The following is a 56,685-nucleotide window of genomic DNA, read 5'->3' on the forward strand; positions in this document are numbered from 1 at the left end:
TGGCGGTCCGGGTGCTGGCTTCAAAAAACAGGTTCACGACGGTTTTTCCCCGTAGCAGAGGAACTTTCTTCACCTGCTGAGCGCTCATGTCAACAAATGAGTCTGCGGTGTCCAGTATTTCGGTGAGCAATTCTCGACTCAGCCCTTCGGTAGTGAGGAAGTGCTTTAACTGACCGGCGCTGTTGAGCTGGATCAGATTGGGATCTTTTTGTTCAAACATGTCAGATTCCGGCGATGGCTTTAAAGGTTAGATTTCTTACGAATTTCCAGTGCCAGAGGCTCCGGCCCGGTCAGTTTGACCTGTTCATCGTCAGCAAGTTGCAATATGTCGCCGACCACGTCTGCCTGAATCGGCAGCTCTCGACGATTCAGGTCGAGCATCGTGACCAGGGTAATTGATGCCGGACGACCGTAGTCAAACAGCTCGTTCATTGCGGCGCGTATCGTGCGGCCGCTCATGATGACATCGTCTACCAGAATGACGTGTCGGTCTTCAGTCGCACTGGGCAATACAGAGGGCTGAACTTTAGGGTTCAGACCGGCCCGGCTAAAATCATCACGATAGAAAGATATATCCAGCGTACCCAGAGGGGACTGAAGGTCTAACTGTTGGTGCAGGTGCTCTGCCAGCCAGACTCCGCCGGTGCGAATACCTATCATCATTGGATTATCGAGCTCTCTGGCCTTAATCAGGGTGGCCAGATCGGCAGTCATTTTATTCAGTAGATTATCTACTTTAATCACGCCCGATATCATAGAGGTCCTCCAGTCGGGTTTCACTGGATATAAGCTGGTCTGATTCAAACCAACTTTCCAGAATCAGTTGTGCGGCGATGCCGTCAACGGAGTTTTCTTTAAAATTAGTACTGCCGCCACGGGCCAGACTGATCTGTTTGGCTTCCCGGGTAGTAAGCCGTTCATCAATCAGATAGCAGGGTAGCTGGCAGCGTTCTTTAAGGCGGTTGGCAAACTTACGCGCCCGGCGAGACATATCGCTGATAGTACCATCCATATTCAACGGGATACCTACGACGATAGCCGCCGGTTGCCACTCGGTAATCAGTGCTTCGAGCAGTGACCAGTCAGGAATGCCATCCCGCGCTGCAATAGGCGGCAAGGGTGATGCCGTACCGGTAATTGCCTGTCCAGCGGCAATGCCGATCCGAGTTGTGCCAAAATCAAAGCCTATAACTGGACCTGATAGTGTGATCATTCCGCTTCTTTTGTAGGTTAGTGGGCGTATCGAACGGGTCAGGCGTGGCCGCTCTGAGAGGTCAGCAGATTAAGGTTGATTCCCAGAGTTGCAGCCGCGGCCTGAAGGCGCTCTTCAGCCGGAGTGTGGAACATTATATCTAAATTAGCCGGGCAACTTAACCATACATTGTCAGACATTTCTTGCTCAAGCTGTCCTACGCCCCAACCGGCGTATCCCAGGGCGACCAGAAACTGCTCTGGGGCTCTGTTCTGGCCGATCTCCCGGAGGATATCGACAGAGGTCGTCAGGGATAACTGATCGGTGATGTTGTAGCTGGAGTCCCATACTTTTTCGGTGGGGTAGTGGAGGATAAACCCCCGATCATTTTTCACCGGTCCACCGGCATAAACCGGTAGCTTTTCAGCAGCCTTATAATCAAGTTCTAGATGCTGTAGCAGGTCGCTGATAATCAGGTCCATAGGGCGATTGATGACGATACCCATGGCTCCATACTCATTGTGTTCACAAATGTAAGTCAGGGTATGATCGAAGTTCGTATCATTCAAATGTGGCATCGAAAGCAGGAAATGATCCTGAAGACTACTGGGCAGGTAAGGGGAGGCGGGAGTGGAAGAGGCCATAGTGAATACCTGCATGCTAAGCAGCTAAGAGGCTGCGATATTTAATCCGTATCTATTTAACGATCTATATTAACTACTAGTATACACGGCTGGTTTTCTCAAACTTCCAGGTACGGATAATCTCCAAAATATCGGTATTTTTACGCATCTCTACCGGGAATTTCTGGAAAGGTGCTGCAAGTTGTACGATACGAATAGCGGCATCGTCGAGCACTTTATTGCCAGATGAATGGAGTATTTGGATACTTTTTACATGTCCGTCGGGGAGTATCTCAACCATCATTCGCAAACTACCGTAAAGCTCATTCTGGCGAGCTTCTTTAGGGTAATTAAGGTTGCCCACGGACTCAATTTTACGGCGCCAGTTAGCCAGATAGACCGCATCGCTATGGCTTTTTGTGGCGGCGGAAGTCAGTCGTGTAACCCTTGGGCGTTTAGCGTAATCCTGTTGCTGCAATTCCAGTTGTGCTTCGAGGCTGGCGATCTCCAGGCTGCGCGCCAGCAATGACATAGAGCTACCTGGTGCAGGAGGGGGAGGTGTTGATTTTTGTTTTTGTACCGGTGTGTTTGATAGTTTCTTTTCTACCTTGCTGCTGGTAATAATAACCTGTTTTTCAGGGGCTATAACGGTTTCTTCTGCGGCTTCTTTCTCGATGGGAGCCGGGTCACTGGCTATCGCCGGTGTGGGGGTCAGAGCGTTGATTTGCGGCGCTGTCATCGGCTGAAGCGGGGCGGTTTCCTGAATGTTCTGGTGCTGAAAATCAGCCTGTTCCCGGGTGGTTGGCAGGGCTTTTTCTTCTAACTGGCCGCTGCCTTGCTGATCGGCCTGAGCGATAAAGTCAGCTTCCTCCGGGGGCTCATCACTTTGATGTTGCGCCAGCGTGATTTCCAGAGTCTGGGCCGGAGGTGATTTAGGCGATACAGCAAATCCGACACCCAGAATAGCGGCGGCATGCACAGCCACTGCCAGAAACAGAGTAAAGCCGAGCCGGTCGGCTGCGGAAACCACAGCGACAGCTTTACTCATGAGCGCTTTCCAGTGCAGGTGTGAACAAGATCAATTTGCCCCTGATTACCCGAGCTTAGCTTCAATCGCATCCATCAGCTGCATACCGATGTCTAAGCCAAACTGGGTGTCCAGTTCGCGGATGCAAGTCGGACTGGTGACGTTAACTTCGGTGAGGTAATCACCGATGACATCCAACCCGGCAAAGAGTATGCCCTGCGCTTTAAGGGTGGGGCCGACTTGAGCGGCGATCCACTTTTCACGTTCGGTAAGTGGTCTGCCTTCACCGCGTCCGCCCACTGCCAGATTACCCCGGGTTTCCCCATTGGTTGGTATGCGGGACAGACCGTAAGGTACCGGTTCACCATCAATCATCAGAATCCGCTTATCACCATCGACAATTTCCGGCAGGTATTTCTGTGCCATGATAGTTTCCTGACCATATTTAGTCAGGGTTTCAATGATCACGCCAAGATTTACCCCTTCCTCCTGAATGCGGAAGATAGAGGCGCCGCCCATGCCGTCTAGGGGCTTGAAAATCACATCTTTAAATTCTGCATGGAATTCGCGTAGCAGGTCGTCACGGCGGGTAACCAATACCGGTGGACAGCATTCTGGGAAGTGAGTGGCAAAAATCTTCTCGTTATAATCTCGTAGTGCCTGGGGGCGGTTAACCATCAAGGTGTTGCCCTGATCTGCCGCTATCTCTAACAGATGAGTGGTGTAGATGAATTCGTTGTCGAATGGCGGATCTTTGCGCATCAGTACCACATCGAGTGTATTGACCTCCTCCACTTGATATTCACCCCGCTCAAACCACTTTTCAGGGTTCATATCGACGGTAAGGGGAGCCATCTTAGCCAGTACTTTGCCGTCCCGAAGGTAAAGGTCTTTCTGCTCCATATACCAGAGCTCCCAGCCTTTATTCTGCGCCGCCCAGAGCATCGCCAGAGAACTGTCTTTTTTGTAGCTGATGGATTCAATAGGATCCATCACAATACCGACCTTTACTGTCATCGAATTGCCTTATTAATCTTTAGATTAAGGGGGATTCTACCCGCCTGTTCAGGTCATCACCAGTGTTACTGCTGCTTCCTGCATTTATCCCAGATCACCCCATAAATACTGCAGTACAGAGAGTGCGGCGACAGGGGCGGTTTCCGTACGAAAAACGCGTGGACCGAACGCGACAGGCTTGAACCCCTGTGTCAGTGCCTGCTCCACTTCGGTTTCACTCAGGCCGCCTTCCGGTCCGATCAGCAACGCGATGGATTCTGGCTTGTCGAAATCACCCAGGGGCTGCTCGGTATGATGGTGTAATACCAGTTTCAGATCAGCCTCTACACTGTTTATCCATTCGTTCAGGGATTGCGGTGCGGTTATTTCTGGGACATCACAGCGCAGACTTTGTTCGCAGGCACTGACCGCCACCTGTTGCCAGTGCTGGCGTCGCTTATCTTGACGCTCGGCATTTAAGCGCACCTCGCAGCGTTCAGTGAACAGCGGCACCATCTGTTGCATACCCAGTTCCGTCGCTTTCTGAATCGCGTAGTCCATTCGCTCCCCACGGGAGACCGACTGTCCAATGGTAACCTTCAAAGGTGACTGTCGCGTGGGTGTTGTTATCTTAGTAATTTGTGCCCGGGCGCTACGTTTTGCCACTTCAGTCAATTCGGCAAAATATTCACAGCCATCCCCATTAAACAGGATTAGCTGATCGCCAGGGCGCATTCTTAAGGCCCTGGAAACATGTTGTGTAGCACCATCACTGAGGTTGAACGTCTGACCTTCAGTAAAGGCCTGCGGTTCGTAAAAACGGGGTGTTCTCATAATTTCAACAGTCTGTATCGAACAAGATTAGGCGTTATTATGCCGTCTTTGGCGGGATAAAAAAAAGGGCAGAGTATTTACTCTGCCCTTTTTTATCTCTGATTAGACGTCAGTCGTTGACCTGCTTGAGTTACAGGCCCGCTGCAGCGCGCAGTTCGTCAGCTTTATCGGTTTTTTCCCAGCTGTAAGCGGTGAACGTTTCGTTACCTACAGTCATTTCGAATGGGTTATGGCCGAAGTGACCGTATGCTGCGGTCTGACGATACATAGGGTGCAGCAGATCTAACATCTGGGTGATCGCGTGTGGACGCAGATCAAAGTGGCTGTCGATCAGTGCAACGATCTTGTCATCTGCGATCTTGCCGGTACCGAAAGTATTGATGGATACCGAGGTTGGATCTGCAACGCCGATAGCGTAGGAAACCTGTATCTCACACTTATCCGCAAGTCCCGCTGCGACGATGTTTTTGGCAACATAACGGCCTGCATAGGCTGCAGAGCGGTCAACTTTTGATGGGTCTTTGCCGGAGAAAGCGCCGCCACCATGACGCGCCATGCCGCCGTAGGTATCAACAATAATCTTACGGCCAGTCAGGCCACAATCGCCTACCGGGCCACCAATAACGAAGTTACCGGTTGGGTTGATATGGAACTTGGTGCTTTTGTCGATCCACTCAGCAGGCAGTGTGTGCTTGATGATCAGCTCCATTACCGCTTCTTGCAGGTCCGGCAAGGATACTTCAGGGTTGTGCTGGGTGGACAGCACAACGGCATCAATGCCGACAGGCTTGCCATTTTCATAACGGAAAGTGACCTGGCTCTTTGCATCCGGGCGTAACCATGGCAGCAAGCCTGATTTACGTGCCTCTGCTTGACGCTCTACCAGTCGATGGGCATAGCAGATAGGTGCTGGCATCAGTACATCAGTCTCGTTACTGGCGTAGCCGAACATCAGCCCCTGGTCGCCGGCGCCCTGATCTTCAGGCTTGGCGCGGTCAACACCCTGATTGATGTCGTGTGACTGCTTGCCGATGATGTTAATTACACCACAGGTTTCACCGTCATAACCCACTTCTGATGAGGTATAACCGATATCGCAGATAACACCGCGGACCAGATCTTCAAGGTCAACCCAGGCAGAGGTCGTAATCTCACCAGAGACTACGGCAACACCGGTTTTAACTAAAGTTTCACAGGCCACACGGGCGTGCTTATCTTCAGCAATAATTGCATCAAGAACCGCATCAGAGATTTGATCGGCGATCTTATCAGGATGGCCTTCGGAAACTGATTCCGAAGTAAACAGGCTATATTCGCTCATTTTGAGTCTTCAATCCTAACTTTAGAGAATAAGGTTTGGCGTCGGGTAACAGACCCGGGTATAAGAATGGAGCGTATTTTAATCCGGTTGCGTCCCGATTGCATGGTCGGTATCTCTGTTTTAGATGATTTTTTTGTCTTTTTAGATGAAAACCACTCATTTTCATTAAATTTCTTCGAAATAGGTTTGATGCTGGCGGACGGTTACGAGAAAATAGCCGCCTATTTTTGATCGGTGCTTCATTCTTAAAAATCTTCACAAGAGATTAAAGAGGAAGTATCAAACACTTTTCAAACTCAATTTGGGTTTTACCCCTGGAGTGAATAAATGTCCTCGCGTAGAGAACTAGCCAATGCAATTCGTGCCCTCAGTATGGATGCTGTCCAAAAGGCCAAATCTGGTCACCCTGGTGCTCCAATGGGTATGGCAGATATCGCTGAAGTATTATGGAATGATTTCCTAAAGCATAATCCAGCGAATCCGCACTGGCTGGATCGCGATCGTTTTATCCTGTCAAACGGTCACGGCTCTATGCTGATATACAGCCTGTTGCATCTGACCGGCTATGACCTGTCTATCGATGACCTGAAAAACTTCCGTCAGCTGCACTCTAAGACGGCCGGTCATCCCGAGTATGGTTATGCGCCAGGTGTTGAAACCACTACGGGTCCGCTGGGTCAGGGTCTTACCAATGCGGTGGGCTTTGCAATCGCTGAGAAATCTATGGCGGCGCAGTTTAACCGCGTAGGTCATGAAATCATCGATCACCACACTTACACGTTCCTGGGCGATGGCTGCCTGATGGAAGGTATCTCCCACGAGGCTTGCTCGCTGGCGGGTACGCTGGGTCTGGGTAAACTGGTTGCCTTCTACGATGACAACGGTATCTCCATCGACGGTGAAGTTGAAGGTTGGTTTACCGATGATACGCCGAAGCGTTTTGAAGCATACGGCTGGCAGGTGATTGCCAACGTTGATGGTCACGATGCTGAGCAAATTAAAGCGGCGATTGAAGCGGCACAAGACAACGAAGATCAGCCTACGCTGATCTGCTGCAAAACCATTATCGGTTTTGGTTCCCCTAATAAGCAGGGTAAAGAGGATTGCCATGGCGCACCTCTGGGTGAAGACGAGATCGCTCTGGCGCGCAAGCAGTTGGGTTGGGAACATGATGCCTTTGTTATTCCTGAAGATATCGCGGCTCAGTGGAATGCACTTGAGGTTGGTTCCGAGCTGGAAAATGAGTGGGAAGAGCGTTTTGCAGAATATAGCAAAGCTTATCCAACTGAAGCCCGTGAGCTGATCCGTCGTTATACCGGTGAACTGCCTGAAGACTTCTCAGCTCAGGCTGATGTCATTATTAAAGAGCTGCAGGAAAAAGGTGAAACTATCGCCTCCCGTAAAGCGTCTCAGAATACCTTGAACGCTTTCGGCCCTATGCTGCCTGAACTGATGGGCGGTTCTGCTGACCTGGCGGGCTCAAACCTGACCCTGTGGTCTGGTTGCAAGGGAGTTACTAAGGATGATGCTTCCGGTAACTACATGTTCTACGGCGTACGTGAGTTTGGTATGTCGGCCATTATGAACGGCATGGCGCTGCACGGTGGCTTTATCCCTTACGGTGCAACCTTCCTGGTATTCATGGAGTATGCTCGTAACGCGCTACGAATGGCCGCTCTGATGAAGCAGCGTGTTATCCATGTTTACACCCACGACTCTATCGGTCTGGGTGAAGATGGCCCTACGCATCAGCCGATCGAACAGATCTCTAACCTGCGCCATACGCCTAACATGAGCTGCTGGCGTCCGGCCGATGCGGTCGAATCTGCAGTGGCTTGGAAATCCGCACTAGAGCGTGCCGATGGCCCGACAGCGATGATCTTCTCCCGTCAGAACCTGCCGCATCAGGCGCGTACTGATGAGCAGCTGGCGAATATCGCCCGCGGTGGATACATTTTGCGCGATACTGCTGGTACGCCGGATGCGATCCTGATTGCGACCGGTTCTGAGGTAGGTCTGGCGATGGATTCAGCTGCAGCGCTTGAAGCTGAAGGCAAGCAGGTACGAGTGGTATCTATGCCATCTACCGATCTGTTTGATAAGCAGGATGCGGAGTACCGTGAAGCGGTTCTGCCGTCTGCTGTGATTGCCCGTGTTGCCGTTGAAGCCGCTCAGGCAGATTTCTGGTACAAGTATGTAGGCCTGAACGGCGCTATTGTCGGAATGACTACCTTTGGTGAGTCTGCTCCGGCCGGTGATCTGTTTAAGCTGTTCGGCTTCACCGTCGAAAATGTTGTCGAAAAAGTAAAGTCTGTTCTGTAAAGGCAGTCTGATAGAAAAGGCCAGCTGCTCTCAGTTGGCTTTTTTGGTTATCGAGGTGGTATGGCATACCGGGTTGCAATAAATGGTTATGGTCGGATAGGGCAAAGCGTCCTGCGGGCTATCTATGAGTGCGGCTATCGTGATCAGCTGCAGGTTGTCGCGATTAATGAACTGTCGGATATTGATACGGTAACCTACCTTACCCGTTACGATACTACCCATGGTCGTTTTCCGTTGCCGGTAGAGCATAATGGCAGTGAGTTGCTGATCAACGGTGATTCCATTCGGGTGCTGAATCAGTCAGAGTCCGCTTCGATGCCCTGGGCTGAGATGGATGTTGACCTGGTGCTGGAGTGTTCCGGCTCGTTCAGTGATCGGTTGACCGCCCAGCAACACCTCGATAGCGGTGCCAAAAAACTACTCTTTTCCCAACCTGCCGGTGCCGATGTTGATGCGACTATCATCTATGGCTTTAACCAGCAGTTATTGTCTTCTGATCAGAGCATTGTGGCGGCGGGTTCCTGCTCTACGAACTGTATTGTGCCGGTGCTGGATCTGCTGCACCGGGAACTGGGTATCATGAGCGGTTTGACCACAACCATACACTCAGCGATGAATGATCAGCCGGTGATCGATAGCTACCACCAGACCGATCTGCGTCTGACACGTAGTGCCATGCACTCCATCGTTCCAGTAAATACGGGGCTGAATAAGGGTATTGATCGTCTATTGCCTGAGCTGGCGGGGCGGTTTGAATCCCTGCATGTTCGGGTGCCGACCATTAATGTGTCGCTACTGGATATCTCCTTGAATGTGGCAGAGTCGACCACTGTTACCCAGGTGAACCAGATTCTGCGCAGCGCAGCTGATGGGCCGTTAAAGGGACTTTTAGGTTATACCGAAGAGCCCCATGCATCGGTAGACTTCAATCGCGACTCCCGATCAGGGATTGTGGATGGAACTCAGACCCGGGTTAGCGGCGGTAATATGATTAAGCTGATGTGCTGGTTTGATAACGAGTGGGGCTTTGCCAATCGGATGCTCGATGTGGCGCAGGGCTGGCTGAACTGTCAGCCTGAGAGTAAGTAATTCCAAAGTATGGCCATAAACAGGCGGTGCTTTAAAATTTTTAGAGACTAGAAAGCAGGAAGTGTTATGAGCGTATTGAAAATGACCGAACTGGATCTGAAGGGCAAACGTGTCCTGATCCGTGAAGACCTCAATGTGCCAGTCAAGGATGGCCAAGTGAGTAGTGATGCCCGGATTCGCGCATCACTGCCAACGATTAAGCACGCGCTGGAAGCGGGCGCAAAAGTGATGCTGATGTCTCACCTGGGTCGTCCGGTTGAGGGTGTCTATGATGACGCTAGCTCTCTGGCGCCGGTTGCTGCGCACCTGAGTAGCCTGCTGGGTCGTGAAGTTCCCCTGGTTCAAGACTGGCTGGAAGGCGGTTTTGAAGTGGCTGAAGGGGACGTTGTTCTACTTGAAAATGTTCGTTTCAATAACGGCGAAAAGAAAGATGATGAAGCGCTGTCTAAGAAGATGGCCGCGCTCTGTGACATCTACGTAATGGATGCTTTCGGCACCGCGCACCGCGCTCAGGCGTCAACCCATGGTGTGGCTAAATTTGCCACTGTTGCCTGTGCTGGCCCATTGCTGGCAGGCGAGTTGGATGCCCTGGCAAAAGCCCTTAAAAACCCTGTGGCACCTATGGCGGCCATTGTGGGTGGTTCAAAAGTATCGACCAAACTGACGGTGCTGGAATCTCTGTCTGATAAAGTTGATCAGCTGATCGTCGGTGGTGGTATCGCAAATACTTTTCTGGCGGCTGCCGGTAAGCCGGTCGGTAAGTCTCTGTGTGAGCACGACCTGATTCCAACCGCGCAAGCATTGATGGCAAAGGTTAATATTCCCCTGCCAGTTGATGTGGTTGTTGCCACTGAGTTTGCTGAAACCGCGACTGCGACGATAAAGCTGGTGGATGATGTTGCTGAAGATGACATGATTCTGGATATCGGCCCTCAGACTGCTGCGAACCTGGCAGAGCTGCTGAAAGAAGCGGGTACCATTATCTGGAACGGCCCGGTCGGCGTATTCGAGTTTGATCAGTTTGGTGAAGGCACTAAAACATTGTCTTTGGCGATTGCTGAAAACAAAGGATTCTCTATCGCCGGCGGCGGTGACACTCTGGCCGCTGTGGATAAGTATGATATCGCTGATCAGGTATCCTATATCTCTACCGGTGGCGGTGCTTTCCTTGAGTTTGTTGAAGGCAAAGTGCTTCCGGCAGTAGCGATGCTTGAATCCCGCGCATAAACGCTATTGCGCTCAGGATTTCTGCGTTAAAAGTTGGCTTAGAATGCTCACCTACTAAAGTAGGCTCCGCTTCTGCACCAACTTTTGCCTTGAACTCCAGTCGCTCATAACGCGTTTAATTAAAGCGGCAGCGCTTAAAGTGGCTTGGTTAAAAGCTGACTAAGCATGCTCATGCCGCTTTAATATCTAAAGTATACTAACGAGCAGCTGATCTATCGGGCTGCTTAAGATAGAATTTATAGCCGCGAACAGGCTTAATTTTAAAAAGGTGAAGATATGGCTCTTATCAGTATGCGTCAGCTGCTGGATCATGCCGCTGAGCATGACTACGGTATCCCAGCGTTTAACGTGAACAACCTGGAACAGATGCGCGCCATCATGGAAGCGGCGAACAAGACCAACTCACCGGTTATTGTTCAGGCTTCAGCGGGTGCTCGTAAGTATGCGGGTTCTAATTTCCTGCGCCATATGATTCTGGCAGCGATTGCTGAATTCCCGCATATCCCTGTGTGTATGCATCAGGATCACGGAACGTCCCCTTCGATCTGTCAGCGGTCTATCGCGATGGGCTTTTCATCAGTGATGATGGATGGCTCTTTGATGGCCGACGGCAAGACGCCTTCTGACTACGAGTACAACGTCGATGTTACCCGTCGTACAGTTGAGATGGCGCATGCCTGCGGTGTGTCTGTTGAAGGTGAGCTGGGTTGTCTGGGTTCGTTGGAAACCGGTCAGGCCGGTGAAGAAGATGGTGTGGGTGCAGAAGGTACGCTGTCTCAAGAGCAGATGCTGACCGATCCTGTAGAAGCGGCAGACTTTGTGAAGCAAACCGGTGTTGATGCGTTGGCGATTGCTTGCGGTACTTCACACGGTGCTTACAAGTTTACCCGTCCACCTACCGATGACATTCTGGCGATCGACCGTATTAAAGCGATCCATGCAAGTATCCCTAACACCCATCTGGTTATGCACGGTTCATCATCTGTTCCACAGGAATGGCTGGCGATCATTAATGAGTTTGGTGGTGAGATCCCTGAGACCTACGGTGTGCCAGTTGAGCAGATCGTCGAAGGCATCAAGCACGGCGTACGCAAGGTTAATATTGATACTGACCTGCGTCTGGCGTCTACCGGAGCAGTGCGTCGCTTCCTGGCGCAGAACCCATCTGAGTTTGATCCCCGTAAATTCCTCAAAGTGACTATGGATGCGATGAACGATATCGTAACCGCCCGCTACGAAGCTTTCGGCACGGCTGGTCATGCAGATAAGATCGTACCGATCTCACTGGAAGATATGGCGGACAAATACGGTCTATAAGACGCTTATAGGGCAGGAGCTAGCGGCTAGACGTCGCTACGCGACTTGCTAGAAAAAGCTCAAAGCCGCGAACTGCTAATAAGCAGTTCGCGGTTTTTTTAGTTCTAGCTACTAGCAAGCGCGCAGCGCGTCTAACAACTAGCCACTGTTCAAACCTCTTCTTCCTCAATCACTTCGCTTTCCTGCTGCGCCAGCTTTAGCCATTCCTGACAAGCAGGCAGTGCCAGTATTCGGTCGCAATAGGCCTGCAGTTGTTCGGGCAGCTTGACGCCATAGCCGGTTAGCCGGAAGACAATTGGCGCATAGAAGGCATCGGCGATACCGAAGTCTCCGTATAGGAACTGATCTGAACCGCTTTGGGTCAGGGCTTCGCGCCATAGAGTACTGATGCGGTCTATATCCTGTTGAACCTCAGCCGAAATAACAAAGTTATCCACATGACGACGGCAGTTCATCGGCAGTTCGTTACGCATGGCCATGAAACCCGAGTGCATCTCTGAACAGCTGCTGCGGGCATGGGCGCGTAACACTGGATCGTTTGGCCAGCCTTTGTTGTGCAGGTGTTGTTCGCTGATATATTCACAGATTGAGAGTGAATCCCAGATGGTTGTCTCGTTATCCAACAGTACTGGTACTTTGCCAGCCGGATTGTACTCTTTGATCCGGTCAGAAAATCCGGGAACGTACAGCGAAACACGCACTGTATCAAAATCTAAATCAAATTGACGCAGCAGCAGCCAGGCCCGCAGAGACCAGCTTGAATAGTTGTGATTACCGATAACCAGTTGCATGGTTGGATTCCTTTTCCTGTTTGAAGCGGATTGATTTAGGCCCAAGTCTGTCGCTTAATGGTGCCTCTCTCAAACGAATTAATCTGATAACAGGTATCAATACCCTTGATGTTAGATCATGAATTGCTTCGCAGCTTTATCGCGGTTGTCGATACCGGCAGCTTTACCCGGGCCGCGGCACAAGTGTTTCGCACTCAGTCGGCGATCAGTATGCAGATGAAACGGCTTGAAGAGCAGCTGGATAAAAAGTTGTTTCTGAAAGAGGGGCGCGAGCTGCAACTGACCGATGATGGGTTGAAGTTGGTTAGCTACGCCCGGCGAATCATGAAGCTGCATGACGAAGCTCTGGGGGTGCTGGCGGCGGATACCGATTCGCGTCCGTTATTGTTAGGCTGCCCGGATGATTACGCTACCGGTGTGTTGCCACAGCTGCTGTCGGAGATTCAGAAACAGCTGCCGGGTCTGCAGGTGCAAGTGCGAACGGGTTCCTCGGCACAATTGCGGGAACTTATCGATAAAGGTGAACTGGATCTGTCGATCCTTACCCGGCGCCCTGAAACCGAAGAAGGTTATCTGTTACTGCAGGATAAAGGCGTCTGGGTGGCTCCGGCGGAGGGCTTTATCCTGCCTGATAAAAAGATACGGCTGGTATTGGTCGAGCCCGACTGCAAATTTCACAGCACCGCTGTGGATGGTTTGATAAAACAGGGCTGGCCCTACGAGGTAAGTTGTATCAGTGGTAACTGTGCCTTGCTGATTGAGCTGGTGCGTCGGGGGGAGGTAGCGACGACGCTTTCATCTTGCTGTGTGCCGCCGGATCTGTATCGGGTGCCTGATGAGATTGGCCTGCCGGAGTTGCCAACGGTTGAAATTGTGTTGCAGTCGGCAGCGCGTCCCCATCGGGATCTGGGCGCAGACCGTATCGCATCGCTGGCTGAAAAAACCGCTCAGCAGTTAAAATAGCTGGGGAGGGGGTTGATCGTACTGTCTTTAATAGCCCGGTGGCGTTGATTCAATATGATCGAGACGGATGCGAAATTGATTAGCGTCTTGATCGGCGGCAACCAGAAACTCCTCACTATTTTTGATAGAAATAGTGAGAAAACGGAGTTTTTGCCGATGAATATGACCGTCATCGTCGCGCCAGATCACGCTGTCTATAAGATTGCGCATACAGGCTAGTTCATAACTGTCATGTAGTGCACATTGGATCGGAATGTATTCGCTCATTAGAAGAGCATAGCAGAGACTTCAGTCTTTGCCGGGCTCTGAGGCGTTATTTAGCTCATTCAGAATCGCCTGTACGGTTTCATAACAGCAGCCGCAAGAGGTGTTGATGAAGGTGGCAGCGCGCACCTCTTCGATTGTCTTCAGTTTTTGCCGACGAACCGTCTCAATGAATGCTTGTTTACGGATATATCGACAGGGACAGACACTGCTGTCATCGGTGGTCTGTGTTGCCGGGTGCACGGTGGTATTCATGTTGTTCACTATCCCTACTCAATCTCTATTAAAAGAGAACCAGATAACGACTTGGTTTAGTAGAGAATAGTGAAAGACCTGGCGTTTGTCGTTTCAACTATGGGTTAATAATCTGTCCGGGAATATATCAACTGTGCGCCAGCTCCTCCGATAGTTTCAGCGGTGCTGAAGGCTCAGTGACTCGCTTCATCGATGGCCATTCAAGCAGCTGCAGTTTGCCACTGTCAGTCTCGACCAGGGCGGTGCAGTGCTCAACCCAGTCACCATCATTACAGTAAAGTATGTCTTTCAGGTGGGTAAAACCGGCCTGATGGATATGCCCACCGATATAGCCATCCAGAGATTGGCGGCTGGCTTCGGTACAGGCCGCTTCCTGAAAACGCTCGATATAGCGTTGCGCGGTACTGAAACGCTGCTTGATCATCCCTGCCAGTGAACGGTAGGGCAGCTTCAACCACTGGCGTAGTTTGTTGTAGTTGCGATTGAGCCACAACAGTAGTTGATGCCCCCGGTCGCCGAGTACCAGCATGACCGGATGGATACGCACATGGCCATCAAACTCGTCCCCGTGGGAGACCAGAAAGCGCCGACCATCACGGGTTTTGTGAATCGCTTTGCGGCGTACCAGAAACTTGCCCAGCTTCAAGCCGCAGATCTTACGCATCGGCGCATCATGATTACCGGGAATATAGATAATCTCACAGCCATCTTTCGCCATCTGCCAAAACTGGCCGATCAGCAGTTGCTGATCCTGAGGCAGAACTGCCTTCTTGCGCATTGCCGTCAGATCGATGATATCGCCAACCAGATAGAGCTTTTTCGGGGCAAGTGCTGTTAGGGCTTCGCTTAGGAGTTTAGCCTGACAATCCGGGGTGCCCAGGTGAATGTCTGAGATAAACATGGTGTGGATCGGCTGCATATCAGTGTCCATCAATCCGTTTTTGGCAGTATGGCGGGTAAAAATGACAACCCGCTTTCAGAAAGATGAACAGATGATTACAAGCCCGAGTCAGACGACTAGAATAGGCGCCATGACTACTCCTTCAAAAAATTGGCAGCAGAGACTGCATCAGCTGGATCAACAGCTCTCTGCCACCGCTGAACTTTGGCGGCCTCAGCCGTTTAAGCAGCAGCGGCCGGCGTGGTGTCATAGTTATCCACAGCTGACCCAGGCATTACTGGATCTGGATGATCAGCAACTGCAACGGTTCAGCCGCAATCCTGATGCGTTGGTGGAGTGGATCGGACACTACCTACCCCAGGTCGCGCAATTAGATGCGCTCAGCCGGTTACCCAAACGTACCCCCTCAGAGTATTTGTCACCGGAGAACCGTTTCTTTAATGGCATGCCGGGCCGCAAGCGTACCCAGATAGAAGCCTTTGCCTCCCATGTGGGTTCAGTGACCTCACCGATACTGGAATGGTGTGGCGGCAAAGGACATCTGGGCCGTTTATTGGGAATGGCCGGTGATCAGCCGGTGACTACGCTGGAACTAAACCCCGAACTCTGCCGGGCCGGGGAGCAACAGGCGCAGCGGTTTGGACTATATCAATCATTCACAGAGGTCGATCTGTTACAGCCGGGCCTGGAACTGAATGTGACCGACCACCACGGCGTTGCCCTGCATGCCTGCGGTGAACTGCACCGATCATTACAACGTCGCGCGGTGACCCATGGGATGGCCGCACTGGATATCGTCCCCTGTTGCTATGCGTTTGGCGTTGAACAGCAGTACCAACCCAGAACCCAGGGCCTGTCGCTTCAACTGAGTCGGGATGATCTGCGTCTGGCGGTGACTGAAACCGTCACAGCGGGTCAGGCCGAAGTGACCAGCCGTGACCGGGAGATGGCCTGGAAGCTCGGTTTTGTTGAACTGCGTAACCGAATTATTGGGAATCAGGCCTATCGCACCATGAAACCGGTGCAAAAACAGTGGCTGAAACTGAGCTTTAGCCAGTTCTGCCAACAGCTCGCCGATCGTGAGGCCTTGAGCCTTCCCGCGGATACTGACTGGGCTGAACTTGAAGCCTTCGGTTGGCAGCGGTTTAGCGAGGTGATGCGGCTATCATTGCTGCGTAACTGTTTCCGTCGTCCGATAGAACTCTGGCTGGTTCTGGATCTGGTAACCGATCTTGAAGCCCACGATTATCAAATTGAGCTGGGCACTTTTTGCGATCGGGCAGTGACTCCGCGTAATATTATGTTGTCAGCCCGAAAGCGAGTAAACAGTATGGTCAGCAGCAGTGAAATCCATAGAGTCGTTAACAGTGGAATCTGATCAACAACTGATCGCCCGGGTTAAAGCCTGCGATCTCTGCCTGCCGCACCTGCCCGATGGTGTCAGGCCGGTGATTCAGTTTGACCCCCAGGCAAAAATCCTGATTGCAGCCCAGGCCCCTGGTCGGCGAGTACACGAAACCGGTATTCCCTTTAACGACCCCAGTGGTGATCGGCTACGTAACTGGATGGGCATTACCCCCGAAACCTTCTACGACGCCAAGCAACTGGCGATTCTACCGATGGGGTTCTGTTACCCGGGCACCGGCAAGTCCGGCGACCTGCCACCGCGCAAAGAGTGCGCCCCTCAGTGGCGACAACAATTGATGGACCGGCTGCCTAATCTGCAACTGATACTGGTGATTGGCCAGTATGCACAAGCCTGGCATCTGGAAGAAAAGGGGTCTGTCACTGAGATAGTCTCTCGCTGGCGCGAGCATGCCCCTGATGTTTTTCCGATGCCGCATCCCAGCCCTAGGAACAATATCTGGTTGAAGCGAAACCTCTGGTTTGAGGAGGAGTTGGTGCCGGAATTGCAAATGCAGGTTAAGCGGATATTAGAACGGTAGGAGGCGCATTAGTATGCCCTCTGGGTACCTTGCGTTGATTTCTTTGCTGATGGTTTGTCTGTTCTTTCCTTGCCTAAGTTATCCATTGCTTCTTGTTCCGCTCTCGCCAATCGTTTCTTGTGAAAAGAGAGTAGACCTTTCAACAGCTAAAGGTTTTAACAATCTAAAGCCGCGCCCGCTATTGGGCCGGCTTCGCTAGGCTTTTTGCTTATAAACGGCGCTGTGACGGGCGAAGCCTGAACCGCTTCAGCTGGCCCGAAGGGTAGCCGCTTGCGGCTATAAACTCGCCCTTAGACAGTTCTCACTTAATCCGTTTCTAAGCTGCAATGCTCGGCTGCACAGAGGGGGAATCAATCCGTGCCGTATTTAGGCTAGGTGCTTTGTGTTATTTTTTACTCTGCGCCCAAATGTTCCTATTTGGAAATCTGAAATCAGATTCGCATTCGAGGTACATCATCGGGATCGAGCTTAAGTTCGATCAACAATGGCTTATCACGTTGTTCTATCGCAACAATCGCTGCATCAAGGTCTGCTTCTGACTGAACTTCGATCCCCTGTCCACCCAAGCTTGACGCAATTTGAGCAAAAGAGGGCCATTCAAACATTGTTAGTCCAGGATCCATATCACGGTCAACGAACTGGATATGTTCTGCCCCGTAGGCCGAGTCGTTACATACAATGACGATAAGATCACGCTTTAAGCGCACCGCTGTATTAAACTCATTGATGCCGCCCATCATAAAGCCACCATCGCCCGTAAAAACAATCACCGGTCGATCTTTCACAGCCAGACTCGCCCCGATTGCAGCCTGAAGACCTAAGCCAATGGATCCAAAGTGTGCGGTCACTATGAAACTCTGTGGATCAGGTGCTGAAATTCGACACCAAACCTCAGTCATAAACCGCCCGCCATCAGTGGTTAGAACTCGATTTTTCGGCAGAGCCTTTTCGAGCTTCTCCAGTGCTTTAATATAATTTACGCTTCCATCCACCCCGCTTTTAGCCGGAGTAGCCGGATGCTTATTGAGGGAGAAAGGTTCCAGTTCACGGGTAAATTCACTGGGCGGAATTTCCGCTTCATCCAACCAGAAAATAATATTTTCGGCAGTTAGCTTCGCATCGGCCGCCAACGCTACGGTAGGATGAAAGTTTTTACTGATTTCGGTGATATTTTGATTAATTTGAATGATGCGTTTGTCTTTAACCAGCTTTCCTCGGTCAGTCGTGAAGTGATGCAAACTGGTGCCAAAACAGATAATGCAGTCCGACTGAGCGATTAGCTCATAGGCTTGCGGGGTGCTTAATGTACCGAAGATATCCATATTGAATGGGTGTTCATTGAACAGGCCTTTAGCTTTTAACGTGGTCGCCAGCGGAATTTCTAAACGATCAGCCAATCGGATAATGCTATCTTTGGCGTGGACCGCTCCACCACCTGCAAGAATGATAGGACGTCGTGCCGATGCGATCATACCGATGGCATCGTCAAAGTCATTACCCTCTGGAACCATGGCTGGCGCATTAAAGACCGGGAAGGTCCGTTTCTCATGCTTGGTTTCTTCCCACATGAAATCTGCGGGCATATTCACCACTATTGGGCGCGCCTCAGCACGCGCCCGATAGAAAGCATCAGCGACATCGTAGGAGGCAGTCTCCGGTGAGCGAATCTGCACAAAGCCGGCGCCCGTGGTTTTGACCAGTGCCCGTTGGTCTATATTTTGCAAATTCTGCGTTTGAGATACCGGCGTATCCCCACAAAGGAGCACCATAGGCATATGGGATCGCGCACCCTCAACTAAAGCCGTTATGCAGTTGGTTAACGCTGGGCCGTGGGTCACGGTAGCCACACCGACCTTGCCTGATATTTTTGAGTACGCCAGGGCCATTAACACAGAGCTACCTTCGATGGCTGCGGGTATAAATTTCCCCCCGCAGTGACGCACGTAATGATCGACCATAAATAGATTGGCATCTCCCATGAGACCAAACATAGTATCGATGTCGTGATCGAGTACTGACTGTGCGATGGATTGGTAAACATTGGATGTATCGTTATTCATGACGACCCTTAGCCTTTCTAACAGCGACAACTAAATTTAATGACTATATTAAGCAGTTTAAGTGGAATGGGTTTTCTTTTTTTTACCATTTTTTCCATATAAATGGTTAAATTATTCGATAATTAGTTGTTGAGAGGAAATATACTTCAAATGCAGTTAACTCCACGAGATCGATTGATTTTAAAGTTGCTAGCGACAGATAGCCGCACACCCAACGCCGACATTGCAGATCGCGTGGGAATTTCGCATTCGGCCTGTTGGAGGAGAATCAAGGCACTCGAGGAGGCTGGAATTATAAGCCGATACGGTATCGTACTAAACGAGGATAAGGCGGGTCTGAATTTTCGCGCCATTGTGATGATAACCCTATCCAAACACGAGCCAGAGTCTGGATCTGTGTTTGAACAAGCCATGGCAGAGTGTGATGCTGTTGTGGATTGTTTCGCGACAACCGGCAACGATGACTACAATATGCACGTCGTCTGCGAGGACATTCAGGCCTACAACGAATTCTTGGAGAAGTCCCTATTCAAATTGGGTTTGGTAGAAACCGTTCAAACCAACGTCATACTCAAGCAAATAAAACGGCGTGGATTAGGGTTTTGATAAAAGCAGTTTCTGGATCGCAACTGAGAGTGCGTGCTTGCTCGACGCGGCTTCGCCGCTTGCTAGTTGCTCGAAAAAGCAAAAGAAGGCATTAGCTCTCATTATTTGTTGTAGGAGCCGTGTTCTCACGGTGATTTAGGTTCTGATATTTGGGTGGTTTATTTCATTGCCTAAGTGATCCATTACTTTCTGTTCCGCTCTCGCCGATCGGGTCAAGACCTTTCAACAGCTAAAGGTCTTAACAATCTAAAGCCGCGCCCGCTGTTTGGTCGGCTTCGCCGACTTCCCTGCGCGTTTCGCTTAGAAACGGCGCTGTGGAACTCGCCCAAAAAACGGGCTCAGACAGTCCTCGCTCAATCCGTTTCCAAGCTGCAATGCTCGGCTGCACAGAGGGGAACTCATCCGTGCCAGCCTGTTAATCAGCAAATTTGAATGATTTTCATATACGGTGAATGAGTGTGTTAATCAATGACTCTGACCCATTGATTGGATTCTAGGTTCGGTTTATTTATCTGCAAAGTACAAAACCTGACTCCTGGAAACTCAACGGGGTGTTTTCCAGGCATTGACGATATAGCTGGCTAAGGCATTACCCGCAGGACCCAGTTCCTTTCGATGTTCGAAGAGTAATTGATATTCTCCAAGCTCAGGCAGGTCCCATTTAGCATCTACCTGAACAAAGGGGGCTTTCATATGACTTTGTGGTAGTGGTGCAATGGCCAGGTCTGCCTCCATCGCTGCTTGCATGCCAGAGCTTTGGTCGCAGGCATAGGCGATACGGTATTCAATACCTTGTTTGTCTAATGCTTCGAGGGCCATCGTACGCCAACAGCAGCCACGGCTGGCAACAGCGAGAGGAAGGGGGTGGCTTTCTACCGCCAGACCACCGCTTCGGGTAGCCCAGATGAGTGGCTCGGTAAATACAACCTCACCACGCCTGGGATCCTGGCCTACATTTCCAGCCGTTAACAACGCCATATCAAGCTCACCCGAGTCTAATCGTGACAACAGTTCTGTACTGCTACCAGCGATGACATTAACGGCTACCGCGGGATGAGACCGGGCGAACTGTGCCAGCACCCTCGGCAGAACGCTGTTGGCGATATCTTCTGGAGACCCAAAACAGACCGTTCCTTCGATGCTGGGGGCTACAAACTGGCTGACGGCCTCTTGATTTAGCTTCAGTAAACGACGGCTATAGCTGAGTAATACCTCGCCTTCCGGGGTTAAACGAACCTGTCTCGCTTCGCGTAGAAACAAGCTTTTACCCAGGGTTTCTTCAAGACGCTTGATCTGCATGCTGACCGCGGCCGGAGAGCGAAAAACCTGCTCAGCCGCGCGGGTAAAGCTACCACTTTCTGCAATTGCGACAAAAGATCTTAATAGGTCGAACTCTAATAATGGAGGCGAGGTTGCAAGCATAGCGATAACCAGTGTTAAGTTTTTCTTAATCCTTGCTTTAGTATTTTTAGTTTGTTTAAACAATGTCTGGGGGCCAGTATCTATTCCGAGGTCGCGACTCATTCAACAGTTTTAATCATTTTCACCGCTGGAGGCTGGTGGTGAATAGAGGAGTATCGCTATGTTGTGCCATGAAATGAGGACTACAAAAACATCGACCACTATTCTTCAATCAATTGAAGATCGGGTCAGCTCCAGGCTTCGTTCGTTGCCGTTCATTCAGGCCTTAAAAGATTGGTATGCAGGCTATTGCCGCCGACAGGTTTTAATCGACTTGCTTCGTTATGATGATCACATACTTGAGGATATGGGCCATACCCGGCAGGAGTTATTAGCGATATCGAAGCTGCCTTTGAGTACCGATGCTCACGAGGTTTTAAGGGAGTTGAAGGCGCTTAGATCGCAATGAAGAGGCGTGAGTTGCTGGTGGTTCGTTGCTCGAAAAAGCAACAGAGGAGGTGGGTTTAAGCAGAAGTTTCTTAACAATTATTGTGGGAGACGTGTCCTTCCCCAGATTCTAGGTTCGGTATATTGTCGTAATCGCGATGAGGGCATCGCTCCTACAGGAAGGCTGGCTTGTTGTAGGAGCCGTGCCCTCACGGCGATTCAGGCTCTGATGTTTGGGTGGTTTATTTCATTGCCTAAATGATCCATTACTATTTGTTCCGCTCTCGCCGATAGTTTCTTGTGAAAAGTGAGGGGATATGTCCGTGCTAGACCATTCTTCAGTCATCTTGAATGGTTTGCTAATTTTAAGACAGACTCAAGTAAAAGGGCTCTGATCCCTTTAACTCCCTATAACCTGCCGTTGTTACTGGGAGGAAGGGTGGCAACGATTACACTGTAAGCGGCTGCTCCGATAGGAAAAAATGCACTGAACACCACTGCTCGTCGGTGGTGTTCAGGCTAAGAAATGGAACAACAGCAGGCGTTGTTCCACAGGCTGATCGGAGGGGTGTTGAAGCGCCTCTTAATTACTTGTAAGTCAAAGCGCTCTGGTCGAAGAGTGTTAGTCAAATATCTCTGGCTGTATCGGCTCCATCCCTAGTATCAGATCCCGATAGTGTTGTGGTACTGCGGCTTTGCAGTTCTTTTCATAATCCACGCATACGACGACAGCATCGCCTTCTGCGGCTACCGCATTGTGCTCTGGGCTCCAAACCAGATGTTCCATAGTAAAGCGATCTTCTTCCAGACGAGTGATCCGGGTCGCTGAGATCACGTTGCCAGGAAAGGTCAGGGGGATCCGATAACGGATCCGGCTGTCTCTTAAGATCGGGCCAATACCGCTCTCTTTCATTACGTCCAGATACTCACAATTTCCGAAATATGCCATGCGGGCACTTTCAAACCAGCGCAGATAGACCAGATTGTTCACGTGTTGAAAGGCATCCATCTCACCCCATGCAATGGGTATCTCCAGTTGTACCGGGAATCGTTCTAGAATTTCGCTACCCATAATGGCCTCATGTTTTTTTCATGTTCTACCCGATCTATTTAGGCTGAATTTTAAGAATAAGTGAAATTTTTAATTATTATTCTTTCTATAAATTTAATTTATAGTAGTGATGAAAAGAGATGATTTCTCATCAGATATCGCTGAGCTTAAGCTGATATCAAGTCATTGGAGGCGGTTTGATGGAAATTCGACAGATACGTTACTTTCTGGCGGTACAGGAAACAGGCAGTTTCACTAAAGCATCGGAGAAAATGTTTGTGACTCAACCGGCGCTTTCAGCCGCAGTTAAAACGCTGGAGCAGGAGCTAGGTGTAGAACTGCTAAGGCGTAGCCATAAGCAGGTTACTTTGACGCCGGCCGGCCGACGGTTTCGGGACCGGGCCTTTGCAATACTAGCTGAATGTAATGCTGCCAAGAGCGAACTGAAGGCGGAACAGCATCCCCGTCAGCTACGTATAGGCGTGCTGGATACCTTGAATACTCCACCGATTAATCAGCTACTGCATGAGTTTCATACCAGTTATCCGGAGATAGAACTGCACCTTCATTCCGGAAATAAGCTGGAACTGGCTAATAAGATAGGACAGAACAAAGCAGACCTGCTGTTGACCTCGCTGTCCGGGGAAGACAGCTCAGAAACTCAGTTGCCACTCTATCAGGAACGATTCCAGTTGATGGTATCGCGACAGCATGAACTGGCTAACCGGGCCAGTGTGCGGCTGGCTGATCTACACGGTTTGCCCTTCGTCCTGCGTAAAAACTGTGAAGTTTTGAACGAGGGAAAGCGGGTGTTTTTGGCGGAGCAGGCGCAGCCACATATTACCTGTCGCACCGATAATGATTCATGGGCACTAACCATGGTGCGGAACAACCTGGCCGCAGCAATACTGGCTGAAACGGTAATAGAAGAAGGTACGGTCAGTATTCCTATCGTGGATTTTGGTCTGGTGAGAACGGTCGCTTGTGTCTGGCGTGAGCATTCAGAACAGGAGACTGTACAAACATTTACCGCCTTTGCCGCCCAGGATAGCTGGCGAGGGTTGGCTAAGGTGGTTTGACTAACGACTTTAGAGAATAAAGATGCTTTATCTGTCGGGGGGGGGCACGGCCCCTACAGGGCGGCTGGCTTGCTGTAGGGGCCGTGCCCCCACGGCGATTTTTTTGGTTTCTATCCTGATGGTTAGTCAGTTCACTTCCTTGCAGCAGTAATTCATTATTTCTTGTTCCGCTCTCGCTGAGCGTTTCTTATGAAAAGAGAGTAGACCTTTCAACAGCTAAAGGTCCTAACAATCTAAAGCCGCGCCCACTGTTGGGTCGGCTTCGCCGACTCCCCTGCGCGTTTCGCTTAGAAATGGTCTGCGACAGGCGAAGCCTGAACAGCTTCAGCTGGCCCGAAGGGTAGACGCTTGCGGCTATAAACTCGCCCAAAAAATGGGCTCAGACAGTCCTCGCTCAATCCGTTTCCAAGCTGCAATGCTCGGCTGCACAGAGGGGAACTCATCCGTGCCAGCCTGTTAATCAGCCAATTTGAATGGGCTTCATTTTTAAGGCACACTCAGGTAAATGGATATGTAAATCAAAGAGGGTTATCCCATTGATTTAGAAAGCCTTCCATGGAGCGTTGCCATCGGCTGCGGGTTCGATCTTTTAAATCATATTTCTAACGCGATAAATTTCAAGGACGCTCAAGATGATCACCCTAAACACTTCTATTGCGTTTAATGACACACTGCCTGAAGAGGTCGACGTGGTGGTTATTGGCGGCGGCGTCATCGGTATATTCTCCGCCCTGAATATTGCGCGTTCAGGCCTTAGCGTTATGGTCATCGAAAAAGGTCGAATTGCCGGTGAGCAGTCGTCACGAAACTGGGGTTGGATCAGGCAGCATGGTCGTGATGCTGCAGAACTGCCCATCATGATGGAAGCGTCGCAGCTCTGGGAATCGATTGATAAGGAAGTTAAAGGCCGCACCGGGTTGAAGCGTGTGGGGGTGATGTATCTTTCGCAAACCGAAGCGGATCAGGTGAAACGCGAAGAGTGGCTGAGTATTGCCGCAGCCCATAGCGTTGATACCGTAGCATTGACTAGCGCTCAACTTGAGCAACATATTCAACTCGACCCGCAAACAAAAAACTTTTGGGCCGGGGCGACCTATACCGCCAGTGATGCCCGGGCAGAACCCTGGGAGGCGATTCCTGCTGTAGCAGAGTTAGCCCACAGCGAAGGTGTTCTTATCCGAGAGAATTGCGCCGTGCGTACACTGGATATCGAAGCCGGCCAAATCACCGGGGTTATTACTGAGGCTGGCCGCATCAAAACATCTCAAGTTGTCGTCGCGGGGGGCGCATGGTCATCACTGTTTCTGCGCCGCCACGGTATCAATATCCCGCAGTTGTCGGTACGCGCATCCGTGGCCAGAACAGCCCCGCTTAAAAGCATTACCACCACGAGTTTTGCGGATAAAAAACTGGCGGTGCGCCGACGTAATGACGGGGGCTACTCCCTCGCACTCACCGATTCCCATGATCACTTTATAGGCCCTGATTCGTTTCGTTTATTACCTAAGTGGCTAAAAACGGGACTACAAAATCTCCACGAAATCAGGCCCTGGATGAACGAAGTCGCTAACTCACCGGATGCCTGGCGAGTCGAACGCCACTGGGCGGCCGATGAGGTAAGTCCTTTTGAACTCACCCGCATGCTCGACCCGGCTCCTGCCAAAGGTAAAGTCAAAGTGATGCAACAGCGCTTTGCGCAACGCTTCCCACAAATTGGCGAGCCTAAAATACTGGATGCCTGGGCGGGAATGATTGATGCGATGCCTGATATTGTGCCCATCGTTGATAGGGTGCCTGATTTTGAAGGGCTTATCGTTGCCACAGGGATGAGTGGGCATGGTTTTGGTATTGGGCCGGCGTTTGGGCGAATTGTTTCTCAGATTGTGAATAGGGAAGAGAGCGAGCATGATTTGTCGCGGTTCCGATTCTCTCGTTTTTCAGATGGTAGTGCGTTAGATATTGGGCCCAATGTTTAGGGGCCGTAGCTAGACCGCAATGAAGAGCACATTGCTTGCTCGACGCGGCTGCGCAGCTTGCTAGTTGCTCGAAAAATCGTAAAGCTGAAGAAGAGGGCATTGGCTCTCTTTTTTGTTGTTGTAGGAGTCGTGCTGATATGCCCTCTGGGTACCTGCGTCGATTTCTTTTCTGATGGTTTTCTGTTCTTTTCATTGCCGCTGTAATTCGTTTCTTTCTGTTCCGCCTTGCTGGGCGGGTCAAGACCTTTCAACAGCTAAAGGTCTTAACAATCTAAAGCCGCGCCCGCTGTTTGGTCGGCTTCGCCGACTACCCTGCGCGTTTCGTTTTCCAATGACATGGGAAAAACTCGGTTGCTTCGCGCCCTCAAACAGTTCCCCATGCTATTCATTGAAAAACTCCAATGCTCGGCTGCACAGAGGGGGAATAAGTCCGTGCCAAATTGTTAATCAGCCCATTTGAATGGTTTTCATATTTAAGGCACACTCAGTGAATGGGTATGTGAATCAATGACTCTGACCCCATTGATTTTGGATTAAATACATAAGGATTTGTTGAGTGTCTAAATATCATTTAGAACATGCTAAATATTCAAAATGGCTTAAGTCCCATACTTTTGAAAATTGTAAGTTAGACCGGAAAGAGTATGGTCACTTTATTGCAGATTATATCTCCGGTGAAAAGGATGGCTTCGTACTAAATATTAATGGCGCATGGGGTTCAGGTAAGACTGAATTTCTAAAACGCTTGTATACACTTTTCATAAATAAAAGAACTCCTACTATCTACATAAACGCTTGGGAAAGTGATTTTTCAAAAGATCCTCTGACAGTCGTGACAAGTGAGCTTTTAGAACAATTATCTCTTTTTAATGAAAACATTGGTGAGGATCTCAAGACAGTAAAGTCGCTATTAGGAAGAGTGATTAAGGGCTCTTTCTATGGAGCGGCAGGATTCACAACACATAAACTTCTTGGTGATGCCACAATTGGGTCTGACTTGGCTAAGGAGCTATTAAACGATGAAAGCTCTATAAAGTTTATAGATGAATTAAAAGGTTCTTACCTTGTGCAGACAAGTGCTATCTCTGAGATTCGGATTCAGCTTGGTCAATTAGCTGAAGTCTTAGGAAATACTCGAGAAGCACAGCTGCCAGTAATTGTTTTAGTTGATGAGCTTGATCGATGTCGACCTGACTATGCAATAGAAATGCTGGAGGTGATTAAACATTTTTTCCATACAAAAAACTTTGTTTTCATAATTGCCACTGATACTAAACAATTATCTAATTCTATGAACGCAGTATACGGAAACAAGTTTGATTCTATAAAATACTTGCGCCGTTTTTTTGATAGAGAGGCAACTCTACCTAAGCCGGATATAGAACACTATTTAGACATTAAAAATTTCAGCCTTGAAGAGGCTAATAGTTCTCCAAATATAACTATCGCCCCAGGCTTGGTAACTGATAACGCTCAGACCTTGCAGAAATATGTTAGCTATTTCATCCGGGCATATGATTTAGAGATTCGTGATCTAGACCAAATTCTTGCAAAGCTTGAGTCATGCTTAAGATCAATTATTTCGACCGGAGAGAGAGACAAAAGCCCTCAGTTAATTGATTTTTTATGCTGTTAACGGCACTTCTAGAACACCATTTATCACTTACTAGTTTCGATGAAAGAACAGATAAGAACAAACTTCAAAGCGAAGTACCCAATGATATTCCAATTGTTTATGATTTAAGCATATCGACTATAACGTCGATGAGCCTACTTTTTTCAAGCTTACACCATCACAACGCTGTGCCTGGGTTTAGCCGGCGTCAAAATGATAGATATAAAATGGTCGGTTTTAATGACTTTGAGGATCGTTCGGGTAACCTCTCAAATGATAAAAGGGAATTTTTAAATAGTTATATTAATGCTTTGAATACTCGTTCTTCTAACGCATCGACAAAGCACTGGCTTTGGTCTAATTATCAGAAGCTAGTTATGCTTGCAGGTACGATCGATTAATTGGAAGCAGAGCGCTGACGAGTCATTATTGTTTATAACTTATTGTTTGGTAAAACTTACACAAGGTTCGATCCCCGTCATCCCACTAAACACTGTAAAAAAGATCTCCTCAGGATGCTCTTCCCCAAACAAAAAAAGAGAGCCCCAAGGCTCTCTTTTAATCTTTTGATCTTAAGCTTTTTCGAGCCACGAACTACGAGCAAGTCGCGAAGCGACGTCGAGCCACGTCTCAGCCCTTAAAACTAATGAACCTCCGCATACTTCCGTTGTATCGCTATCAGCGCAGGCTGTGCTTCCAGGGGCGCATAAGCGATGGCCTGGTCGAATAGTTCTTTGTTCTCTTCGGAGAGACGTTCATCTTCATTCATAACAGAGAGTTTCTGCATCGCTTCGATAAACTTAGGGTGTTGTTTCTGTTTTTTGGCCGGTTTCATAGGAACTGCCTCCTTAAGTTGGCAACTAGTCGTTTAGCTGCGATAGAGGGTCTGAATAAGATGAAAACCAAACTTCGTTTTCACCGGTCCGTGGATTTCCAGTACTTTCTTGCGGAAAACCACATCGTCGAATGCTTTTACCATGGTGCCCGGTCGGAACTCGCCCAGATCACCACCCCGTTTAGCAGAGTTACATTGAGAGTGCTTTTTTGCCAGACGGGCAAAGTCCTCCCCTTTCTCCAGTTGTTGCTTTAACTTTTCGGCTTCTGCTTTTGTCTTCACCAGAATATGCCGTGCTGATGCTACAGCCATATTAAAATACCTTGCTCAATACAGTAAAACTTTTTTTATAACATTCTTACTTTAAAGCGGCGGCCTTTGATCTTACCTTCGACCAAACGACTGTGGGCGTTACGCGCTTCTTCGCGTTTGACGGCCACATAGGCAGCATAGTCATAGATATCGATCTTGCCTACAACACTGCCATCGATGCCGGCTTCACCGGTCAACGCGCCGAGGATATCTCCCGGACGTATCTTATCTTTTCGACCACCGGCGATGCAGAGAGTTCGCATAACGGGCTTAGTGGGCTCATCCGAGCTGGCTTTTTTCAGGCTACTGAGAGATTCGGTCTGCAGTGTCTGGGACAGGTATTCGCTGATAATGTCCATTTTGTACTGCTCAGAATCACGGTAGATACTGATCGCCATGCCCTCTTTGCCTGCACGGCCTGTACGGCCTATACGGTGAACGTAGATCTCTGGATCACGGGGCAGGTCGTAATTGATAACCAGTGTCAGATCGCTGATATCCAGTCCACGGGCGGCGACATCGGTGGCGATGAGTATGGTGTTACTACGGTTGGCAAACTGAACTAATACCTGGTCACGGTCGCGTTGGTCCAGATCGCCGTGCAGGGCTGCGGCAAAGTAGCCCAGATTACGCAGATGGTCTGACACTTCTCGACACTGATCTTTAGTGTTGCAGAAGATCGCGGTGGATTCCGGCTTGAAGTGGCTGAGTATCCGTACCAGCGCTTCAGGTTTTTTGGTTTTTTCCAATGCATAGAAAGATTGTGCTATCTGACCGGTGCTGTGTACCGCTTCGACGGTGACCTCGACAGGCTCAACCTGGAGATCTGAACTGAGTTTCTTAATGCCATCGGGATAGGTGGCTGAAAACAGCAGTGTCTGACGCTTTTTCGGTGTGTTGTCGATAACGCCTTCTATCTGCTCATAAAAGCCCATATCCAACATTCGGTCCGCTTCATCCAGCACGACGGTTTCGCAGCGGGACAGGTCGAGTTTGCCTTTACGGATCAGGTCCTGAATCCGTCCAGGGGTGCCGACGATGATATGTGCGCCATGTTCCAGTGAACCGATCTGTGGTCCAACGGACTGGCCGCCGCAGAGAATGACCAACTTCAAGTTGTCTTTAAACCGTGCCAGTCGACGAATCTCCTGAGCGACCTGGGTGCTGAGTTCCCGGGTTGGGCAGATGACCAGTGCCTGAGTGCCGAAATCCCGCTGATTAATTTTTAACAGCAAACCAATGGCAAAAGCGGCTGTTTTACCGCTGCCGGTTTTCGCTTTGGCGATAATATCTTTATTAGCCAGTACGTGGGGCAGGCTGCGCGCCTGGATCGGGGTCATCTCCTTGTAGCCAAGGTCAGCCAGGTTGCTGAGCATAGTAGGAGGCAGGTTCAGGGAGGAAAAAGAGGTATCAGACACGGTGTACTCGGGATCAGGGTTCAATTGGCCGCCAGTATACCTGAAATAGGCGATTTTCGCTGCTTTGTGATGACCGGTGGGTAACAGATTGTCGAGTAATCGCCGGCTGGATTATCCGGTCGTCGCTAAAGGCTCCAGTGCGCTGGCGCTGGGTTGTAGGAACTCGCTGATATCGCCATCCAGTTTCAGGCTGAGGAGCTCATCCGCCCGGGTTTTGCCCCGGGTAATGGCTACGATAGGGATATTCAGTTGCGCCGCTTGTTTGCAGAAGCGAAAACCGGAATAAACCATCAATGATGAACCGACAACCAATAGCGCATCCGATTGCTTGAGGCTGTCTAATGCACTGAATACCCGCTCCTTAGGAACGTTATCGCCGAAAAAAACTACATTTGGCTTCAACATGCCGTCACAGTCGGGGCAGTTAGTGACTTTGAAACCGCTGAAATCGATGCCGTCCAGATCTGCATCGCCATCCGGTGCTGCAGAGGCGGTGTATTGGGCGAATTCTGGGTTCTCATCGGCCATCTGTTGATGGATCCGGTTGCGGTCGTGGAGTCTATCGCACGCCATACAGATCACCTGATCTGAGCGGCCGTGAAGGTCGATCACCTGTTGTTGTCCCGCCAGTTGATGTAGCCGGTCAACATTCTGGGTGACCAGTTGTTGGCAATAGCCTTTCTGTTCTAATAGCTGCAAACTTTCATGCACCGCATTGGGCCGGGCATTCGCCATCAGCGGCCAGCCGATCAGGCTCCTGGCCCAGAAACGCTGTCGGGTGGCATGGCTGGTCAAAAAATCCCGGTGTTGTACCGGTGGTTGACGTTTCCATTCGCCGTTTTTGTCCCGGTAATCAGGAATCCCGGATTGGGTACTGCAGCCGGCGCCGGTGAGGATAAACAACCGGGGGTGGCGGTGGATAAAGTCGGTTAGGGGCAGCGCTACTGATTGCACTACTGTCTGTGCTGTTAGTAGGGCTAAGGGTTGTTCTGTCGGATTCGTCATAGGGACAGTGTAATCGGTAGCACCCCTAAGGCCAAAGAAAACTCCTTAATAGACGTAGAAATCGATCACCTCTCGAACCTTTTTTAAGGCGTCTTTCAAGGTATCCAGATCGACCGATCCTAGTGCCAGCCGTATTGCATGGGGGATATGGTCAGCGACGGCAAAGGGCTCTGCGGTGGACACCGATATATTAGCCTTCATCAGCGCCATGACTATCTGATCTGCCCGGGCCTCTTCAGGCAGGCGCAGCCAGATGAAGTAGGATGCCGGGTGGGTTATGTAGTCCAGTCCATCGAGTACCTGTCTGGCCAGTGATTGTCGGGCGGTGGCATCCTGACGTTTTTCTGATTCAAGCTGGGTAACGGTGCCATCTTCGATCCAGCCGCAGGCGATGGCGGTCATCAGACTGGGCGTGTTCCAGGTGGTCGCCCTGATGGTGCGTTCGATCTGTGCTACCCAGCGCTCGGGTGCGGCGATAAAACCTATCCTAAAGCCGGTGGCGACGCTTTTCGAAAGCCCGGATACATAGATCGTTAATTCTGGCGCCAGGCTGATGAGTGGCGCAGGTGGGTTCTCAGCAAGGAAGGCGTAGGCGGCATCTTCGATAATCAGCAGTTTATGCTGGCGGGCGATAGCGACCAACTGTTCTCGCTGTGACAGATCCATTACCCAGCCCATCGGGTTATGCAGGGTTGGCATGCTGTAAACGGCTTTTACCCGTCGACTGCTGCACAGTTGTTCTAAGGCCTTCAGGTTCGGGCCATGGTCAGACAGAGGGATAGCGACTAGCTCTAGCCGATGTACCTCGGCGAGTACTTTGAATCCTGAATAGGTCAGGGCATCAACGGCCACTACATCACCGGGATTGAGCAGTGACATCACGGTTGCCGCGAGACCGTGCTGCGCACCACTGACAAGGAAGATTTGCTCTGCAGCGACATTTAACCCCCGCTTTTCCAGATGTTTGGCGACGATGGCGCGTTCATGCTGTCTGCCCGCGTGGGGTTGATAATGGAGCAGGGCTTCCAGATCACCGGAAATAGACAGCTGTCGCAGGGCTTTGCGTAGCATCTCCGTCTGGCCGGGGATCGAGGGCGAATTGAAGTTGAGGTCGATCATACCTTCGGTCGTCGGGGGTTGATCGATACCGTGGCTTAGCGGCAGAGCGGTTTCCCGGACAAAGGTTCCGCGGCCGGTTTCACCGCTAACCAGCCCTATTGTTTCCAGTTCTGCATAGACTCGGGAAGCGGTTACCAGAGCAATGCCTTCTTTGGCGGCCAGCTGTCGGTGAGTTGGCAGTTGGGTGCCGGGAGGCAGGGTGCCTGAACGGATCTTGCTGGCAAACCTATCTACAAGCAATTTATAGCGTGCGCGGGGCATAGTGAGATGTATCCATGACAATTCTTTTATTGTATTGAATTTAGGCCATAGAATAGTTCTTATCAACTGCCTGATTCTACTGAAGAGCTTATTAATAGAGCTCTTTAACCGAGTTCAATTGAAGGGTAAAACCCTGATGTATGAGGATACGACGCTATGCATATCGCAATACTGACCTTCGACGGCTATAACGAACTGGATTCGCTAATCGCGCTGGGGATTCTTAACCGGGTAAAACGCCCCGATTGGCGGGTATCAATCGCCAGCCCGACGCCACGGGTTGAATCGATGAATGGCGTGGTGCTGGAACGACATATTCCGCTGAGTGAGGTGAGTAGTGCCGATGCGGTGATCATCGGTAGTGGCATGAAAACCCGGGAGGTGGTTGCCGATGAGGCGATTATATCGCAGCTGCAGTTAGACCCTTCCCGGCAGCTGATCGGTGCACAGTGCTCCGGTGCACTGTTGCTGGCTAAACTCGGGCTGCTGGATGGGATGCCTGTGTGTACGGATCTGACCACTAAGCCCTGGGTACAGGAAGCGGGTGGGGAGGTGTTAAATCAGGCTTTTTTTGCCAAGGGTAACCTGGCCAGTGCCGGAGGTTGCCTCGCTTCACAATACCTGGCTATCTGGTTGCTGGCCCGACTGGAGGGGCTTGAGGTTGCAGAAGAGGCGATCTATTACGTGGCGCCGGTGGGTGAGAAAGAGACGTACGTAAACCGGGCGATGCAGAATGTTCGTCGCTACCTGCCCGTTGAATAACGAACAATTTACTGCAAAAAAAAACCGCGCAGTGCGCGGTTTTTCTAATGGTTCAGGGCTTATGCCCCGAACTTATTTACCCTGTTTTGCCTTAGCTTCAAGGCGGCGGCGGTGCAAGACCGGCTCGGTGTAACCGTTTGGCTGGATACGACCCTGAATAACCAGCTCGACTGCAGCCTGGAAAGCGACGCTGTCATCGAAGTTTGGTGCCATTGGCGTGTATGCTGAATCAAACGCGTTTTGGCGATCAACCACCGCAGCCATCCGCTGCAGTGTTTCCATTACCTGGGCTTCAGAGCAGATGCCGTGATGTAACCAGTTAGTGATGTGCTGGCTGGAGATCCGCAGCGTTGCGCGGTCTTCCATCAGGCCTACATCATTGATGTCTGGCACTTTGGAGCAGCCAATACCGTCATCGATCCAGCGAACAACGTAACCCAGGAGACCCTGAGCATTGTTGTCTAACTCGTTCTGAATCTCATCAGCAGTCCAGTTAGGGTCAGTGGCAACCGGAACGGTAAGAATATCGTCCAGGCTAGCACGGCCGCGGCTCTTGAGTTCTTCCTGACGGGCGAAAACATCAACCTTGTGATAATGCAGTGCGTGTAGTGCAGCGGCTGTTGGTGATGGAACCCAGGCAGTGTTTGCGCCGGACAGCGGGTGTCCTATCTTAACCGCCAGCATGTTGGCCATCTGGTCAGGGATCGCCCACATACCTTTACCGATCTGCGCACGACCTTGCAGGCCACAGGCTAATCCATTATCAACGTTCCAGTCTTCGTAAGCACCGATCCAGGCAGAGGCTTTCATTTCGCCTTTGCGAATCATCGGGCCTGCTTCCATTGAGGTATGAATCTCGTCACCGGTGCGGTCGAGGAAGCCGGTGTTGATAAAGACAACACGGTCTTTGGCGGCGCGGATACACTCTTTCAGGTTAACCGTGGTGCGGCGTTCCTCATCCATGATGCCCATTTTCAGGGTGAAGGTATCCAGACCCAGAGCGTCTTCGATACGGCCAAAGAGTTCGTTGGCAAAGGCTACTTCTTCAGGCCCGTGCATCTTCGGTTTAACGATATACATAGAGCCGGTGGTGGTGTTGCTGAACTGGCCGGTACCTTTCACATCGTGGATGGAGATCAGGCTGGTAAGCATGCCGTCCATAATCCCTTCAGGGATCTCGTAGCCTTCTTTGTCAATAATGGCGTTGTTGGTCATCAGATGGCCAACGTTACGCACAAACATCAGGCTGCGGCCTTTCAGGCTGACTTCTGTGCCATCAACACCGGTGTACTTACGGTCAGGGTTCATGCTGCGGGTGAAGGTTTTACCACCTTTAGAGACCTCTTCGGTCAGGTCGCCCTTCATCAGTCCCAGCCAGTTCTTGTAGGCTACCACTTTATCTTCAGCATCAACCGCAGCGACTGAATCTTCACAGTCCATAATCGCGGTCAGCGCGGCTTCTACGACGATATCGCTGATGCCCGCTGCATCGGTAGAGCCTATCTGGCTGTTCCGATCGACTTTAACATCCAGGTGCAGACCGTTGTGCTTCAGCAGTATTGAGTTGGGTGCGGTTGCATCACCGTTGAAACCGATCAGCTGTGATTCATCCTGCAGGCCTGTTTCAGAACCGTTGGTCAGGGTAACAACCAGCTTGCCATCGAGAATGCTGTAGCGAACCGAGTCTTTGTGGCAGCCATCCGCCAGTGGGGCGGCTTCATTCAGAGTATTACGGCCAAATTCGATAACCTTTGCGCCGCGTATCGGGTTATATGCTGCGGTAATCTCAGCGCCATCGGCTTCAGAGATCGCATCGGTACCGTAGAGCGCGTCATACAGGCTACCCCAGCGGGCATTTGCTGCGTTCAGTGCAAAGCGGGCGTTCATCACTGGTACTACCAGCTGTGGGCCTGCCATGGTGGCCATTTCAGGATCAACGTCGCTGGTGGTCGCGGAGAAGTCTTCGCCTTCAGGCAGCAGGTAATTGATCTCTTTCAGGAAGGCTTTGTAGGCAGCAAAGTCGAAACCCTTAGCTCGGTTTTCCCGGTGCCAGCTGTCGATCTGCTCTTGAATGGCATCACGCTTTGCCAGCAATTCGCGGTTTTTAGGCGCTAGATCATGAACGATAGCGTCCAGCCCAGACCAAAACTGCTCTTCAGTAACGCCGGTACCCGGAATTACTTGCTGGTTTACAAAGTTGTAAAGAACCTCGGCAACCTGTAGGCCGCCGGCTTGAATACGTTGACTCATAATTTACTGCCCCTTTGTAATCGTCCAGAATTCGGTGCGAGGCAACCGGATCCGGTGATTTTTTGTATGCCGCAATCCAGTGGCTCCTATCAGCGCTGCTGGTCTTAACGGCTTGTGCATCGCAACAATATCGTAAATATAGGGACCTGTCGCCCCTGATCGCGCCTAAAGTATGAGGGTTACTACCTAATTGGGTAGGTATTCATTTCACATTGTGGAAAAGCGCTTAGATGGGCTTCAGAAGGTGATATTCAGCCATAAAAAAAGCTGCCCGAGGCAGCTTTTTCATTGGATAAAGAAATGTTCTGACAATCAGAATAGCCAGCTGGTTGGCTTAGGCAGTGGCTGTTGCTTATCCAGTGCACTCAAGCCTTTGACACAGCGAACGATAAACCAGACGAGGTTTAACAGGAGAATCAGGAAGCCGATCATGATGGAGGTAGTGATGACGCCGATCACTGTATATAACAGTCCCATCCAGAACGTTCGGATCTGCCACTGATAGTGACTCTTCAGCCAGTCAGGTGCTTCTCCTTTATTGATATAAGCCATGACCAGGCCAATCAGACCGGTGATACCCAATACTAAGCTTGCCAGGTAGAGGATGTAGATGATTTTGGCATTACCGCCTTTGTTCTTTTCCTGTTCTGCAACATCATTCATTCGCGTTAATCTCCTTTTTACGTATTAAGAAATATTGTTGCGGATTATATCTGGCAGAGGCACGGAACGACCAGTGTTATGATCCATCCATACCACTTTCGAGTAGCCTTCGCTGTATAGCTCATCAGGATTGTCGGTAGTGCTGAGTTCGTACCAGACCATAAAGCTGCTGCGGCCGATCTCACCGACTAAGCAATTTATATTTACTGTGGCCGGATAGGTGATTGGACGCAGAAAGGTACAGCCGACATTGATGACGACAGGGTCGGTGCCGTTGCCATCCATGCTCGCGCCGATCTTAGCCAGAAGCTGTACCCGTGCCTCCTCCAGATAGCGCATATACAGTGCGTTATTGACGTGCCCATAGGCATCCATATCGCCCCAGCGAACCGGTATCTGACATTGGTGCAATGATCGGCGATTCTGGCTTTCGCTCATAACAATTTTCCTTTTGTGCCCTGTTTTATGTTGATGATTTTACTTAATTTTTATCATCGTTGCCGGGGTTTTTGTCTGTATCGTTGCTTCTCAGGTGTAGATCCATCTGTGGGAAAGCGATCTCTATGTTGTGCTCACGAAATAGCTGGTCGATCGCCAGGTGCAGCTCATGGATCGTCCGGGTACGCTTATCCATTGAGCTTATATGGGCGCGCAGTTCAAAATCCAGCGTGCTGTTGCCAAAGGCGAGGAAGTAGGCCATAGGTTCAGGCTCTGAGAGTACGTTGTTGTTGGCTTCAGCCGCCTGCTTAAGCAGCTTAGTGACCTGATCGGTATCTGAACCGTAGGCGACACCCACGGGGATAACCACCCGAGTGATAGCATCGGTCAGTGACCAGTTGATGAGCTGGTCGGTGATGAAAGTCTTATTAGGAATGATCACCTCTTTTCGATCCCAGTCAGTGATCGTAGTTGCGCGGATCTGAATACGACTGACGCTGCCGGTTACTCCACCGATAGTGACGGTATCGCCGATGCGAACCGGTTTTTCGAACAAGATGATCAGACCGGAGACAAAGTTGGCGACGATCTCCTGTAGGCCAAACCCCAATCCGACTCCCATTGCTGCTATCAACCACTGCAGTTTTCCCCATTCGAGGCCGAGGAAATTAAGAAAGCTGATCAGACCAATAATGATCAGGGTATATTTCAACAGTGTTGAGATCGCATAGCTGGTGCCGTGGGCCAGTGGCAGGTAGTTCAAAATCAGAAGCTCTACCAGACTGGGCAGATTTCGTGCAGCAATAAAGGTGATGGTCAGTGCTGCCAGGGCAAACAGTATCTGTTTCAGGGTGATTAGGCTCTGTATGCCCTCTTCAGCGCTTTCGGTTGTCCAGAGAGTGACGGTGTCCAGTACCTCCAGTGCGGGAAGCGTCCAGCCGAGCGTGAACCATGCCAGGGTAAGGAAGATCAGCGTGGTGATCGTCTTCAATAGCATTGTGCCCTGCTCGGAGATGGTCTGCAGATCAATAAAGTTCTCTTGCAGTGGCGGAGGAGGGTCTTTTTGCTCCTCACGGGCGGAGAGTATTTCTGCCCGGCGGGCTCGTGCCTGGGCAAAATGAAGCTTTCGCTCCTCTATCAAAAGCCAGCGACGCCCCAGATGAAAAATCAGGTAAGCCAGAATGCCGATGCAGACTAATAGGAACATCAGCCCAATAAGAATACTGGCTGACAGGGTGTAGCCCCAAAGAATAAGCCCTGCCATGGTGATGTTAAAGGCGATGATTAAACCGATCCAGACACCGAGGTTATTCCAGAATCCTGGAGTATCGGTATTTTCCAGTTGTCGGGGAACGCTGTGTCTCAGGCTAATCCAGAACAGAGTAAAGCTGATCGTTATCAGTAGCAGGGTCAGTCGCGCGGGGCCTGCGGTGACTGTGTCATTACCACTGAGGTCCAACAGGAAAAGCAGGGTGATCAGGGGTGTGTTGACCCAGAATAACCAGCTAAGCCGTTTTCTCAGTGTGCTGGTTGTTAATTCCGGTAGATTAAACTGGCCTTGTAACAGGCCGTTAGGCTGTTGCAACCACTGCATTATGGTCAGGTAGAGCCAGCTGATCAGGGCGAGAATATAGAACAGATTGCGGACGACAGCGTCATCTCCGTCTAACAGTCTACCCAGAACATAGAGAAACAGAGGAACAGGCAGAGCCACTAAAGGGCTGTATAACAGCGGCCTCAGGGTATGGCTGATGTGATCCAGACTGACATTACCTATCTGCTTACACCAGAGGGGCTGACGTTCATTCAGATAGCGGCGACAGAATAAGGCGATCGCAAGTGAAGCAAAAAGGATTGATATTGGCAGTGATAGTTTGTCACCGAGTTGATCGGCATAAGGTTGTAACAGGGCCGGTAACTCGTTGCCCATAGCGATGGAGCCACTGATGATCTGAGCGGGCCATTGGATGCTTACAGGTTCGGCACTGGGAAGCCATAAAAGGTGCTTGTTAAACAATGACTTACTATCGCTTATTTGAGCATTAAACTGCTCTTTAATCAGTAGTAACTGGGATAGCTCACTGATCTGTTTTTGCTGCAGTGTTCGTTGTTCCTGAATCAATTCGGTCAGGCTGGCTTCCAGCTGATTCAGTTTCATCAACTGTTGTTCCGATAGCTCTTGGGCCATTGCGGGTTGGAGTGGCTGGCTGAGTGTTAGTTGGCTCAGACGAAGTTCTTTAAGCCGGTTTTGGGTTGCTTCAGTTTTCAGTGTTTTGGGTAGCTGCTGAATATGCTTACGAACTTCGGAGCCGGTATAGCCAAGGCCGAGTTCCAGTTGTAACTGGATCGCATTGTATGTCTGTCGGATAACCTGTAACTGTTGTTCCAGTTGCTTGCGATGTTGGATGGTTTGCTCGGTTTCAGCAAGCGCCAGGCGGATAACCGCAGCGGTTTCGTTATTACGGTTGAGCGCCTGCTGTAATATCGGGTTGCTGTCGGTATCGGATGATTCAAGCTGGCTGAGGGTCTTTTCTGCGGCGGCCCGGTTTACCTGCTGTAGCCGTAGTTCTGCTGCGTTTATCCATGCGGTGTAAGTTTGAATTCTGCTTTCAAGGCTTTTCTGGCCGAGTATGGCGAGTTCAGTCCGGCCGGGAAGCGCCAGTATTTCCAGTTCAGTTACTTCCAGTGTTGATTCCAATACCAGTTGCTTGTAACTCAGTGCTTCGTTTCTGGCCTTTTGTAGCTCGGTTTCTTTTGCCGCAGCAGGGAGCGACTTATTTGAATTGTTAAGTTGTTGTTGCAGTGTCGACTGCTTTTCGCGTTTACTAAGTAGTAATTTATCGCTGTCGCGAAGGGTGCGGTTAAGCTCATCCTGACTTTGTTCCAGATTGATCAGTCGGGCTTTTGTTTTGACCAGCGTAGCTTGTAGTTCAGTTTCGGCGATGTCTGCGGGTGGGAGTTCTGAATCAGGTTGCTGCGCAGGATTCTTAGCCTGCTCCAGTTGTTGTGGTAAGGCTTCAATCTCGCGCCGTAGATCCTCTGCCTGCTGGCGCAGCCTCAGGGTCTCCTGAATATTTTGAAGACTTTGCTGGTAGGCCTCTATAAATGGGCTTTCCGGGTCGCTTTCTAACTGCTGAAGTTGGCTTTTCAGCTGGTTCACTTCAGCTGTAAAATCATGGGATTCGGCGAAGCCTTTCAGGCTAAACAATATTAGAAAAATGAGTAACAGTCGCATAAATTCTGCCTTCAGGTGGTCAGGATTACTATATACGCCTAACGCGGTTGCACAAGGAATAAGTTGTGAATCTGATCTAAATTATAGAGTAAGCAACGCGTTATAATGCTTGCTGTGGGTGGGTGTGACAGAGTAGGGGAATGGATATGCAGATGCTAAATGTCACCTTGTTACGTAACAAACTGCCCGTTTATAACCGGGAGGAGGGGGTTTGTAGCAGCGACATGCTGGAAGAGTATCTTGAGTGTTATCAGCTTAATCAGATCCTTCATGCCGGTCATAAACTTTACGCTACGCAGCAGACAGTGCTGGGTAGTACTCTGTTTGTGCAGCATTACTGCAGTCGCTATGAAAGCCGGGGTACGGTGGTTGTTCTGCATGGTTATTTTGATCACAGCGGCTTGTATCGCCACCTGATCTCTTATCTCTTGGAAAACAACTGGGATGTCTTGATATACGACCTTCCCGGGCACGGGCTCTCCCAGGGTGAGCCCCTCGCGATTGATAGCTTTGAAACATACGCCTGCCAGTTGACTGAACTGCTGAATAGCCGCCGGGATCGACTAAAAGGCCCCTGGGCTTTGCTTGGCCAGAGTACCGGTGCTGCAATACTGATAGAGCAGCAGTTGAAATTTGGCCATCAGGATTGGCCCATACAGGAGCAGATTTTTCTCGCGCCTTTGATACGCCCTTGTGGCTGGCAGGAAATAGCGAAGAAATATCGTTGGTTGAGGTACTTGCTCCGCTCCGTTCCCCGTACCTATGGTATGAGTTCCGGTGATCAGACCTTTCTTGATTTTGTTCGTTATGAAGATCCGCTGCAGCACCACAGGGTGCCGGTGCGCTGGATTGGCGCGATGTTAAGTTGGGTTGAGGGTGTAGAAAAACAGTTGGGACATCTGCCAACGACGCCTCTGTGTATTCAGGGTGTGGAGGATGAGACGGTTGAGTGGCGGCACAATCTGGGCGTTATCGGTCGCTTATATCCCGGTCTGGAAATTAAGCTACTTCAGAAAGCACATCACCATCTGGTAAATGAGGACACGACAATCAGGCTGCAAATATTCAACCTGATACAGCAGGCGTTAAATCGAAAAGTCCGGTAATAAAGTGCAAGACAATAAAAAAGGCAGCCTGGGCTGCCTTTTTTCTTTTAAGTCTGACTCAGTAAGCCAGAATCAGAACAGGCGACGGCAGCGAACAGTGCCCTTAACCTGCTTCAACTTGCTCAGCGCTACTTTAGAAGTATCCGCATCGACATCGATGACCACATAGCCAACTTTTTCATTGGTTTGCAGGTACTGGCCGCTGATGTTGATGTTGTTATCTGAGAATACGTTGTTGATCGCACTCAATACGCCTGGGATGTTCTCATGAACGTGCAACAGACGGTGAACGTCAGGATGCTCTGGCAGAGACACTTCAGGGAAGTTAACAGAGGTAATGGAAGAACCATTGTCACTGTATTTGATCAACTTCTCGGCTACTTCGTAACCGATATTTTCCTGCGCTTCCAGAGTAGAACCGCCAACATGTGGAGTCAGGATAACATTGTCGAACTCGCGCAGAGGTGAGATGAACTCATCATTGTTAGTACGCGGCTCAACCGGGAATACATCAATCGCAGCTCCCAGCAGGCGCTGTTCTGACAGTGCTTTACAGAGCGCATCGATCACTACTACGGTGCCACGGGCAGCGTTGATAAAGATAGAACCTTGTTTCATCTCAGCGAACTGAGCTTCACCCATCATATCTTTAGTTGCCGGCGTTTCCGGTACGTGCAGAGAAACGATGTCACAAGTGTTAAGCAGTTCTTTCATCGAACCCAGCTGAGTCGCGTTGCCCAGTGGAAGTTTGGTCACTACATCGTAGAAATAAACATCCATACCCAGGGATTCAGAGATCACGCTTAACTGTGAACCGATGCTGCCGTAACCGACGATACCAAGCTTCTTACCACGGATCTCATATGAGTTTTTAGCAGTCTTCTGCCACTCGCCACGGTGTGCCTTAGCATTTTTCTCCGCTACGCCACGCAGCAACAAGATTGCTTCAGCGATAACCAGTTCGGCTACCGAGCGGGTGTTGGAGAACGGTGCGTTAAATACTGCAACGCCGCGCATGGTAGCGGCAGCCAGGTTGACCTGGTTGGTGCCGATGCAGAAACAGCCGACAGCAACTAGTTTTTCAGCTGCTGCAAAGACTTCTTCGGTGAGCTGAGTGCGGGAACGGATGCCGATAAAATGAGCATCTTTAACACGCTCAAGCAGTTCCGCTTCCGGTAGAGAACCGGTCAGGTATTCAATATTGGTGTAGCCGTGCGCATTCAGGGTATCCAGTGCTGACTGGTGCACGCCCTCCAGCAGCAGAATCTTGATCTTGCTTTTTTCCAGAGAGGTATTTTGGCTCATGGTATGAATCTCATTTTTATGTGTGATGTTTCTGTGTGTGGCAGACATCACGGGATTAGCCGGTAAAAGAAAGGGCGCTATGTTAACACAGTGTTATAGGAAAAGGGGGAGCCCAAAAGGGGGAGAGTGGTGGATTTTTATTCAACTCAATATGAATCCGAATCAACTAATAAAAAACTTACGTGATTCGGATTCATGCACTTCTTTTTCTACGGGCAGTTTAGCTGTAAAAGCACAGGTAAGCCGTCGGTTGAGCGACTTTCAGTTGAAAGCTCTGGTTGGCGGCAACATTGAACTCTGTACCGCTTGGAAAAGACAGCCATTCATCGCTGCCTGGTAGTTTCACAACCAGCTCACCGCTTACGACTTTCATCAGCTCATCTTCTGAAGTGCCGAACTCATATTCTCCGGCAGCCATAACACCTGATGTTACTTTGCCTTCTGCATTTTCAAAACCGACAGACTTTACAGCGCCATCAAAATACTCGTTTACGGTCAGCATCATGTTACTCCTATAAATGGGAGCGCTATATTAGATATCTTTATAGAAGTTGTCACCTGTTTGAGGTAGATGGTGCATGTTCAAGCAGGTAATCAACAAAAGATCGATTGGCTCTGGAGAGATACCGCTGTTTACGCCAGGCGATGCAGAGGTTAAAGGTGAGTGGTTCGGTAAAAGGGATGCCGATCAGGTCACCGGCATCATCGATGGCGTGTTTTAGCAGGGCGGAGATGCCGAATCCCTGTCTGACAATGGACTGAATTAGCGGGATTAGATTGGTTTCGAAGGTGATGTTCGGTGTGATCTGATACCGCTTTCCCAGCTCTTCAGTGACCTGGTGGTGGAAGAATCCCTCTTTAAACAGTACCAGTTCTTCCGCGAGAAACGTTTGGTAATCGACCGATGTCTGGCTGGCCAGCGGATGGTCAGCGTTCACGCAGACCAGTATCTCTTCCTGTAACAGGTGGATCTTTTCCAGCTGTTCAGACTCTTGGTCATCGACCACGATACCTATATCCAGTTCGCCCTGTTCGATTAGCTGGCGGATATGGGTTGTTCCGCCTTCCACTACGGAGAGTTGCAGCTCTGGATAACTGTGGCGAAAGCCCATCAGAAGTTCGGGCAGGTGATAAGAGCCGAGGGTGCTGGGGATGCCTATCCGCACTTGTCCCTGGGTGAGCCCCGTGAGTTCCTGCATCTCCAGTTCGGCGTCGGCCACAGCCTGAATAATTTTATCCGCATGTAGCAGTAATCGTTCGCCCTCATCGGTGAGGCTGATGCGCCGCTCATTACGGTGAAATAGTTTCAGACCCAGCTGATCCTCCAGTCGTTTGATCGACATGCTAACAGCCGGCTGAGCCAGGTGAAGCTTTTCTGCTGAGCGGGTGAAGTTTTTTTCCCGGGCAACGGTTTGAAAGCAGCGTAGTGAGCGGATATCCATGGGGCGACCTGAGCCTGTTGTGGGTAAAGCGACAAAACATACATCACAAGTATTTATAGATAGTATCACTATTATATATTTCTGTGATGCTTGGTCCGTTGCTATGCTTCTTAGCGTTCCCAAACGGAGATAGCGGTCATGATTGAATCGGGTAGCAGGCAGTTCTGGCGGGCAACGATAGCGCTCTGTATCGGATCTTTTATGATCTTTGCAAATGTTTATGTCACTCAGCCTATTTTGCCTGAGCTGCAGCGGGAGTTTGCACTCACTACACTTGAAGTGAGTTGGTCTTTTACGGTGACTACTTTAATGTTGGGGCTCTCTCTGCTGCTTTATGGACCGCTGTCGGATGCGCTTGGGCGACGTCGCTTGATGTTGCTGAGCATGAGCGGTGTGTGCCTCTGTACTTTGTTGCTGTCGCAGGTGGAAAGTTTTTCAACGCTGGTGCTGCTTCGAGGCTTGCAGGGTATTTGTCTTGGCGGATTGCCCGCGATCGCCATCGCTTATATGGGCGACGAGTTCTCCCGTAAAGCGTTGCTGGTGGCAGTGGGGCTGTATATCAGCGGTAATACATTGGGAGGCATTTCTGGACGCCTGATCGGTGGTTTTGTGGGTGACTGGCTGGGCTGGGCCGATCTGTTTCTGGTGATGGGTGTTATCAGTGGTATCTGCCTTTCTCTATTCTGGTGGCTATTGCCACCATCGCAGCACTTCAGCCCCCAAGCGCTGCATCCGAAAACCATGTTGTCACAGTTATATAGCCATCTTTCTAACCCTCTGCTTTTATTGGTTTATTTAATAGGTGGTCTGAATTTCTTTATTTTTATTAATCAATACAGCTATATCATTTTTGTCCTGGCTGATGCGCCTTATCATCTGAGCTCGGTCTGGCTAGGCTTGCTGTTTCTGACCTATCTTACCGGTACAGTCGGCTCAACCTTGTCTGGTAAGGTGGCGCAGCGGCATGGTCAGCTACGTTGTATTATCGCAGGCATATTGATCCTGATAGGTGGTAGTTTGCTCACCTTAAATAGCTCTCTGTCAGTGATAGTAGTGGGTTTCTTCATCAACAGCTTTGGTTTCTTTTTTGCCCACTCCAGTGCCAGCAGCTGGGTCAGCCATCAGGCGACCCATGCCCGTGCCAGCGCTTCGTCACTTTATCTGGTGTTCTATTATTTGGGAGCCAGTAGTGGCGGTTTCTATCTCGATCCATTCTGGCAGTGGATGGGATGGTCGGGGATTGTCTTGGGTTCAGTGATTGTGTTGCTGATCACCCTGAGTCTGACGCTGGCATTGAGCTCGCTGAGCGCCAGGGGTATGATCAGAACCCACTCTTTTTAACACTCTTCTTAATCACTGAGGGGCTTCGATCATGCAGTACAAACATCGGTATGTAGATGGAACGGAAGCGGAACTTCCTGTTGGGAAAGTTGTGTGTGTCGGGCGTAATTATGCTGATCATGCGGCAGAGCTAAATAATCCGGTCCCTACGACTCCTCTGCTGTTTATGAAGCCTTCAACTGCGATAGTCCCCATGGAGGAGCATTTTGAGGTACCGCTGGATTACGGTAGCGTGCATTTTGAAACGGAGATGGCGATTCTGATCGGTCAGCCGCTGAAGAATGCTAATAAATTTGAGATCGAAGATGCCATTGTCGGTGTAGGCTTGGCGCTGGACCTGACCTTGCGTGATCTGCAAAGCAAGTTGAAAGATCGGGGGCATCCCTGGGAAAAATCTAAGGCCTTTGATGGTTCATGTCCCCTGTCCGCTTTTCTAGAGCCCATAGCAGTGGGTGATCTGCAGGATCAGGCGATTCGATTAACGGTGAATGGTGAATTGCGCCAGAATGGTAATAGCAGCTTTATGTTGAATAAAGTGTTTCCGTTGATCGCTTATATGAGCCATTATTTTACTCTTCTGCCAGGAGATGTGGTGATTACCGGAACGCCTGCAGGTGTGGGAGAAGTGAATCCGGGTGATAAACTGTTGGTTGAGTTGGGTAGCGGATTGCGAGTAGAAACTCAGGCGATCTGAACAGGGATAAGGATAAGCAATTATGTTGTGGGTTAAGGTGTTTCATATTCTGGCGATGACCAGTTGGATGGCGGGTATTTTCTATCTCCCGCGTATCTTTGTGCACTATGTTGAGGGGCTTGACGCAGGCCAGGATGTTGACCGGTTGGCGATTATGGCCGGTAAGCTTTACGGTTTTATGTCGATTATGGCACTTTTTACCCTGGGACTGGGGTTATGGCTCTGGTTTGGTTATGGCATTTCAGGGGCCTGGTTGCATGCCAAGCTGCTGTTTGTCGGGCTGCTGATCGGCTACCATTTCTGGTGTTTCGCCTATCTTAAGAAGCTGCGTGCCGGCACGCTGGATAATACTGGACGTTACTTCCGATATTTCAATGAGTTGCCACTGATGATCTTTATACCGATTCTGGTATTTGTAGTGGTTAAACCTTTTTGAGCTAAGAAATGAGAAAGGGGCTACAGCTGTCGCGGCTCTTATTATGAGGTCTATTTCAGACGTTATTTTTTAGGCCTGCAGTTTTAGCCGTGCTGTTTTAGTCCTGTTGTTCTAGTCGTTCAATGCGGGCGGTTAAACGTTCCGTTTCCTGGCGTATACGGTCGACCTCCGATGAAAATTGACTGATCTCGGGTGCGCTGGGCAGTACCCGTAACTCTTCCTTAAGATATTCCTCAAGATTCAGCATCAGACTATTGCCGGTATTAAGGTATAGATTGGCTTTCCAGCGCAAGTAGCGGGCTATCTCATGGGCGGGTAGATCTCCCAGCAGCTGGGCGAGAATCGCTTCCCAGTCCAGTGCCGCATCAATTAATACCTTACTAAAGCGGGTGGCTAACGCACTGTCACCACTGACGTTAATGCTTTTGCCAAACATAGCATCACTGTTATCTGCAGCAGTAAGTAAGCGGAAAAAGTCTGAGGCGCTGCCTGCCAGCGTGACATCTGCGTCATCACGCTCAAGCATATCGATCTGCAAGCCTCTTTCGCTGGGTTGTAGCGACAGTGAGGCTGCGGGCGAGGTTAGCTGGATAGCGATGACTTTGTTGCTTAGCTGGCCCAGTTGATCAACGGTTTCAGGGCTGAGCAGGAGTAACTTATTGAGGCTGGTTTCAGCCAGTGTCAGCAGTGTTGCGTTGATCATTCTAGTGCCCTAAGTGTTCAAAAATAGGATTTAAGGATTAGGTATTCAGGGTTTGATACCCGTATGCAGAGCGACGACGCCGCCAGTCATATTCTGGTATTTACACTGAACCAGGCCAGCTTCTTCCATCATCCCTTTAAGGGTTTCCTGATCTGGATGCATACGGATCGATTCAGCCAGATAGCGATAGCTTTCTTCATCACCGGCGATCAGCTTGCCGATTTTGGGCAGCAGGTTGAACGAGTAGATATCGTAGGCTTTGGTGAGTAGCGGATTTTTTGTTTTGGAAAACTCCAGCACCATCACTTTCCCGCCGGGTTTAAGTACCCGGGCCATCGAGGCCAGCGCTTTGTCTTTATGGGTAACATTACGCAGGCCGAAGGCGATAGTGATGCAATCGAAGGTGTTATCGGGGAAAGGTAGAGCTTCGGCATTAGCCTGAACGAACTCGACGTTACCGGTAATCCCTTTATCCATCAGTTTATCCCGACCCACATTGAGCATGGAATCGTTGATATCCGCCAGTACTACTTTGCCTTCAGGGCCAACCAGACGCGAGAACCGCATCGTCAGATCGCCGGTACCGCCAGCAATATCCAACACTTTATGACCCCGGCGGACACCGCTCTGTTCAATGGTTATGCGCTTCCAGATCCGGTGGACTCCCCCCGACATCAGGTCGTTCATTACATCGTACTTACTGGCGACAGAGTGGAAAACATCGGCCACTTTGTCCTGCTTTTCATCGACTTTAACCTGTTCAAAGCCGAAGTGGGTCTGGTCCTGAGATTCTTTCTGGTCAGTCATGGGAAACCTGTAATCTGCATAATTCGCGATGCCGCATTCTACCTTTGCGGCAGGCAATTGTCTTTATTCTTCCAAGATACACTGATCTGGCTATATAAATGGGTTTTGACAGTAAGCTGTCGAGTTATCTATAAGTAACGACTACCCTAGCCTTTGGCGATCATATTGCCGTGCCGTGTTTCACCTGCAGCGGCTAGCGCTTCAAGGTACTTGTTCCAGTATGTCGCCTGTTTATGGCAGAGATCATAAAGGTAGTCCCAGGTATACAGCCCGCTATCATGGCCATCATCAAAGATGATCTTCAGAGCATAGTTACCGGCTGGCTCCAGGCCCTTGATACCGACCAGTTGCTTACCGGTTTGCAGTACGCCCTGGCCAATACCGTGGCCGCGAACCTCTGCTGAGGGTGAATGTACCCGAAGGTATTCAGCACTGAGTTCGAAGCTTTCCTGATCACTGTATATTAGTTCCAGTGTTCTGGATTTCGTATGCAGTTTGATATCTTGCGGCAGTGTTGCAGCCATAACAGACTCCGGTGACGGAGCACGGTGGCTCCGTCACGCTTTCGTTTAAGGTGAGCTTAAAGAATATAGTGGCTCAGATCTTCATCCTGGCTCAGTTCAGCCAGATACTGATCAACATAGGCACGATCAACGTTAATTGCCAAGCCGGAGTTATCCGACGCCGTAAATGAGATCTCTTCCAGCAGGCGCTCCATCATTGTATGTAGACGGCGGGCACCGATGTTTTCAGTTCTCTCATTGACCTGAAAGGCCAACTCTGCGATTCGTTCTATGCCGTCTGCGGCGAATTCGACAGTGACATTCTCGGTTGCGAGCAGGGCGCAGTATTGTTCTGTCAGAGATGCGTTAGGCTCGGTCAGAATGCGGCGGAAATCATCTGGTGTCAGTGCGTTTAGCTCAACTCTGATGGGTAGACGTCCCTGGAGTTCTGGAATGAGATCAGAAGGTTTGGACAGGTGGAATGCGCCCGAGGCGATAAAGAGGATGTGATCCGTTTTGATCATGCCATATTTAGTCGTTACGGTGCTGCCTTCGATCAATGGCAGAAGGTCACGCTGAACGCCTTCCCGGGAAACTTCACCGCCGGTACCTTCACGCTTACAGACTTTGTCGATCTCGTCGAGAAAAACGATACCGTTTTGTTCGACCGCGTCGATCGCCATCTGTTTCAGTTCGTCGTCATTGACCATCTTGGCCGCTTCTTCATCGATCACCTGCTTCAGGGCGTCTTTGACTTTAATGCGGCGAGATTTGGTTTGATTATTTCCCATATTGGAAAACATACTCTGCAACTGACTGGTCATTTCTTCCATGCCTGGAGGCGCCATAATCTCAACCCCAGCCGGTGTCTGGCTGAGATCAATATCGACCTCTTTGTCGTCTAGCTTACCTTCACGAAGCTGTTTTCTCAGCAGTTGACGGGTAGCGCTGTCAGCCTTCTTTTCTGGCTGATCGTCTACGCCTACAGGGCGGGCTGGGGGCAGTAAGGCATCGAGGATACGTTCTTCGGCTGAATCTTCAGCACGAAATTTAACCTTTTCCATCTCTTGCTCGCGCAACATTTTGATCGCCATATCCATCAGATCACGGATGATGGTTTCGACATCGCGGCCAACGTAGCCGACTTCAGTAAACTTAGTCGCTTCAATTTTAATAAAGGGCGCGTTAGCCAGCTTTGCTAAACGTCGTGCTATCTCAGTTTTACCGACACCGGTAGGCCCGATCATCAGAATGTTTTTGGGTGATACCTCAACGCGCAGCTCAGCATCAAGCTGCATCCGCCGCCAGCGGTTACGCAGCGCGATAGCCACTGAGCGTTTGGCATCTGCCTGACCGATGATATGGCGGTCCAGTTCGGAAACGATTTCACGGGGTGTCATATTGGACATGTGCGATTCTCTCTAGCTTATTCTTTCAGACTTCGGCTGCGGTGGACTGCAGCTGTTCTATAGTCAGGTTGGCGTTAGTGAATACGCAGATGCCTGCGGCGATCTGCAGACTTTTCTCCACTACATCACGGGCACAAAGGTCGCTGTTGGCAACCAGGGCGCGAGCGGCTGCCAGGGCATAGTTGCCGCCGGAACCGATGGCGATAACCCCATCTTCAGGTTCGATAATGTCGCCGCTGCCTGAAATTAAATAGGTCTTGTCTTTGTTAGCGACCAGCATTAGCGCTTCCAGTTTGCGTAATACCCGGTCGCCCCGCCATTCACGGGCCAGGCTGACGACAGCATTAAAAATATTACCCTGATGCTTTTCTAGTTGTTGCTCAAACAGATCCAGCAGAGTGATAGCGTCGGCAGTACTACCGGCAAAACCGGTAATAACGTCGTGCTTTGCCAGGCGGCGGACTTTGCGGGCGGTGCCTTTCATTACGGTGTTGCCAAGTGAAACCTGGCCGTCACCACCAACAACGACCTGGTCGTCGCGTCGTACTGAAACAATTGTGGTCATGGGTCTGTTTTCCCGAATATCTATACTCTATTTGCAATGAGTATAGATATGGGAGCATTGGACGTTATTTCAAGGCTATGACGCGTCAGTGACAGCAGGAATCTGAAAACTAAATTCAGTCTATCTGTCTGAGGAGTGGCTGGATATTTAGTCGTACCAGACGATCTTGTGCTTTGTTAAGCTGTGAACGGTTATCGAATGGTCCGGTGCGCACCTGATACCAGATACTTCCGTTGCTGTTGGTTACTCTGCGGGAATGAACGTTGGGTAAGCCTTCAAGGATCAGCTTCGCCCTCAGTTGTTCTGCATCTTTACTGTTCTGAAAGGAACCTACCTGTAATACATAGGTGTGTTCAGACTTGGCATCCTTCGGCGTTGATTTGTAGGGCTCAACATTAGCAGTGTCGACTTCGCTTTCAGGCAAAATCTGATAAAAGTCGAAGCGTTCGGATTGCTCTTCTACCGGAGGGCCTGATTTCTGCGTAGTTTTGCTGGCGGTTTTGTTTGATGTCTTTGCTGCTGGTTTGGCGGCGGGTTTTGTTGCCGGTTTAACCGCTGGTTTAGCTGCCGATTTTTTTGCAGTGCTAGTTTGAGCTGGGGTAGGCGTTTGAGTGGCTTTACTGTCGGGTTTTACGCTGGTTAATTGCCACAATGCGTAGCCAAAGCCGACCAAAAAGACCAGGCTAATAATCACCCGGACCAGCGGAAACGGTTTTTTAACCGGCGCGCTCTTACGCCGCGGAGCTCGGCTAGCTGCCGATCCGCTGTTGCGTTTTTTTGCGTAGTCTTTGCGCGCCATGGGAAATCCTTATTACATTAGATCTGGTGCGCTGACACCCATCAGGTCGAGACCGTTCGCTAGTACATGCCGTACCGCGACTGTCAGGGTTAGGCGGGCATTTCGTAGCTCAGTATCATCAACCAGCGTCTTTTCTGAGTTGTAGTAGGTGTGGAAATCACTGGCTAGTTCGTACAGGTAAGTAGCGACCAGGTGTGGTTCGCGAATATCGGCAGCGCGCTTAACGACCTCTGGGTAACGTCCCAGTTTGATGGTCAGGCGTTTTTCCGATTCCAGTTCCAGCCGGCTTAGAGCGCTAAGGCCGGTTTCTTCATCCCACTGCAACGAGTTCTCGGCCAGCTTGCGGAAAATTGAGCAAACCCGTGCATGGGCATACTGGATATAGTAGACCGGGTTGTCGGCAGACTCAGAGCGAGCCAGATCGATATCAAAGTTCAGGTGGCTGTCAGACTTTCGGGCAGCCAGGAAGTAGCGGGTTGCATCTTTGCCGACTTCATCGATCAGGTCACGCAGGGTCAGGTAACTACCGGCACGTTTGGATATTTTGACCTCTTCGCCGCCGCGCATAACCGTCGCCATCTGATGCAGCACGTAATCTGGCCAGCCCTTAGGGATGCCTGCATTCAGTGCCTGCAAACCGGCGCGCACCCGGGTGATAGTGCTGTGGTGATCGGCGCCCTGTTCATTGATAACGGTGTTGAAACCCCGCTGCCATTTGTTCATGTGGTAAGCAACGTCAGGTACAAAGTAGGTGTAGCCGCCATCGGTCTTACGCATTACCCGATCTTTGTCATCGCCGAAATCGGTGGTGCGTAGCCACAAAGCGCCGCCCTCTTCGTAGGTATAGCCGCTCTTTATCAGCGTCTGTACGGCCTCTTCTACTTTACCTTCGGTATAAAGTGAAGACTCGAGGAAGTAGACATCGAAATCTACACCGAAAGCTTTCAGGTCCAGATCTTGCTCATGGCGAAGATAGGCCACGGCGAAGTGACGAATGCCGTCCAGATCATCAGCATCTTTAGTACCGGTATAGCTTTGATCTTCTGACTTAACGGTGTCGCCGCGCATGAAGCTTTCGGCCAGATCGACAATATAACCGCCACGGTAGCCATTTTCCGGCCAGCTGGGATCTTTAGGTGTCAGGCCTTTACAGCGAGACTGAACTGACAGGGCCAAATTGTTGATCTGCTGCCCGGCATCATTGTAATAAAATTCGCGGGTTACATCCCAGCCAGTGGCATCCATCAGGCGACAAAGGCAGTCACCAACAGCGGCACCACGTCCGTGGCCGATGTGCAGAGGGCCGGTCGGATTTGCGGAAACGAACTCAACCTGAACCTTCTTTCCAGCGCCGTCATTGTTTCGGCCGTAGGTTTCTTTCGCCTGAAGGATAGTTTTGATCAGGTTCCCGGTGGATGCGTCGCTGACAAAAAAGTTGATAAAACCTGGTCCGGCAATCTCGGTTTTATCTACATTTTCTGATGCGGGTAGTGCTTCACAGATTTTTTGTGACAGGGCGCGGGGATTAGTTTTTGCTGCTTTGGCCAGTGTCAGGGCAATGTTGGATGCAAAGTCGCCGTGAGACTTGTCGCGGGTGTTCTCTATCATGATGTTTGGCTGGGTATCAGCAGGCAGTGTGCCATCTTCAATCAGCGAGGTCAGGGCAGTACTAATCAGGTCCGCAATATGTTGTTTCATGCTCAAAAGATACCGGGTTAAATTCAGGGGCCAGACTTTGATACGCAGTTTGAAAAAATGCTGCGTGTATGTCTGTAGAAAAGACCGCGTATTATCCCTTTTCGCCTGTGCTTTGTTAACCCCTATAGAGAGGTTATTTTTAGGCTAGAACATATCTACAGGGTCTACATCTACTGACCAGCGAACTTTCCTTGCGTCCGGATCAATTTCGGCCTGGTAAATTATGCTTTGTAGCTGTTGATGCAAGGCTTTTCGGTCTCGGCTTTGGAGTACCAGTTGTGCCCTGTAAAGACCTGCTCTTTTCTCCATTGGTGAAGGCAGGGGGCCCAGCCACTGGATTCCATTAGGTTGAAGAATGTCTTCTTCTAACATATTTCGCAGCTTGCTCAGGAAGCGCTCGGCTAAACCCTGATGGTTTGCTTCGGCTCTGAACATTGCGCAATACAGAGAGGGAGGGAGTTGAGCCGATATTCGCTGGCTAAGTTCCTGCTCGGCAAAGGCCTGGTAGCCTTCGGTGACCAGACTGGTAATGGTGGGGTGATCAGCATGATAAGTTTGCATCACTACTTTTCCCGGATGCTCAGCTCGTCCGGCCCGGCCGGATACTTGTAGAATCAGCTGAGCAGTTCGCTCCATTCCTCTGAAATCGGCACTGAACAGTCCGCTGTCAGCATTCAGAATGGCGACCAGAGTGACTTTAGGGAAATGGTGTCCTTTGGCCAGCATTTGCGTGCCCACAAGAATGCAGGGTTTGCCTTCATTAACCCGATCCATAATTTTCTGCATCGAATTTTTGCGTTGTGTTGTGTCGCGATCGACCCTGATAACCGGGAATTCAGGGAAGAGTTTGAGCAGAGCTTCTTCAGTACGCTCGGTACCTGCGCCGATCGGTTTTAATTCTGAGCTGCTGCAGCTGTCACAGATATTGGGCACCGGTCGCTGGCTATCGCAATGATGGCAGTGTAGATGGAAGGGTTTGCGGTGAAGTGTCATGTGGGCATCGCAGCGCTTGCAGTCTGCCAACCAGCCGCAGTCGTGACACATAAGCGTGGGTGCAAAGCCCCGTCGATTGAGAAATATTAAGACCTGTGTGCCCTGTTGCAAGTGGCCACGGATCTGTTGGATTAGTGGTTCAGACAGTCCGTCTTGCAAGGGGAGCTGACGAATATCCAGTAGTTCGAATTTAGGTTGTTGGGCATTACCGGCTCTCTGAGTGAGCTTTAAATACTGATAGCGCCCCTGTCGGGCGTTATAAAGAGTCTCTATCGCAGGGGTGGCCGTGCCTAGTACGACAGGAATTTGCTCATAATTCCCCCGCATTACTGCCAGGTCCCGGGCATTATAACGAAACCCTTCCTGCTGTTTGAATGAGGTGTCATGTTCTTCATCAATAAAGATAACGCCGGGATTCTTTAATGGGGTAAAGATGGCGGAGCGGGTGCCGATGATAATCCGGGCTACCCCTTCCTTAGCCTGCAACCAGGCATCCAGCCTTTGTCGGTCGGTCAGGTTAGAGTGGAGTACCACCACCGGTAAATTAAATCGAGCTTTGAAGCGCGCGACTGTTTGGGGTGTAAGTCCTATCTCGGGTACCAGAATCAGTGCCTGTTTCCCTTCACGAATGAAATGTTCAATTGCTTGTAGATAAACTTCGGTTTTACCTGAGCCGGTAACGCCCTGCAGTAGGTAAGGTGTAAAGCCTTTTTCCGCGGTAATGGCGCTGACGGCTGTCTGTTGTTCATCATTTAAGGTTAAAGGGACTTCGTGGAGAGGTTCTCTGTTTTGCAATTGGTGATCAGCTTTATGAACGAAGGATTCAGCCAGGTTCTTCTCTTCAAGCTTTTTAAGCAGGCTGGTCTGCCCTCCTTCTGCTCTAATGGCGTCTTCACTGATTCCGTTTGGATGGTCTAAAAGAAGTAATAAAAGTTCTCGTTGTCTGGCGGCTGTTTTCCCTAATTGTGAAATATCGGCATCTTTCGCTGCTCGCCACAGGTGTTGATGGGCGTATTCACAGGCTTCGCCTTTACGCAACAGAACGGGTAAGGCCTGGCTTAGCGCATCGCCTAATGGATGCTGGTAGTAATTTCCGGCCCAGCGTGAAAGCTTAAATAGTGACTCGGGTAAGGGAGGGGTAGAATCAAGTACCGCAATGGCCGCTTTCAGTTTGTTTGCGGGAACCTCTGTAATCTCAGAAATCTCTATCAGAACCCCGGTCACTTCTCTGCGGCCAAAGGGTACCCGTACTCGTACGCCTGGTTGTAACCTTTCGATACAGCAGTCTTTTGGTGGCAGGTAATCGAATAGCCGTCGAAGTGGTGAGGGTATGGCTAGTCGCAGGTAAGGCATAGAAGAAGAGGCTCACATAGGGTCAGAGGGCACAGTGTATGTCTTTTTGTTTTCGCTGTTAAGCTGGGTGCTATAATGTAAAGTTAAAGGGCTTGCCTGGGTTTATAACAATGCGTATAATCCGCGGCCTTATTCCCATAAGGCTTTATTGCCTGCATGCGGTGCCCGGCAAAAGATCGGGTGGCGGCATACAAAACGACTGAGGTTTCACATGAAAAACGGTATCCATCCAGAATACACACCGATCAAGGCTAGCTGCTCTTGCGGTAATGTTGTTCAAACTCAATCTACTATCGGTAAAGATATTCTTATCGATGTATGTAGTCAGTGCCACCCGTTCTACACTGGTAAGCAGAAAGATGCTACTACTGGTGGTCGTGTTGATCGCTTTAACAAGCGTTTCGGTGGTCGTGGTCTCGCTAAGTAAACGAACCCGTATCTTTGAAAAAGGCACCCTTCGGGGTGCCTTTTTTGTTTTTGGGGGAATACAGGTCTATTTGCATTAAACTTTGGCATAACTGGTTAAATTCTCTGTAAATGGGGCGTTGTTGTTCTGTAAATTCTGTTTACTCCGTCAAAAGTAGTAGAAAATACACTGATTATCGGGAAAATTTCAGAGATATAGGCTGTTTTGTCAGTTGAGAGGCAGGGTTCTTTTCTATATCATTCCTTCTCCGAATTTTTATAACAACATTGGAACCGCGACAATGTCTGAAGATATGAAACAAGCTGCACTCGATTATCACGAGTTTCCTCGCCCAGGTAAGATTAGTGTTGAACTTACCACTCCTGCTGAGTCTGCTCGTGATCTGGCTCTGGCATATAGTCCTGGTGTAGCTGAGCCTGTACGTGCTATCGCAGCCAATCCTGACGATGCATATCGCTATACTGGTAAAGGTAATCTGGTAGCTGTTATTACTAACGGTACTGCGATTCTGGGTCTTGGTGATCTGGGGCCTTTGGCATCCAAGCCTGTTATGGAAGGTAAGTCACTGCTGTTTAAGCGTTTCGCCGGTGTAGACTCTATAGATATTGAAGTTGATTCTGAAAGCCCGCAAGCGCTGATCGATACTATTGCGCGTATTGCAGATACTTTTGGTGGAATCAATCTGGAAGATATCAAGGCGCCAGAGTGCTTTGAAGTAGAGCGTGCACTGATCGAGCGATGCAAGATTCCAGTCTTCCACGACGATCAGCATGGTACTGCGATTGTAACGGCGGCGGGTATGATCAACGCGCTGGAAATTGCAGGTAAGAAGCTTGAAGCAGCTAAGATTGTTTGTCTGGGTGCCGGTGCTGCAGCCAATGCGTGTATGACGCTTCTGGTCAACATGGGCGCGAAAGTCGAAAATATCTACATGATTGACCGTACCGGTGTTATCCATTCCGGACGTGAAAATCTGACACCTGAGAAAGCAGCATTTGCTTCTGAAACGGATAAGCGGACTCTGGATGATGCAATTGACGGAGCTGATGTGTTTGTTGGTCTGTCCGGTCCTAATCTGTTGAGTGGTGAGCAGCTGGCTAAGATGGCCTCTACTCCAGTAGTGTTTGCTTGTGCTAACCCTGATCCAGAAATTAAGCCAGAACTGGCGCACTCTGTTCGTGATGATGTGATCATGGCGACAGGACGTTCAGACTATCCTAACCAGGTGAATAACGTGCTTGGCTTCCCGTTCATCTTCCGTGGAGCGCTGGATGTTCGTGCCTCCGCAATTAACGAAGAGATGAAAGCTGCAGCCGTTCTGGCGTTGGCTGAGTTGGCTAAAGAGCCTGTTCCTCAGGAAGTGCTGGATGCATATGAGTTGGATTCTCTGGAGTTCGGTCCTCAGTACATTATTCCTAAGCCGACTGACTCTCGTCTGCTGGGTGCTGTTTCTGGAGCTGTTGCTCAGGCGGCTATCGATTCTGGTGTGGCACGTTTGCCACT

55 protein-coding genes (2 of these 55 only partly in view) are annotated in these 56,685 nt (G+C 50.1%); 20 read left to right on the forward strand and 35 right to left on the reverse strand.

The genetic code is table 11. The features are described from left to right. The 8 genes from QZZ54_RS01620 to metK all read right to left on the reverse strand — a co-directional run. Nucleotides 1–220: the start of an aspartate carbamoyltransferase catalytic subunit gene (locus QZZ54_RS01620; RefSeq protein WP_290697628.1), read on the reverse strand. The gene continues 782 nt to the left of window position 1, outside the view; only the first 220 of its 1,002 coding nucleotides appear in the window; its start codon is at nt 218–220; its stop codon lies beyond the left edge, outside the window. 20 nt (nt 221–240) lie between these two features. Then, the gene (pyrR, locus tag QZZ54_RS01625; RefSeq protein WP_290697631.1) at nt 241–756 is read right to left on the reverse strand and encodes a bifunctional pyr operon transcriptional regulator/uracil phosphoribosyltransferase PyrR; all 516 of its coding nucleotides are present in this window, start codon (nt 754–756) and stop codon (nt 241–243) included. After that, a complete protein-coding gene (gene ruvX, locus QZZ54_RS01630) occupies nt 737–1,213 on the reverse strand; it encodes a Holliday junction resolvase RuvX (protein WP_290697635.1) in 477 nt (158 codons plus the stop codon). The genes pyrR and ruvX overlap by 20 nt, the downstream gene beginning before the upstream one ends. A gap of 38 nt (nt 1,214–1,251) precedes the next feature. Continuing rightward, nucleotides 1,252–1,836: a YqgE/AlgH family protein gene (locus tag QZZ54_RS01635; protein WP_290697638.1), complete on the reverse strand. Its 585-nt coding sequence runs from the start codon at nt 1,834–1,836 to the stop codon at nt 1,252–1,254. Nucleotides 1,837–1,912: 76 nt separating this feature from the next. After that, complete coding sequence (locus QZZ54_RS01640; protein ID WP_290697641.1) at nt 1,913–2,863, reverse strand: energy transducer TonB; 951 nt, start codon at nt 2,861–2,863, stop codon at nt 1,913–1,915. A 45-nt stretch (nt 2,864–2,908) separates the two neighbouring features. Then, nucleotides 2,909–3,859 (reverse strand): glutathione synthase, encoded by a 951-nt coding sequence (gene gshB, locus QZZ54_RS01645; protein WP_290697643.1) that lies wholly within the window; start codon nt 3,857–3,859, stop codon nt 2,909–2,911. An 84-nt stretch (nt 3,860–3,943) separates the two neighbouring features. Next, complete coding sequence (locus QZZ54_RS01650; RefSeq protein ID WP_290697646.1) at nt 3,944–4,672, reverse strand: 16S rRNA (uracil(1498)-N(3))-methyltransferase; 729 nt, start codon at nt 4,670–4,672, stop codon at nt 3,944–3,946. Nucleotides 4,673–4,802: 130 nt separating this feature from the next. Continuing rightward, on the reverse strand, nt 4,803–5,993 hold the full coding sequence (metK, locus tag QZZ54_RS01655; RefSeq protein WP_290697648.1) for a methionine adenosyltransferase: 1,191 nt from the start codon (nt 5,991–5,993) through the stop codon (nt 4,803–4,805). A 66-nt stretch (nt 5,994–6,059) separates the two neighbouring features. Here metK and QZZ54_RS01660 point away from each other — a divergent pair, with 66 nt between their 5' ends. The 5 genes from QZZ54_RS01660 to fba all read left to right on the forward strand — a co-directional run bounded on the left by QZZ54_RS01660 (nt 6,060) and on the right by fba (nt 11,948). After that, entirely contained in the window at nt 6,060–6,224 is a 165-nt protein-coding gene (locus QZZ54_RS01660) for a hypothetical protein (protein WP_290697650.1), read from the forward strand. Between the two features lie 96 nt (nt 6,225–6,320). Beyond that, the gene (tkt, locus tag QZZ54_RS01665) at nt 6,321–8,315 is read left to right on the forward strand and encodes a transketolase (RefSeq protein WP_290697652.1); all 1,995 of its coding nucleotides are present in this window, start codon (nt 6,321–6,323) and stop codon (nt 8,313–8,315) included. A gap of 60 nt (nt 8,316–8,375) precedes the next feature. After that, nucleotides 8,376–9,404, forward strand: a complete 1,029-nt coding sequence (locus QZZ54_RS01670) for a glyceraldehyde 3-phosphate dehydrogenase NAD-binding domain-containing protein (RefSeq protein ID WP_290697654.1) — start codon at nt 8,376–8,378, stop codon at nt 9,402–9,404. Between the two features lie 66 nt (nt 9,405–9,470). Beyond that, nucleotides 9,471–10,631 (forward strand): phosphoglycerate kinase, encoded by a 1,161-nt coding sequence (locus QZZ54_RS01675; protein ID WP_290697657.1) that lies wholly within the window; start codon nt 9,471–9,473, stop codon nt 10,629–10,631. A gap of 276 nt (nt 10,632–10,907) precedes the next feature. Continuing rightward, entirely contained in the window at nt 10,908–11,948 is a 1,041-nt protein-coding gene (gene fba, locus QZZ54_RS01680) for a class II fructose-bisphosphate aldolase (protein ID WP_290697660.1), read from the forward strand. A 149-nt stretch (nt 11,949–12,097) separates the two neighbouring features. Here the strand turns inward: fba and QZZ54_RS01685 are convergent, their stop codons facing one another. After that, nucleotides 12,098–12,739 (reverse strand): glutathione S-transferase family protein, encoded by a 642-nt coding sequence (locus tag QZZ54_RS01685; protein WP_290697662.1) that lies wholly within the window; start codon nt 12,737–12,739, stop codon nt 12,098–12,100. A 108-nt stretch (nt 12,740–12,847) separates the two neighbouring features. Between QZZ54_RS01685 and QZZ54_RS01690 the strand changes: the two genes are divergently transcribed. After that, the gene (locus tag QZZ54_RS01690; RefSeq protein WP_290697665.1) at nt 12,848–13,702 is read left to right on the forward strand and encodes a LysR family transcriptional regulator; all 855 of its coding nucleotides are present in this window, start codon (nt 12,848–12,850) and stop codon (nt 13,700–13,702) included. A 27-nt stretch (nt 13,703–13,729) separates the two neighbouring features. Here QZZ54_RS01690 and QZZ54_RS01695 read toward each other — a convergent pair whose 3' ends face one another. From QZZ54_RS01695 to QZZ54_RS01705, 3 genes are all read right to left on the reverse strand, one after another. After that, the gene (locus QZZ54_RS01695) at nt 13,730–13,969 is read right to left on the reverse strand and encodes a Rho-binding antiterminator (RefSeq protein ID WP_290697668.1); all 240 of its coding nucleotides are present in this window, start codon (nt 13,967–13,969) and stop codon (nt 13,730–13,732) included. A gap of 21 nt (nt 13,970–13,990) precedes the next feature. Continuing rightward, entirely contained in the window at nt 13,991–14,221 is a 231-nt protein-coding gene (locus QZZ54_RS01700; RefSeq protein WP_290697671.1) for a (2Fe-2S)-binding protein, read from the reverse strand. Between the two features lie 127 nt (nt 14,222–14,348). Further along, the gene (locus QZZ54_RS01705; RefSeq protein WP_290697673.1) at nt 14,349–15,152 is read right to left on the reverse strand and encodes a UDP-2,3-diacylglucosamine diphosphatase; all 804 of its coding nucleotides are present in this window, start codon (nt 15,150–15,152) and stop codon (nt 14,349–14,351) included. A gap of 31 nt (nt 15,153–15,183) precedes the next feature. On the opposite strand from QZZ54_RS01705, the gene QZZ54_RS01710 reads away from it, so the two are divergent. Both QZZ54_RS01710 and QZZ54_RS01715 read left to right on the forward strand, forming a co-directional pair. Continuing rightward, nucleotides 15,184–16,500, forward strand: coding sequence for a methyltransferase (locus tag QZZ54_RS01710; protein ID WP_290697675.1), 1,317 nt, complete (start codon nt 15,184–15,186; stop codon nt 16,498–16,500). Further along, nucleotides 16,490–17,068, forward strand: coding sequence for a uracil-DNA glycosylase family protein (locus QZZ54_RS01715; RefSeq protein ID WP_290697677.1), 579 nt, complete (start codon nt 16,490–16,492; stop codon nt 17,066–17,068). Before QZZ54_RS01710 ends, QZZ54_RS01715 begins: the two co-directional genes overlap by 11 nt. A gap of 431 nt (nt 17,069–17,499) precedes the next feature. On the opposite strand, the gene QZZ54_RS01720 is transcribed toward QZZ54_RS01715, so the two are convergent. Further along, nucleotides 17,500–19,128: a thiamine pyrophosphate-binding protein gene (locus tag QZZ54_RS01720; protein ID WP_290697679.1), complete on the reverse strand. Its 1,629-nt coding sequence runs from the start codon at nt 19,126–19,128 to the stop codon at nt 17,500–17,502. Between the two features lie 150 nt (nt 19,129–19,278). Between QZZ54_RS01720 and QZZ54_RS01725 the strand changes: the two genes are divergently transcribed. Then, nucleotides 19,279–19,734, forward strand: a complete 456-nt coding sequence (locus QZZ54_RS01725; RefSeq protein WP_290697682.1) for an Lrp/AsnC family transcriptional regulator — start codon at nt 19,279–19,281, stop codon at nt 19,732–19,734. 543 nt (nt 19,735–20,277) lie between these two features. Here the strand turns inward: QZZ54_RS01725 and QZZ54_RS01730 are convergent. After that, a complete protein-coding gene (locus tag QZZ54_RS01730; protein ID WP_290698182.1) occupies nt 20,278–21,156 on the reverse strand; it encodes a LysR substrate-binding domain-containing protein in 879 nt (292 codons plus the stop codon). A gap of 175 nt (nt 21,157–21,331) precedes the next feature. On the opposite strand from QZZ54_RS01730, the gene QZZ54_RS01735 reads away from it, so the two are divergent. Then, nucleotides 21,332–21,604 carry a hypothetical protein gene (locus tag QZZ54_RS01735; RefSeq protein WP_290697685.1) on the forward strand — a complete coding sequence of 91 codons (273 nt, stop codon included), beginning with the start codon at nt 21,332–21,334 and terminating at the stop codon, nt 21,602–21,604. A 600-nt stretch (nt 21,605–22,204) separates the two neighbouring features. On the opposite strand, the gene QZZ54_RS01740 is transcribed toward QZZ54_RS01735, so the two are convergent. Then, the gene (locus QZZ54_RS01740) at nt 22,205–22,654 is read right to left on the reverse strand and encodes a thioesterase family protein (protein ID WP_290697688.1); all 450 of its coding nucleotides are present in this window, start codon (nt 22,652–22,654) and stop codon (nt 22,205–22,207) included. Between the two features lie 179 nt (nt 22,655–22,833). Between QZZ54_RS01740 and QZZ54_RS01745 the strand changes: the two genes are divergently transcribed. From QZZ54_RS01745 to QZZ54_RS01755, 3 genes are all read left to right on the forward strand, one after another. Beyond that, nucleotides 22,834–23,712, forward strand: a complete 879-nt coding sequence (locus QZZ54_RS01745) for a LysR family transcriptional regulator (RefSeq protein WP_290697691.1) — start codon at nt 22,834–22,836, stop codon at nt 23,710–23,712. Between the two features lie 632 nt (nt 23,713–24,344). Then, nucleotides 24,345–25,688 (forward strand): FAD-binding oxidoreductase, encoded by a 1,344-nt coding sequence (locus QZZ54_RS01750; RefSeq protein ID WP_290697694.1) that lies wholly within the window; start codon nt 24,345–24,347, stop codon nt 25,686–25,688. Nucleotides 25,689–26,244: 556 nt separating this feature from the next. Further along, complete coding sequence (locus tag QZZ54_RS01755; RefSeq protein WP_290697696.1) at nt 26,245–27,324, forward strand: P-loop NTPase fold protein; 1,080 nt, start codon at nt 26,245–26,247, stop codon at nt 27,322–27,324. A gap of 622 nt (nt 27,325–27,946) precedes the next feature. Here the strand turns inward: QZZ54_RS01755 and QZZ54_RS01760 are convergent. The 5 genes from QZZ54_RS01760 to QZZ54_RS01780 form a co-directional block, all read right to left on the reverse strand. After that, the gene (locus tag QZZ54_RS01760; protein ID WP_290697698.1) at nt 27,947–28,138 is read right to left on the reverse strand and encodes a hypothetical protein; all 192 of its coding nucleotides are present in this window, start codon (nt 28,136–28,138) and stop codon (nt 27,947–27,949) included. Between the two features lie 33 nt (nt 28,139–28,171). Continuing rightward, nucleotides 28,172–28,450 (reverse strand): peptidylprolyl isomerase, encoded by a 279-nt coding sequence (locus QZZ54_RS01765; protein ID WP_290697700.1) that lies wholly within the window; start codon nt 28,448–28,450, stop codon nt 28,172–28,174. Between the two features lie 35 nt (nt 28,451–28,485). Then, nucleotides 28,486–29,892 carry an ATP-dependent RNA helicase DbpA gene (gene dbpA / locus QZZ54_RS01770; protein WP_290697702.1) on the reverse strand — a complete coding sequence of 469 codons (1,407 nt, stop codon included), beginning with the start codon at nt 29,890–29,892 and terminating at the stop codon, nt 28,486–28,488. An 87-nt stretch (nt 29,893–29,979) separates the two neighbouring features. Beyond that, nucleotides 29,980–30,873, reverse strand: a complete 894-nt coding sequence (locus QZZ54_RS01775; RefSeq protein WP_290697704.1) for an NAD-dependent protein deacetylase — start codon at nt 30,871–30,873, stop codon at nt 29,980–29,982. 45 nt (nt 30,874–30,918) lie between these two features. Then, nucleotides 30,919–32,253, reverse strand: coding sequence for a PLP-dependent aminotransferase family protein (locus tag QZZ54_RS01780; RefSeq protein ID WP_290697707.1), 1,335 nt, complete (start codon nt 32,251–32,253; stop codon nt 30,919–30,921). A 156-nt stretch (nt 32,254–32,409) separates the two neighbouring features. Between QZZ54_RS01780 and QZZ54_RS01785 the strand changes: the two genes are divergently transcribed. Beyond that, nucleotides 32,410–33,015, forward strand: a complete 606-nt coding sequence (locus QZZ54_RS01785; RefSeq protein WP_290697710.1) for a DJ-1/PfpI family protein — start codon at nt 32,410–32,412, stop codon at nt 33,013–33,015. Nucleotides 33,016–33,087: 72 nt separating this feature from the next. Here the strand turns inward: QZZ54_RS01785 and QZZ54_RS01790 are convergent, their stop codons facing one another. The 4 genes from QZZ54_RS01790 to QZZ54_RS01805 all read right to left on the reverse strand — a co-directional run bounded on the left by QZZ54_RS01790 (nt 33,088) and on the right by QZZ54_RS01805 (nt 39,601). Further along, complete coding sequence (locus tag QZZ54_RS01790) at nt 33,088–35,265, reverse strand: malate synthase G (protein WP_290697713.1); 2,178 nt, start codon at nt 35,263–35,265, stop codon at nt 33,088–33,090. Nucleotides 35,266–35,577: 312 nt separating this feature from the next. Further along, on the reverse strand, nt 35,578–35,928 hold the full coding sequence (locus tag QZZ54_RS01795) for a hypothetical protein (RefSeq protein WP_290697716.1): 351 nt from the start codon (nt 35,926–35,928) through the stop codon (nt 35,578–35,580). A 24-nt stretch (nt 35,929–35,952) separates the two neighbouring features. Then, on the reverse strand, nt 35,953–36,366 hold the full coding sequence (locus tag QZZ54_RS01800; RefSeq protein ID WP_366644890.1) for a thioesterase family protein: 414 nt from the start codon (nt 36,364–36,366) through the stop codon (nt 35,953–35,955). A gap of 43 nt (nt 36,367–36,409) precedes the next feature. Then, nucleotides 36,410–39,601, reverse strand: a complete 3,192-nt coding sequence (locus QZZ54_RS01805; RefSeq protein WP_290697719.1) for a mechanosensitive ion channel domain-containing protein — start codon at nt 39,599–39,601, stop codon at nt 36,410–36,412. A gap of 146 nt (nt 39,602–39,747) precedes the next feature. Here QZZ54_RS01805 and QZZ54_RS01810 point away from each other — a divergent pair, with 146 nt between their 5' ends. Further along, entirely contained in the window at nt 39,748–40,707 is a 960-nt protein-coding gene (locus QZZ54_RS01810; protein WP_290697722.1) for an alpha/beta fold hydrolase, read from the forward strand. A 72-nt stretch (nt 40,708–40,779) separates the two neighbouring features. On the opposite strand, the gene serA is transcribed toward QZZ54_RS01810, so the two are convergent. From serA to QZZ54_RS01825, 3 genes are all read right to left on the reverse strand, one after another. Further along, a complete protein-coding gene (gene serA / locus QZZ54_RS01815) occupies nt 40,780–42,012 on the reverse strand; it encodes a phosphoglycerate dehydrogenase (protein ID WP_290697725.1) in 1,233 nt (410 codons plus the stop codon). A gap of 220 nt (nt 42,013–42,232) precedes the next feature. Beyond that, nucleotides 42,233–42,514, reverse strand: a complete 282-nt coding sequence (locus QZZ54_RS01820) for a pyrimidine/purine nucleoside phosphorylase (protein ID WP_290698186.1) — start codon at nt 42,512–42,514, stop codon at nt 42,233–42,235. Between the two features lie 52 nt (nt 42,515–42,566). After that, nucleotides 42,567–43,454 (reverse strand): LysR family transcriptional regulator, encoded by an 888-nt coding sequence (locus QZZ54_RS01825; RefSeq protein ID WP_290697728.1) that lies wholly within the window; start codon nt 43,452–43,454, stop codon nt 42,567–42,569. A 138-nt stretch (nt 43,455–43,592) separates the two neighbouring features. Here QZZ54_RS01825 and QZZ54_RS01830 point away from each other — a divergent pair, with 138 nt between their 5' ends. From QZZ54_RS01830 to QZZ54_RS01840, 3 genes are read left to right on the forward strand one after another with little or no spacing between them, the layout of a single operon-like run. After that, a complete protein-coding gene (locus tag QZZ54_RS01830) occupies nt 43,593–44,795 on the forward strand; it encodes an MFS transporter (RefSeq protein WP_290697731.1) in 1,203 nt (400 codons plus the stop codon). Nucleotides 44,796–44,826: 31 nt separating this feature from the next. Beyond that, nucleotides 44,827–45,489 carry a fumarylacetoacetate hydrolase family protein gene (locus tag QZZ54_RS01835; RefSeq protein ID WP_290697734.1) on the forward strand — a complete coding sequence of 221 codons (663 nt, stop codon included), beginning with the start codon at nt 44,827–44,829 and terminating at the stop codon, nt 45,487–45,489. A 22-nt stretch (nt 45,490–45,511) separates the two neighbouring features. Next, the gene (locus tag QZZ54_RS01840) at nt 45,512–45,925 is read left to right on the forward strand and encodes a CopD family protein (RefSeq protein ID WP_290697737.1); all 414 of its coding nucleotides are present in this window, start codon (nt 45,512–45,514) and stop codon (nt 45,923–45,925) included. A gap of 97 nt (nt 45,926–46,022) precedes the next feature. Here the strand turns inward: QZZ54_RS01840 and QZZ54_RS01845 are convergent, their stop codons facing one another. From QZZ54_RS01845 to QZZ54_RS01880, 8 genes are all read right to left on the reverse strand, one after another. After that, complete coding sequence (locus tag QZZ54_RS01845; protein WP_290697740.1) at nt 46,023–46,628, reverse strand: SCP2 sterol-binding domain-containing protein; 606 nt, start codon at nt 46,626–46,628, stop codon at nt 46,023–46,025. Between the two features lie 45 nt (nt 46,629–46,673). Beyond that, on the reverse strand, nt 46,674–47,435 hold the full coding sequence (ubiE, locus tag QZZ54_RS01850) for a bifunctional demethylmenaquinone methyltransferase/2-methoxy-6-polyprenyl-1,4-benzoquinol methylase UbiE (RefSeq protein WP_290697743.1): 762 nt from the start codon (nt 47,433–47,435) through the stop codon (nt 46,674–46,676). Nucleotides 47,436–47,581: 146 nt separating this feature from the next. After that, nucleotides 47,582–47,959, reverse strand: a complete 378-nt coding sequence (locus QZZ54_RS01855) for a DUF971 domain-containing protein (protein WP_290697746.1) — start codon at nt 47,957–47,959, stop codon at nt 47,582–47,584. A 56-nt stretch (nt 47,960–48,015) separates the two neighbouring features. Beyond that, nucleotides 48,016–49,347 carry an ATP-dependent protease ATPase subunit HslU gene (gene hslU, locus QZZ54_RS01860; RefSeq protein WP_290697749.1) on the reverse strand — a complete coding sequence of 444 codons (1,332 nt, stop codon included), beginning with the start codon at nt 49,345–49,347 and terminating at the stop codon, nt 48,016–48,018. 25 nt (nt 49,348–49,372) lie between these two features. Further along, a complete protein-coding gene (gene hslV / locus QZZ54_RS01865) occupies nt 49,373–49,912 on the reverse strand; it encodes an ATP-dependent protease subunit HslV (protein ID WP_290697752.1) in 540 nt (179 codons plus the stop codon). 115 nt (nt 49,913–50,027) lie between these two features. Further along, nucleotides 50,028–50,711: an SPOR domain-containing protein gene (locus QZZ54_RS01870; RefSeq protein WP_290697755.1), complete on the reverse strand. Its 684-nt coding sequence runs from the start codon at nt 50,709–50,711 to the stop codon at nt 50,028–50,030. A gap of 12 nt (nt 50,712–50,723) precedes the next feature. Beyond that, entirely contained in the window at nt 50,724–52,409 is a 1,686-nt protein-coding gene (argS, locus tag QZZ54_RS01875; RefSeq protein WP_290697758.1) for an arginine--tRNA ligase, read from the reverse strand. A 144-nt stretch (nt 52,410–52,553) separates the two neighbouring features. Continuing rightward, nucleotides 52,554–54,755 (reverse strand): primosomal protein N', encoded by a 2,202-nt coding sequence (locus tag QZZ54_RS01880; RefSeq protein WP_290697761.1) that lies wholly within the window; start codon nt 54,753–54,755, stop codon nt 52,554–52,556. Nucleotides 54,756–54,966: 211 nt separating this feature from the next. Here QZZ54_RS01880 and rpmE point away from each other — a divergent pair, with 211 nt between their 5' ends. Then, nucleotides 54,967–55,182 carry a 50S ribosomal protein L31 gene (gene rpmE / locus QZZ54_RS01885; protein WP_290697764.1) on the forward strand — a complete coding sequence of 72 codons (216 nt, stop codon included), beginning with the start codon at nt 54,967–54,969 and terminating at the stop codon, nt 55,180–55,182. A gap of 280 nt (nt 55,183–55,462) precedes the next feature. Then, nucleotides 55,463–56,685 carry the 5' portion of a malic enzyme-like NAD(P)-binding protein gene (locus QZZ54_RS01890; RefSeq protein WP_290697767.1) on the forward strand. Its footprint extends 49 nt past the window's final position, so 1,223 of the gene's 1,272 nt are visible here — the first part of the coding sequence; it begins with the start codon at nt 55,463–55,465; the stop codon falls past the right edge of the window.

Origin of the sequence: Amphritea sp. (assembly GCF_016744155.1) — a bacterium.
GTDB lineage: Bacteria > Pseudomonadota > Gammaproteobacteria > Pseudomonadales > Balneatricaceae > Amphritea.

What these genes read in the sequence shown, in the direction of transcription:
- pyrR (WP_290697631.1), bottom strand. Translation starts at nt 756, where the DNA reads ATGATATCGGGCGTGATTAAAGTAGATAATCTACTGAATAAAATGACT.
- ruvX (WP_290697635.1), bottom strand. Translation starts at nt 1,213, where the DNA reads ATGATCACACTATCAGGTCCAGTTATAGGCTTTGATTTTGGCACAACT.
- QZZ54_RS01635 (WP_290697638.1), bottom strand. Translation starts at nt 1,836, where the DNA reads ATGGCCTCTTCCACTCCCGCCTCCCCTTACCTGCCCAGTAGTCTTCAG.
- QZZ54_RS01640 (WP_290697641.1), bottom strand. Translation starts at nt 2,863, where the DNA reads ATGAGTAAAGCTGTCGCTGTGGTTTCCGCAGCCGACCGGCTCGGCTTT.
- gshB (WP_290697643.1), bottom strand. Translation starts at nt 3,859, where the DNA reads ATGACAGTAAAGGTCGGTATTGTGATGGATCCTATTGAATCCATCAGC.
- QZZ54_RS01650 (WP_290697646.1), bottom strand. Translation starts at nt 4,672, where the DNA reads ATGAGAACACCCCGTTTTTACGAACCGCAGGCCTTTACTGAAGGTCAG.
- metK (WP_290697648.1), bottom strand. Translation starts at nt 5,993, where the DNA reads ATGAGCGAATATAGCCTGTTTACTTCGGAATCAGTTTCCGAAGGCCAT.
- QZZ54_RS01660 (WP_290697650.1), top strand. Translation starts at nt 6,060, where the DNA reads ATGGAGCGTATTTTAATCCGGTTGCGTCCCGATTGCATGGTCGGTATC.
- tkt (WP_290697652.1), top strand. Translation starts at nt 6,321, where the DNA reads ATGTCCTCGCGTAGAGAACTAGCCAATGCAATTCGTGCCCTCAGTATG.
- QZZ54_RS01670 (WP_290697654.1), top strand. Translation starts at nt 8,376, where the DNA reads ATGGCATACCGGGTTGCAATAAATGGTTATGGTCGGATAGGGCAAAGC.
- QZZ54_RS01675 (WP_290697657.1), top strand. Translation starts at nt 9,471, where the DNA reads ATGAGCGTATTGAAAATGACCGAACTGGATCTGAAGGGCAAACGTGTC.
- fba (WP_290697660.1), top strand. Translation starts at nt 10,908, where the DNA reads ATGGCTCTTATCAGTATGCGTCAGCTGCTGGATCATGCCGCTGAGCAT.
- QZZ54_RS01685 (WP_290697662.1), bottom strand. Translation starts at nt 12,739, where the DNA reads ATGCAACTGGTTATCGGTAATCACAACTATTCAAGCTGGTCTCTGCGG.
- QZZ54_RS01690 (WP_290697665.1), top strand. Translation starts at nt 12,848, where the DNA reads ATGTTAGATCATGAATTGCTTCGCAGCTTTATCGCGGTTGTCGATACC.
- QZZ54_RS01695 (WP_290697668.1), bottom strand. Translation starts at nt 13,969, where the DNA reads ATGAGCGAATACATTCCGATCCAATGTGCACTACATGACAGTTATGAA.
- QZZ54_RS01700 (WP_290697671.1), bottom strand. Translation starts at nt 14,221, where the DNA reads ATGAATACCACCGTGCACCCGGCAACACAGACCACCGATGACAGCAGT.
- QZZ54_RS01705 (WP_290697673.1), bottom strand. Translation starts at nt 15,152, where the DNA reads ATGGACACTGATATGCAGCCGATCCACACCATGTTTATCTCAGACATT.
- QZZ54_RS01710 (WP_290697675.1), top strand. Translation starts at nt 15,184, where the DNA reads ATGACAACCCGCTTTCAGAAAGATGAACAGATGATTACAAGCCCGAGT.
- QZZ54_RS01720 (WP_290697679.1), bottom strand. Translation starts at nt 19,128, where the DNA reads ATGAATAACGATACATCCAATGTTTACCAATCCATCGCACAGTCAGTA.
- QZZ54_RS01725 (WP_290697682.1), top strand. Translation starts at nt 19,279, where the DNA reads ATGCAGTTAACTCCACGAGATCGATTGATTTTAAAGTTGCTAGCGACA.
- QZZ54_RS01730 (WP_290698182.1), bottom strand. Translation starts at nt 21,156, where the DNA reads ATGCTTGCAACCTCGCCTCCATTATTAGAGTTCGACCTATTAAGATCT.
- QZZ54_RS01735 (WP_290697685.1), top strand. Translation starts at nt 21,332, where the DNA reads ATGAGGACTACAAAAACATCGACCACTATTCTTCAATCAATTGAAGAT.
- QZZ54_RS01740 (WP_290697688.1), bottom strand. Translation starts at nt 22,654, where the DNA reads ATGGGTAGCGAAATTCTAGAACGATTCCCGGTACAACTGGAGATACCC.
- QZZ54_RS01745 (WP_290697691.1), top strand. Translation starts at nt 22,834, where the DNA reads ATGGAAATTCGACAGATACGTTACTTTCTGGCGGTACAGGAAACAGGC.
- QZZ54_RS01750 (WP_290697694.1), top strand. Translation starts at nt 24,345, where the DNA reads ATGATCACCCTAAACACTTCTATTGCGTTTAATGACACACTGCCTGAA.
- QZZ54_RS01760 (WP_290697698.1), bottom strand. Translation starts at nt 28,138, where the DNA reads ATGAAACCGGCCAAAAAACAGAAACAACACCCTAAGTTTATCGAAGCG.
- QZZ54_RS01765 (WP_290697700.1), bottom strand. Translation starts at nt 28,450, where the DNA reads ATGGCTGTAGCATCAGCACGGCATATTCTGGTGAAGACAAAAGCAGAA.
- QZZ54_RS01775 (WP_290697704.1), bottom strand. Translation starts at nt 30,873, where the DNA reads ATGACGAATCCGACAGAACAACCCTTAGCCCTACTAACAGCACAGACA.
- QZZ54_RS01780 (WP_290697707.1), bottom strand. Translation starts at nt 32,253, where the DNA reads ATGCCCCGCGCACGCTATAAATTGCTTGTAGATAGGTTTGCCAGCAAG.
- QZZ54_RS01785 (WP_290697710.1), top strand. Translation starts at nt 32,410, where the DNA reads ATGCATATCGCAATACTGACCTTCGACGGCTATAACGAACTGGATTCG.
- QZZ54_RS01790 (WP_290697713.1), bottom strand. Translation starts at nt 35,265, where the DNA reads ATGAGTCAACGTATTCAAGCCGGCGGCCTACAGGTTGCCGAGGTTCTT.
- QZZ54_RS01795 (WP_290697716.1), bottom strand. Translation starts at nt 35,928, where the DNA reads ATGAATGATGTTGCAGAACAGGAAAAGAACAAAGGCGGTAATGCCAAA.
- QZZ54_RS01800 (WP_366644890.1), bottom strand. Translation starts at nt 36,366, where the DNA reads ATGAGCGAAAGCCAGAATCGCCGATCATTGCACCAATGTCAGATACCG.
- QZZ54_RS01805 (WP_290697719.1), bottom strand. Translation starts at nt 39,601, where the DNA reads ATGCGACTGTTACTCATTTTTCTAATATTGTTTAGCCTGAAAGGCTTC.
- QZZ54_RS01810 (WP_290697722.1), top strand. Translation starts at nt 39,748, where the DNA reads ATGCAGATGCTAAATGTCACCTTGTTACGTAACAAACTGCCCGTTTAT.
- serA (WP_290697725.1), bottom strand. Translation starts at nt 42,012, where the DNA reads ATGAGCCAAAATACCTCTCTGGAAAAAAGCAAGATCAAGATTCTGCTG.
- QZZ54_RS01820 (WP_290698186.1), bottom strand. Translation starts at nt 42,514, where the DNA reads ATGCTGACCGTAAACGAGTATTTTGATGGCGCTGTAAAGTCTGTCGGT.
- QZZ54_RS01825 (WP_290697728.1), bottom strand. Translation starts at nt 43,454, where the DNA reads ATGGATATCCGCTCACTACGCTGCTTTCAAACCGTTGCCCGGGAAAAA.
- QZZ54_RS01830 (WP_290697731.1), top strand. Translation starts at nt 43,593, where the DNA reads ATGATTGAATCGGGTAGCAGGCAGTTCTGGCGGGCAACGATAGCGCTC.
- QZZ54_RS01835 (WP_290697734.1), top strand. Translation starts at nt 44,827, where the DNA reads ATGCAGTACAAACATCGGTATGTAGATGGAACGGAAGCGGAACTTCCT.
- QZZ54_RS01840 (WP_290697737.1), top strand. Translation starts at nt 45,512, where the DNA reads ATGTTGTGGGTTAAGGTGTTTCATATTCTGGCGATGACCAGTTGGATG.
- QZZ54_RS01845 (WP_290697740.1), bottom strand. Translation starts at nt 46,628, where the DNA reads ATGATCAACGCAACACTGCTGACACTGGCTGAAACCAGCCTCAATAAG.
- ubiE (WP_290697743.1), bottom strand. Translation starts at nt 47,435, where the DNA reads ATGACTGACCAGAAAGAATCTCAGGACCAGACCCACTTCGGCTTTGAA.
- QZZ54_RS01855 (WP_290697746.1), bottom strand. Translation starts at nt 47,959, where the DNA reads ATGGCTGCAACACTGCCGCAAGATATCAAACTGCATACGAAATCCAGA.
- hslU (WP_290697749.1), bottom strand. Translation starts at nt 49,347, where the DNA reads ATGTCCAATATGACACCCCGTGAAATCGTTTCCGAACTGGACCGCCAT.
- hslV (WP_290697752.1), bottom strand. Translation starts at nt 49,912, where the DNA reads ATGACCACAATTGTTTCAGTACGACGCGACGACCAGGTCGTTGTTGGT.
- QZZ54_RS01870 (WP_290697755.1), bottom strand. Translation starts at nt 50,711, where the DNA reads ATGGCGCGCAAAGACTACGCAAAAAAACGCAACAGCGGATCGGCAGCT.
- argS (WP_290697758.1), bottom strand. Translation starts at nt 52,409, where the DNA reads ATGAAACAACATATTGCGGACCTGATTAGTACTGCCCTGACCTCGCTG.
- QZZ54_RS01880 (WP_290697761.1), bottom strand. Translation starts at nt 54,755, where the DNA reads ATGCCTTACCTGCGACTAGCCATACCCTCACCACTTCGACGGCTATTC.
- rpmE (WP_290697764.1), top strand. Translation starts at nt 54,967, where the DNA reads ATGAAAAACGGTATCCATCCAGAATACACACCGATCAAGGCTAGCTGC.